This window comes from Serratia sp. 22278 (assembly GCF_052045405.1).
Taxonomy (GTDB): Bacteria; Pseudomonadota; Gammaproteobacteria; order Enterobacterales; family Enterobacteriaceae; genus Serratia; species Serratia marcescens.
Map to the genome: position 1 here is coordinate 56571 of NZ_JBQEOW010000015.1, position 55641 is coordinate 112211.

The 55641-nt window shown below is 60.3% G+C and carries 52 protein-coding genes, 1 other RNA gene and 1 pseudogene (1 of these 54 cut by a window edge); 21 read left to right on the forward strand and 33 right to left on the reverse strand.

What is annotated here, in order from left to right; translation table 11 throughout:
* The 6 genes from ACTJJ6_RS21025 to ACTJJ6_RS21050 form a co-directional block, all read right to left on the reverse strand.
* Positions 1-872 carry the 5' portion of a substrate-binding domain-containing protein gene (locus ACTJJ6_RS21025; protein ID WP_079452408.1) on the reverse strand. The gene continues 112 nt to the left of window position 1, outside the view, so 872 of the gene's 984 nt are visible here — the first part of the coding sequence; its start codon is at positions 870-872; the stop codon falls past the left edge of the window.
* 48 nt (positions 873-920) lie between these two features.
* Positions 921-1739 (reverse strand): DeoR/GlpR family DNA-binding transcription regulator, encoded by an 819-nt coding sequence (locus ACTJJ6_RS21030; protein ID WP_016929989.1) that lies wholly within the window; start codon positions 1737-1739, stop codon positions 921-923.
* Between the two features lie 311 nt (positions 1740-2050).
* Positions 2051-3376 (reverse strand): MFS transporter, encoded by a 1326-nt coding sequence (locus ACTJJ6_RS21035; protein ID WP_049300365.1) that lies wholly within the window; start codon positions 3374-3376, stop codon positions 2051-2053.
* On the reverse strand, positions 3373-4026 hold the full coding sequence (locus ACTJJ6_RS21040) for a DUF4286 family protein (RefSeq protein WP_016929991.1): 654 nt from the start codon (positions 4024-4026) through the stop codon (positions 3373-3375). The genes ACTJJ6_RS21035 and ACTJJ6_RS21040 overlap by 4 nt, the downstream gene beginning before the upstream one ends.
* Positions 4027-4075: 49 nt before the next feature.
* Entirely contained in the window at positions 4076-5422 is a 1347-nt protein-coding gene (locus tag ACTJJ6_RS21045) for an amidase (protein WP_049300364.1), read from the reverse strand.
* A complete protein-coding gene (locus ACTJJ6_RS21050; RefSeq protein WP_025304139.1) occupies positions 5422-6135 on the reverse strand; it encodes a DUF2848 domain-containing protein in 714 nt (237 codons plus the stop codon). Before ACTJJ6_RS21050 ends, ACTJJ6_RS21045 begins: the two co-directional genes overlap by 1 nt.
* A gap of 162 nt (positions 6136-6297) precedes the next feature.
* Here ACTJJ6_RS21050 and ACTJJ6_RS21055 point away from each other — a divergent pair, with 162 nt between their 5' ends.
* The gene (locus ACTJJ6_RS21055; protein WP_169540627.1) at positions 6298-6942 is read left to right on the forward strand and encodes a GntR family transcriptional regulator; all 645 of its coding nucleotides are present in this window, start codon (positions 6298-6300) and stop codon (positions 6940-6942) included.
* Positions 6943-7167: 225 nt separating this feature from the next.
* On the opposite strand, the gene ACTJJ6_RS21060 is transcribed toward ACTJJ6_RS21055, so the two are convergent.
* From ACTJJ6_RS21060 to ACTJJ6_RS21075, 4 genes are all read right to left on the reverse strand, one after another.
* Positions 7168-7485: a BrnA antitoxin family protein gene (locus ACTJJ6_RS21060; protein WP_016929995.1), complete on the reverse strand. Its 318-nt coding sequence runs from the start codon at positions 7483-7485 to the stop codon at positions 7168-7170.
* A complete protein-coding gene (locus tag ACTJJ6_RS21065) occupies positions 7448-7771 on the reverse strand; it encodes a BrnT family toxin (RefSeq protein ID WP_075205918.1) in 324 nt (107 codons plus the stop codon). The genes ACTJJ6_RS21060 and ACTJJ6_RS21065 overlap by 38 nt, the downstream gene beginning before the upstream one ends.
* 77 nt (positions 7772-7848) lie before the next feature.
* On the reverse strand, positions 7849-8595 hold the full coding sequence (locus ACTJJ6_RS21070) for an SDR family oxidoreductase (RefSeq protein WP_440804082.1): 747 nt from the start codon (positions 8593-8595) through the stop codon (positions 7849-7851).
* A gap of 96 nt (positions 8596-8691) precedes the next feature.
* Positions 8692-8925, reverse strand: coding sequence for a hypothetical protein (locus tag ACTJJ6_RS21075; RefSeq protein ID WP_016929998.1), 234 nt, complete (start codon positions 8923-8925; stop codon positions 8692-8694).
* A 189-nt stretch (positions 8926-9114) separates the two neighbouring features.
* On the opposite strand from ACTJJ6_RS21075, the gene ACTJJ6_RS21080 reads away from it, so the two are divergent.
* From ACTJJ6_RS21080 to ACTJJ6_RS21090, 3 genes are read left to right on the forward strand one after another with little or no spacing between them, the layout of a single operon-like run.
* Positions 9115-9774, forward strand: a complete 660-nt coding sequence (locus tag ACTJJ6_RS21080) for a response regulator (RefSeq protein ID WP_016929999.1) — start codon at positions 9115-9117, stop codon at positions 9772-9774.
* Positions 9775-9778: 4 nt separating this feature from the next.
* The gene (locus tag ACTJJ6_RS21085) at positions 9779-11197 is read left to right on the forward strand and encodes an ATP-binding protein (RefSeq protein ID WP_016930000.1); all 1419 of its coding nucleotides are present in this window, start codon (positions 9779-9781) and stop codon (positions 11195-11197) included.
* The gene (locus ACTJJ6_RS21090) at positions 11197-11724 is read left to right on the forward strand and encodes a GNAT family N-acetyltransferase (protein ID WP_049300399.1); all 528 of its coding nucleotides are present in this window, start codon (positions 11197-11199) and stop codon (positions 11722-11724) included. Before ACTJJ6_RS21085 ends, ACTJJ6_RS21090 begins: the two co-directional genes overlap by 1 nt.
* Before the next feature lie 10 nt (positions 11725-11734).
* On the opposite strand, the gene ACTJJ6_RS21095 is transcribed toward ACTJJ6_RS21090, so the two are convergent.
* From ACTJJ6_RS21095 to ACTJJ6_RS21130, 8 genes are all read right to left on the reverse strand, one after another.
* A complete protein-coding gene (locus ACTJJ6_RS21095) occupies positions 11735-12700 on the reverse strand; it encodes a quinone oxidoreductase family protein (protein WP_206194934.1) in 966 nt (321 codons plus the stop codon).
* Positions 12701-12808: 108 nt separating this feature from the next.
* Positions 12809-15688, reverse strand: coding sequence for an aminomethyl-transferring glycine dehydrogenase (gene gcvP / locus ACTJJ6_RS21100; RefSeq protein ID WP_004931634.1), 2880 nt, complete (start codon positions 15686-15688; stop codon positions 12809-12811).
* A gap of 92 nt (positions 15689-15780) precedes the next feature.
* Positions 15781-16167 (reverse strand): glycine cleavage system protein GcvH, encoded by a 387-nt coding sequence (gcvH, locus tag ACTJJ6_RS21105; RefSeq protein WP_206194935.1) that lies wholly within the window; start codon positions 16165-16167, stop codon positions 15781-15783.
* 44 nt (positions 16168-16211) lie between these two features.
* Positions 16212-17309 (reverse strand): glycine cleavage system aminomethyltransferase GcvT, encoded by a 1098-nt coding sequence (gcvT, locus tag ACTJJ6_RS21110; RefSeq protein ID WP_016930004.1) that lies wholly within the window; start codon positions 17307-17309, stop codon positions 16212-16214.
* A 506-nt stretch (positions 17310-17815) separates the two neighbouring features.
* Positions 17816-19018, reverse strand: a complete 1203-nt coding sequence (gene ubiI / locus ACTJJ6_RS21115) for an FAD-dependent 2-octaprenylphenol hydroxylase (RefSeq protein ID WP_016930005.1) — start codon at positions 19016-19018, stop codon at positions 17816-17818.
* An 81-nt stretch (positions 19019-19099) separates the two neighbouring features.
* Positions 19100-20278 carry a 2-octaprenyl-6-methoxyphenyl hydroxylase gene (ubiH, locus tag ACTJJ6_RS21120; RefSeq protein ID WP_028128314.1) on the reverse strand — a complete coding sequence of 393 codons (1179 nt, stop codon included), beginning with the start codon at positions 20276-20278 and terminating at the stop codon, positions 19100-19102.
* 1 nt (position 20279) lies between these two features.
* The gene (gene pepP / locus ACTJJ6_RS21125) at positions 20280-21596 is read right to left on the reverse strand and encodes a Xaa-Pro aminopeptidase (RefSeq protein WP_016930007.1); all 1317 of its coding nucleotides are present in this window, start codon (positions 21594-21596) and stop codon (positions 20280-20282) included.
* Positions 21597-21651: 55 nt separating this feature from the next.
* On the reverse strand, positions 21652-22230 hold the full coding sequence (locus tag ACTJJ6_RS21130; protein ID WP_028127696.1) for a YecA/YgfB family protein: 579 nt from the start codon (positions 22228-22230) through the stop codon (positions 21652-21654).
* A gap of 319 nt (positions 22231-22549) precedes the next feature.
* Here ACTJJ6_RS21130 and zapA point away from each other — a divergent pair, with 319 nt between their 5' ends.
* The 3 genes from zapA (at position 22550) to ACTJJ6_RS21145 (ending at position 23763) form a co-directional block, all read left to right on the forward strand.
* Positions 22550-22879, forward strand: a complete 330-nt coding sequence (gene zapA / locus ACTJJ6_RS21135; protein ID WP_004931621.1) for a cell division protein ZapA — start codon at positions 22550-22552, stop codon at positions 22877-22879.
* A gap of 40 nt (positions 22880-22919) precedes the next feature.
* A non-coding RNA gene (ssrS, locus tag ACTJJ6_RS21140) (6S RNA) lies at positions 22920-23102 on the forward strand.
* 52 nt (positions 23103-23154) lie between these two features.
* Entirely contained in the window at positions 23155-23763 is a 609-nt protein-coding gene (locus ACTJJ6_RS21145) for a 5-formyltetrahydrofolate cyclo-ligase (RefSeq protein ID WP_049300360.1), read from the forward strand.
* 48 nt (positions 23764-23811) lie between these two features.
* Here ACTJJ6_RS21145 and serA read toward each other — a convergent pair whose 3' ends face one another.
* Together serA and rpiA are read right to left on the reverse strand one after the other, a co-directional pair.
* Complete coding sequence (gene serA / locus ACTJJ6_RS21150; RefSeq protein WP_028127697.1) at positions 23812-25050, reverse strand: phosphoglycerate dehydrogenase; 1239 nt, start codon at positions 25048-25050, stop codon at positions 23812-23814.
* Between the two features lie 292 nt (positions 25051-25342).
* The gene (gene rpiA, locus ACTJJ6_RS21155) at positions 25343-25999 is read right to left on the reverse strand and encodes a ribose-5-phosphate isomerase RpiA (RefSeq protein ID WP_004931614.1); all 657 of its coding nucleotides are present in this window, start codon (positions 25997-25999) and stop codon (positions 25343-25345) included.
* Positions 26000-26203: 204 nt separating this feature from the next.
* On the opposite strand from rpiA, the gene ACTJJ6_RS21160 reads away from it, so the two are divergent.
* On the forward strand, positions 26204-27097 hold the full coding sequence (locus ACTJJ6_RS21160) for a LysR family transcriptional regulator ArgP (protein ID WP_004931613.1): 894 nt from the start codon (positions 26204-26206) through the stop codon (positions 27095-27097).
* 48 nt (positions 27098-27145) lie between these two features.
* Here the strand turns inward: ACTJJ6_RS21160 and ACTJJ6_RS21165 are convergent, their stop codons facing one another.
* Both ACTJJ6_RS21165 and argO read right to left on the reverse strand, forming a co-directional pair.
* Entirely contained in the window at positions 27146-27877 is a 732-nt protein-coding gene (locus tag ACTJJ6_RS21165; RefSeq protein WP_004931607.1) for an oxidative stress defense protein, read from the reverse strand.
* A 121-nt stretch (positions 27878-27998) separates the two neighbouring features.
* Positions 27999-28616 (reverse strand): arginine exporter ArgO, encoded by a 618-nt coding sequence (argO, locus tag ACTJJ6_RS21170; RefSeq protein ID WP_004931603.1) that lies wholly within the window; start codon positions 28614-28616, stop codon positions 27999-28001.
* A gap of 210 nt (positions 28617-28826) precedes the next feature.
* Here argO and ACTJJ6_RS21175 point away from each other — a divergent pair, with 210 nt between their 5' ends.
* Positions 28827-29525 carry an RluA family pseudouridine synthase gene (locus tag ACTJJ6_RS21175; RefSeq protein WP_049300357.1) on the forward strand — a complete coding sequence of 233 codons (699 nt, stop codon included), beginning with the start codon at positions 28827-28829 and terminating at the stop codon, positions 29523-29525.
* 7 nt (positions 29526-29532) lie between these two features.
* On the opposite strand, the gene ACTJJ6_RS21180 is transcribed toward ACTJJ6_RS21175, so the two are convergent.
* Positions 29533-30072 (reverse strand): DUF2058 domain-containing protein, encoded by a 540-nt coding sequence (locus ACTJJ6_RS21180; RefSeq protein ID WP_025160208.1) that lies wholly within the window; start codon positions 30070-30072, stop codon positions 29533-29535.
* A 316-nt stretch (positions 30073-30388) separates the two neighbouring features.
* Here ACTJJ6_RS21180 and ACTJJ6_RS21185 point away from each other — a divergent pair, with 316 nt between their 5' ends.
* The 3 genes from ACTJJ6_RS21185 (at position 30389) to ACTJJ6_RS21195 (ending at position 33944) form a co-directional block, all read left to right on the forward strand.
* Complete coding sequence (locus ACTJJ6_RS21185) at positions 30389-31366, forward strand: DUF1852 domain-containing protein (protein WP_016930027.1); 978 nt, start codon at positions 30389-30391, stop codon at positions 31364-31366.
* 25 nt (positions 31367-31391) lie between these two features.
* Positions 31392-32423 (forward strand): methionine synthase, encoded by a 1032-nt coding sequence (locus tag ACTJJ6_RS21190; protein WP_028127699.1) that lies wholly within the window; start codon positions 31392-31394, stop codon positions 32421-32423.
* Between the two features lie 171 nt (positions 32424-32594).
* A complete protein-coding gene (locus ACTJJ6_RS21195) occupies positions 32595-33944 on the forward strand; it encodes an MFS transporter (RefSeq protein ID WP_016930029.1) in 1350 nt (449 codons plus the stop codon).
* An 81-nt stretch (positions 33945-34025) separates the two neighbouring features.
* Here the strand turns inward: ACTJJ6_RS21195 and mscS are convergent, their stop codons facing one another.
* The gene (mscS, locus tag ACTJJ6_RS21200; protein WP_015378992.1) at positions 34026-34892 is read right to left on the reverse strand and encodes a small-conductance mechanosensitive channel MscS; all 867 of its coding nucleotides are present in this window, start codon (positions 34890-34892) and stop codon (positions 34026-34028) included.
* A 205-nt stretch (positions 34893-35097) separates the two neighbouring features.
* Here mscS and ACTJJ6_RS21205 point away from each other — a divergent pair, with 205 nt between their 5' ends.
* Positions 35098-35766 carry a DUF1345 domain-containing protein gene (locus ACTJJ6_RS21205; protein ID WP_016930030.1) on the forward strand — a complete coding sequence of 223 codons (669 nt, stop codon included), beginning with the start codon at positions 35098-35100 and terminating at the stop codon, positions 35764-35766.
* A 56-nt stretch (positions 35767-35822) separates the two neighbouring features.
* Here ACTJJ6_RS21205 and fbaA read toward each other — a convergent pair whose 3' ends face one another.
* From fbaA to ACTJJ6_RS21225, 4 genes are all read right to left on the reverse strand, one after another.
* Positions 35823-36902 carry a class II fructose-bisphosphate aldolase gene (gene fbaA, locus ACTJJ6_RS21210; RefSeq protein WP_004931586.1) on the reverse strand — a complete coding sequence of 360 codons (1080 nt, stop codon included), beginning with the start codon at positions 36900-36902 and terminating at the stop codon, positions 35823-35825.
* Positions 36903-37018: 116 nt separating this feature from the next.
* Positions 37019-38182: a phosphoglycerate kinase gene (pgk, locus tag ACTJJ6_RS21215; RefSeq protein WP_028127700.1), complete on the reverse strand. Its 1164-nt coding sequence runs from the start codon at positions 38180-38182 to the stop codon at positions 37019-37021.
* Positions 38183-38252: 70 nt separating this feature from the next.
* Positions 38253-39269 carry an erythrose-4-phosphate dehydrogenase gene (gene epd, locus ACTJJ6_RS21220; RefSeq protein WP_440804100.1) on the reverse strand — a complete coding sequence of 339 codons (1017 nt, stop codon included), beginning with the start codon at positions 39267-39269 and terminating at the stop codon, positions 38253-38255.
* A 312-nt stretch (positions 39270-39581) separates the two neighbouring features.
* On the reverse strand, positions 39582-40541 hold the full coding sequence (locus tag ACTJJ6_RS21225) for a LysR substrate-binding domain-containing protein (RefSeq protein ID WP_440804103.1): 960 nt from the start codon (positions 40539-40541) through the stop codon (positions 39582-39584).
* Positions 40542-40623: 82 nt separating this feature from the next.
* Here ACTJJ6_RS21225 and ACTJJ6_RS21230 point away from each other — a divergent pair, with 82 nt between their 5' ends.
* The 5 genes from ACTJJ6_RS21230 (at position 40624) to ACTJJ6_RS21250 (ending at position 47336) form a co-directional block, all read left to right on the forward strand.
* Positions 40624-41709, forward strand: a complete 1086-nt coding sequence (locus tag ACTJJ6_RS21230) for a tartrate dehydrogenase (protein ID WP_440804106.1) — start codon at positions 40624-40626, stop codon at positions 41707-41709.
* A 364-nt stretch (positions 41710-42073) separates the two neighbouring features.
* Positions 42074-43684 (forward strand): BCCT family transporter, encoded by a 1611-nt coding sequence (locus ACTJJ6_RS21235; RefSeq protein WP_440804109.1) that lies wholly within the window; start codon positions 42074-42076, stop codon positions 43682-43684.
* Positions 43685-43710: 26 nt separating this feature from the next.
* Positions 43711-44835 carry an aromatic ring-hydroxylating oxygenase subunit alpha gene (locus ACTJJ6_RS21240; protein ID WP_015378998.1) on the forward strand — a complete coding sequence of 375 codons (1125 nt, stop codon included), beginning with the start codon at positions 43711-43713 and terminating at the stop codon, positions 44833-44835.
* Positions 44836-44880: 45 nt separating this feature from the next.
* Positions 44881-46329, forward strand: a complete 1449-nt coding sequence (locus tag ACTJJ6_RS21245) for an NAD-dependent succinate-semialdehyde dehydrogenase (protein WP_049300354.1) — start codon at positions 44881-44883, stop codon at positions 46327-46329.
* Positions 46330-46370: 41 nt separating this feature from the next.
* Positions 46371-47336, forward strand: a complete 966-nt coding sequence (locus tag ACTJJ6_RS21250; RefSeq protein WP_440804114.1) for a PDR/VanB family oxidoreductase — start codon at positions 46371-46373, stop codon at positions 47334-47336.
* 30 nt (positions 47337-47366) lie between these two features.
* On the opposite strand, the gene ACTJJ6_RS21255 is transcribed toward ACTJJ6_RS21250, so the two are convergent.
* The 4 genes from ACTJJ6_RS21255 to ACTJJ6_RS21270 all read right to left on the reverse strand — a co-directional run bounded on the left by ACTJJ6_RS21255 (position 47367) and on the right by ACTJJ6_RS21270 (position 52453).
* Positions 47367-48437 (reverse strand): ABC transporter ATP-binding protein, encoded by a 1071-nt coding sequence (locus ACTJJ6_RS21255; protein WP_016930033.1) that lies wholly within the window; start codon positions 48435-48437, stop codon positions 47367-47369.
* Complete coding sequence (locus tag ACTJJ6_RS21260; RefSeq protein ID WP_033639426.1) at positions 48430-50199, reverse strand: ABC transporter permease; 1770 nt, start codon at positions 50197-50199, stop codon at positions 48430-48432. Before ACTJJ6_RS21260 ends, ACTJJ6_RS21255 begins: the two co-directional genes overlap by 8 nt.
* Positions 50200-50277: 78 nt before the next feature.
* Complete coding sequence (locus ACTJJ6_RS21265) at positions 50278-51366, reverse strand: ABC transporter substrate-binding protein (protein ID WP_033641358.1); 1089 nt, start codon at positions 51364-51366, stop codon at positions 50278-50280.
* Positions 51367-51535: 169 nt separating this feature from the next.
* Positions 51536-52453, reverse strand: coding sequence for a DMT family transporter (locus ACTJJ6_RS21270; protein WP_016930036.1), 918 nt, complete (start codon positions 52451-52453; stop codon positions 51536-51538).
* A gap of 287 nt (positions 52454-52740) precedes the next feature.
* Here ACTJJ6_RS21270 and ACTJJ6_RS21275 point away from each other — a divergent pair, with 287 nt between their 5' ends.
* The 3 genes from ACTJJ6_RS21275 (at position 52741) to brnQ (ending at position 55507) form a co-directional block, all read left to right on the forward strand.
* Positions 52741-53073, forward strand: coding sequence for a tRNA-binding protein (locus ACTJJ6_RS21275; RefSeq protein ID WP_004931561.1), 333 nt, complete (start codon positions 52741-52743; stop codon positions 53071-53073).
* A gap of 30 nt (positions 53074-53103) precedes the next feature.
* On the forward strand, positions 53104-53985 hold the full coding sequence (locus ACTJJ6_RS21280) for a 2OG-Fe dioxygenase family protein (protein WP_028127702.1): 882 nt from the start codon (positions 53104-53106) through the stop codon (positions 53983-53985).
* Between the two features lie 199 nt (positions 53986-54184).
* Positions 54185-55507: a branched-chain amino acid transport system II carrier protein gene (gene brnQ / locus ACTJJ6_RS21285; protein ID WP_016930038.1), complete on the forward strand. Its 1323-nt coding sequence runs from the start codon at positions 54185-54187 to the stop codon at positions 55505-55507.
* Positions 55508-55576: 69 nt separating this feature from the next.
* Here the strand turns inward: brnQ and ACTJJ6_RS21290 are convergent.
* Positions 55577-55641: pseudogene (locus ACTJJ6_RS21290) on the reverse strand (transketolase-like TK C-terminal-containing protein); the annotation flags it as partial.

Here is a 55641-nt window from a genome sequence, read left to right on the forward strand (position 1 = left end):
ATGGTCATGCCATCGGTGATTTTTTCGCCCTTGTGCATCATGTCAGCGATGCGCACGAACACTTCGCCCGCCACCATCGGATTCCAGATATAACCGCCCTTGATGGCGCCGCGATTGACCAGCGAAGCGCCCTGCCCCGGGCTGAACGGCCCGATGACGCAGATATCGTTGATTTTTCCGCGGTTGAGCACCGCGCGCCCGGCGCCGATCGGCCCCTGCGAACCGAACGCCAGCACGCCTTTCAGATCGGGATACTTGGCCATCAGATCGTTGGTGGTGCGTACGCTGTCATCCAGCGATTCCCCCACGCCGAACTTGTCGCCCACCAGCTGCATGTTCGGGTAGTGCTGCTTCTGGTAGTTGATGGCCGAGTCCGACCAGGTGATGTGCAGCGGCACCGTCAGGCTGCCGACGTATACCGCGTACTTGCCCTGCTCTTTCATGCAGGCGGCCAGCGCTTTCATGTGGTTGACCCCGTGCTGCGAGGCGTCCACCAGCTCAAAATCCCAGTCGGCGTACTTCTGGCCGGGGGATTCGTGCACGATCACCTTGATGCCCGCTTCCTGCGCGCGCTTGAGCACCGGCTCCAGCACCCGGGCGTCGTTCGGCACCACGCCGATGATGTCCACCTTCTGCGCGATCAGATCCTCGATGGCGCGCACCTGCAGCGCCGGATCCGCCGCCGTCGGCCCGACCATCCAGGCGTCGATACCGCGTTTGGCGCTCTCGCTTTTGATGCCGGCCTCCATGGCGTTGAACCAGGGAATGCCGCCGATCTTCACCACCACGCCCATTTTCAGCTTGTCCGCCGCCTGCGCGGAGACCGACAGCAGCAGCGAGGCAAACAGACCGACCAGTACGGATTTTTTCATTGTTCTCTCTCCACAAGTGTTGGCTGTAATAAAGGGTTTTCGTTGTTGTTATCGCGCCGCCCTTTTCGCGGCGGGTGAAACTTCAATCACGTCGACGTTGTTCCAGGCCAGTTCCTGACGAAATTCGTCGTCGCCAAGCCTGTCGGTGATTAAGGTATCTATCTCCCGGTAGTGGCAGATACGCGCGAACGAGCGGCGGCCGAACTTGTTGCTGTCCACCAGCAGGAACTTGCGCTCCGAGGCCAGCAGCATCTGTTGCTTCAACCGCGCATGGTGCTCGTTGCTCTCGCGGATGCCGCCGTCCTGGCAAATGCCGTGGCAGGAGAAGAACAGCTTGTTGATCACGAACTCTTTCAGCATCTGCTCCGCCAGCACGCCGATAAAATCCTCGTACTTGGCGGAATACTCGCCCCCCAGGCCGATGGTGCGCACGTTGGCCTTGCAGGCCAGCGTCTGGATGATGTGCAGCGAATTGGTCAGCACCACCAGCGAGATATCCGGCAGCTGGCGCGCCAAAAACCAGCTGGTAGAGCTGCTGTCCAACAGCAGGCAATCCCCCGGCGCGATAAACTCCAGCGCGCGTTTGGCGATGCGCGTCTTCTGCTCCGGCGCCTCGTTGCTGCGCTGGCGGAAAGATTCCCCCTGGTCTATCTCGGCGGGCACATAGGTTTTCTCCGCCGCCGGCGGCTCGACGAACACCGCGCCGCCGTGGCTGCGCAGCAGCAGGCCGCGCCGTTCAAGCAGGGCCAGATCACGCCGCGCCGTCTCGATAGAGATGTGGCACAGCTGCGCCACCTCCTGCACCATCACGCGGCCGCGCTGGCTCAAGACTTCGGTGATAAAGCGATGACGTTCTACAGGCAGCATGTTTCTTTTCTCCTCCACGACGATGATTACGATATCGATTTGCCGCGCCGCGTTTTGCGCGCAGACGCAAAGCGCATCGCCCCGCGATCGGGCAACGATCGCGCTGTGATAGTTGTCAAAAAAATCGGGAAGGAAATGAAATGAATAATTACGAAAGTGTGGAGTAACAGACAGTTATGATGCGCGACCGCCTGAGGCAGACTGGCGAGAAACGGTAAACGGTCACAATTCCACGTTCCGCAGCATGACCGTTAATGACCGTTTGTGTGGTTTTGACCGAACGCCGGGCCCAAAGTAGCCCGGCGTTCTATTTACAGCGGCTTATGCGCCGTTTCCCGCGCCGCCCATACCGCCCAAAGCGTGATAAGCAGAGCCAACGCGACATAGGCGGAAATCGCCAGCGTGCTGTCGTAAGATTTAAACAAAGAAGTGATGATCAGCGGGGCAAAGCCGCCACCGATAATCCCCGCCAAGGTATAGGCTAACGAAGATCCGGCATAACGCACCCGTGTCGGGAACTGTTCCGTGATGAATGCCGCCTGTGGCCCATACATCGCCGCATGGATCAACAGCCCAATCACCACAGCCATGCAGATCAACACCGGTTGACTGCTGTCGAGCAGGACAAAGAACGCAAACGCCCACACTATCGCCGCCAATGCACCGCCGATATACACCGGACGACGGCCGAAGCGATCCGACAACGCGCCGAACAGCGGTACTGCGACGGCGTTGCCTATCGCCCCCAGCATGGTGGCACCCAGCGCCAGAGGGCGCGGCAGATTCAGCACGGTGGTGACGTAGGTCAACGTGAACACGACCACCAACGCATAGAGCACGTCAGAGCCGATTCGCGATCCGCCGGCGATCAGCAGTGGACGCATGTGCTGCGTGAAGACTTCGCGGATCGGCGACTGCGTAACATCTTTCGACGCCTCCAGTTGTAAAAATGCCGGCGTCTCACCCACCCCCCGGCGCAGCCACAAACCGAAGATGACCAGCACCAGACTCAGCAGGAACGGGATCCGCCAGCCCCATTGCTGGAAATCGTCCGCCGACATCGCCAACGTCACCAACGTAATGAGGCCTGTGCCGATCAGCGAACCGCAGGACGGCCCTACCTGAGCAAAGGACGCGTTGCGCCCGCGCTGATGCGGCTTGCCGTGTTCCATCGACAACAGTACCGCACCCGCCCATTCTCCGCCCAGCGCAATGCCCTGAATAAAGCGCAGCGTCACCAGCAGCAGCGGGCTCCAAATCCCCCAGCTGGCGTAGCCGGGCAGCAATCCCATCAGCGCCGTGGTCACGCCCATGATCACCAGCGTGGTGACCAGTACAAAGCGCCGTCCCAACACATCGCCAAGGTGGCCGAATACGATGCCACCGATCGGCCGGGAAACATAACCCACCGCATAAGTGGAGAAAGCCAGAATCGTGCCCACCAGCGGATCGAACGATGGGAAGAATACATGGTTGAAAATCAACGCGGCCATGATGTTGTAGACGGTGAAATCGTACCATTCCAGCGCCGTGCCGATCGAGCTGGCCGCCGCCAGTTTGCCGGTATTGGGCGGTGCGGCGGTGCTTTCTGCGGCCGGTGCGGCAGCCTGTGCCGTTTCAGTGGTGTATGCATTCATGATGTCAGCTCCTGTGCGGTCAGTTGCCAGCCAAGGGCATAATGCCAGGCATCGGCGGCGGGCATGTTCAGCGCTTCAGCGGCCTGCTCGCTTAAACGCAGGCCGGCTTCGGCGTCGCTGCTTTCGATCAATAGCATCGGCAACATTCGGCGGTTTTCTCGCGATTCTTTCGGCAGCGGGGAACTGAGTTCGGCATCCGGCGTCAACAGGCTGCTGCGCACGAATCCGGGCTGTTCAGCCAGCTGCGCACCCAATTGCAAGACGCGGGCATGCAGCGCTTCCGATGCCGCCGACGGCAGCACAAAGATACAGAGATGACTGCCGCACCCTTGGCCAGTGACCGCCTCCACCGCACACACTCTGCGCATTGGATCACGCATTTTCTCCAGGCTCGCCACCGACCATGGCGTTTGGTGTTGAAACGCGGCGCGATAGGCTTCGGAGGTAAAACTGGCCAATGATTCGGTTTTATACAACCCCAAATATTGACGCCCCCCCTGCAATGCCCGATAGCGGGTGCCGGATAAAAAACCGGGCACCCGCACTCGCTCCTCCACATGTTCGCGGTCATACCAGCGATTGAAATCCGCATCATCCTGCGTGGCGACATCCGTCGCGACAAACAGCATTCCGTTCTGGGAATCGTTCATGGATATTCTCCTGGTCATCTCAAAAGGCAGGCCTGCGCCCACCGGAAAATCACGCGTCGGCGAGGCAGCGTTCGATCGCCAGCGCCCACCCCAACAACGCCTCATCACGCATCGGCAACCCAGCCAGCATCAGTCCGACCGGCGCCTCTCCTGGCTGTTGGCAAGGCAAGGACAACGCGCAACCGTCGAGGAAATTGATGATCGCGGGATTGCGCAGCATCAGTCCGTTGCAACGGAAGTAGGCATCATCCGCCGCCAGCTCGCCGATAGTTGGCGCAATCATCGGCACGGTCGGCATCAGCAAAGCGTCAAAACTCTGCAGCTCCGCCGTAACTCGCCGCTGCCAGCCGGCGCGTTGTCGCTGCAACAGCTGCAGCTCGGCGTCGCCCAAGGATGCGCCGCGGCGAATGCGCGACAGCACCCTTGGGTCATAACCATCGCCCCGTTCAGCGATCAACGCTTGATGCCAGCGCCAGGACTCCAGCGCGGTGAAACCGCCATCGGCATTGATCGCCGCCAGCTCGGCGAACGCCGTGGCGGGGATAAATTCAATACGTGCGCCTGCCTGACTCAGGCATTGCAGGCTGCGCTGGAACGCCCCGGCGACTTCCGGCTGCAGTTCATCCAGCACCACCGCTTGCGGCACGGCAAAATGCGCCTGCGCCAACGTTTTTTGCGGCACCCGCAGCGGACAGTCGGCAATCAGTGCATCCAGCGCAATACAGCTGGCGACGTCATGAGCGATCACGCCGATCGAATCCAGCGAAGGCGACAACGGCAGTAAGCCGGCGTCATTGATGCGCCGTGCAGTGGGTTTATAACCGGTCAACCCGCACAGCGCGGCGGGAATGCGTACCGACCCGCCGGTATCGCTGCCAATCGCGCCCAGGCACATGCCGTCGGCCACCGCCACCGCCGCACCGGAAGAGGAGCCGCCGGGAATGCGCGCCGCCTGGCGCTCCCAAGGATTGGCCGGCGTCCCGTAATGCGGATTGATGCCCAGACCGGAATAGGCGAACTCCGTCATCGTCGTTTTGCCAACCACCACCGCGCCGGCTTGCAACAGCCGTTCCACTACCGCAGCGTGTTTTTCAGCGGCTGGCGCGTCCGCTAATACGCGCGAACCGGCCGTGGTCACCTCACCGGCCACGTCAAACAGGTCCTTGACCGAGATCGGCACGCCATCCAGCGCCGACAGAGGCGAGCCGGCGGCGCGTCGCCGATCGGAGGCCTGCGCTTGCCGTTGCGCCCACTCGGTGTAGGTACGCGTAAATGCGCGCCCCCCCTCTCCCCGCTCATCGACGATCTGCGCCAAAGCGGCGGTGGTGAGTTGCACTGCGGTGAGCTCACCGCTAGCCAGCCCGGCGGTGGCCTGCATCAAAGTCAGCTTTTTCATTACGCCACCACCGGCAGTTCGATGCTGCGGTAGCGATGACTGATGGTTCGCCCGAGCACGTCGTCCACCAGTTCCATGCGAAACTCGCCAGCCGGCCGAATGCCGCCGATCGCCGCCACCGTGCCGCAAGTCATCGCCAACCCGTCGGGCGTTTGCGGCTGCGCCAGCCCGCACTCCGGCGGCTGCATACCGGTGAAGTAACGTTCCAGCAAATCACCGGGCGTACGCAACGCGGCAAGGCAGCCCTGTTGATACAATCGCCATTCGCCCTCTTCTCTGATCCACGAACGCAAGATCAAACTGTCCCAATGTTCCAACACCTCCTGCAGCGGCCAGGCGGCTCGCGCCACCGGTTTAACGCAAATCTGTTTCGACAGCGCCACGCTGTGCGCTTCGAGTTGACGATCGGTGTGATCGGACGCCAATGACACGAACAGTTCGCCGCGGTGGGCAAAAATCAGCGGCTCCACTTCGCCGGACGTCGCGTTGCCAATGACTTCAATGGTCTCTTGCTGGCTCAACTGATTGGCGGCAACGCGGTAAAACAGGGGGATTGCACTGGGCTGGGGCACGCCCAGCTCGGCCAATTCACGAATATGGTGCAAGATCGCCTCGCGATCGCGTCCGGTCCAACCGGCGATCACCAGATGATCAATCTCAACATTCAACGTCGCCGCGCCGCAGGATTCAGGTAAAGTGAAGGTCAGTCTCATGGCAGTTTCGCCCCTTTTGTTAAAACACTGTGAAATTTCACTATATCTTTAGTTACCAAATAAGCGATTTCCATGCCATGTTTTTGTGTACTATGTCTAAAAACTTTCTTCTTGCAGGAGCAAAACGTGAAGACTGTTGACGCAGAAAGCCCGCAGCGCCCGATGACGGAAGAAGCCGGCGTGTCACTGAACGAGCTGGCCTACCGGCGTTTCAAACAGGCGCTGGTCACACTCAGCTACAAGCCGGGCGAATATCTCAATACCGCGCAGGTGATGAACGACCTGGATATGGGCAGAACGCCGATCAATCAGGCAATCCACCGCTTGGCCAACGAGGGGTTATTGCAGGTCATCCCGCGCAAAGGCGTGATGGTTTCACCGTTGTCGATGGACGATGCGTTGGAATTGATCGAAGTAAGGCTGGCTAACGAGATGCTGTGTATGCGGCTGGCGAGCCAGAAGATTACCGAGAGGCAGATAGCGACGCTGACCGAACTCAATCGGCAAATCGAAGCCGCGAGCCAGGAGCGAGATAGGGTGCGCATGATGACACTCGACCATGAATTTCACCAGGAACTGGCGCAGATCGCCGGCAATAACATGCTGGCGGATATCCTGAGTGTACTGCATGCCAGGGCGCAGCGCTTTTGGGCCAGCACCCTGTCGCGGGAAGGGCATATGCGCGAAGTGATCGACGAACACCGGGCAATTATCGCCGCGCTGGCCGCACAAGACAGCGCCGCCGCCGCCGAGGCCGCGCAGGCGCATATCCTGTCATTCCGCACTGCGCTGCTGCACGACGGGTAACCCCGCGGCGCAGGATATTACCGGGAATAGTTATGATGACCCTGTTCTGCCGATGAGCAGGAGATAAACGGTAAACGGTCACATTTCACGCTCCGCGGAATGACCGTTTTTATAGTTTTGATCGAGCTCCATCGAGAGGTGGCCGACGTTGGCAGGTGTTGCCTTAAAAAACTGCAAAAAAAATCCGGTGAGAATCTCACCGGATCGTTAGCCGCCTGACACACATTATTCCTCGTGCTCATGCTCTTTCAACATCGCCTCACGCAACACGGCGTTCAGGCGTTTCTGATAGCCTTTGCCTGGCCGCTGAAGCCAGGCCAACACATCCGCATCGATTCGGATGGTTTTTGATACTTTCATCGGCTTATAAAAACGCCCCTGAACCGCAGTCTGCCACGTTTCTTCCCCCAGCGCCGGCGCATCGGCATAATCGATGCCCTCGTCCGGCAACGCACTCAGTGAAGCAATTTGCGCTTTCTGCTCCTCCGTCAACGGCGGGAGTACGCTATGGGCCAGATTTTTGGCGGAATTTTTGCGCTTCATATCTTCCCCTCTCTTTGCCATCGGCCTTGCGTGCTGAAATGATACGCACGATCTCTACTGTATCGCCTTCGACATCCGTTTCGATCGTCGTATGTGCCACCAGCAACAGCAAACAGGATCCGACCATACCGATCGTTTGCCAACGTTCTTCTCCATCCTCGATCCTTTCCAGCACAGCCAAATGGTTGGGATCCAGAAAAACCCGTTGCGCTATCTCAAAACTGACACGGTGTTTGCACTGGTTACTGTGATTTTTATCCTGATTCCATTCAAAATAAACATACATTTTTGTAACTACATTTTGGTTGTTATTTAATCAAGATACCTCACCTCCGAAGGGATGTCAAAATTCTCCGGATGCGTTCAACGCCCGCCTGCGGCCTCGATAAAGGTGCCGGTCACGTAAGACGCGGCGTCAGACAGCAGCCAGGCGATCGCCTCCGCCACTTCCTGCGGCTGGCCGCCGCGCTGCATCGGCAAACTGCTCTTCACGCGATCCACCCGGCCGGGTTCGCCACCGCTGGCGTGTATCTCGGTATAGATAAGCCCAGGCCGCACGCCGTTGACGCGGATGCCCTGCGCCGCCACCTCCAGCGATAGCCCGATGATCAATGAATCGACGGCGCCTTTCGAGGCGGCATAATCCACGTACTCCCCCGGCGCGCCTAAACGAGAAGCGGCGGAAGACACATTGACGATAGCGCCGCCCTGCCCGCCATGACGCTGCGCCATGCGTTTCACCGCCTCGCGGCAACACAGGAAGTAACCGGTGACGTTAGTGCCGAGCACCTGATTGATGCGCTCGGCGGTCAACTGTTCAATGTTCGCCTGCCGGAACAGAATGCCGGCGTTGTTGACCAGCGCGCTGAGCGTGCCCAGCCCGGCATCCAGCGCCCTGAACATCGCCATCACCTGCGCTTCATCGGCCACGTCGGCCTGCAGCGCTAGCGCCTTGCCGCCCTGCGCCTCGATCTCCGCCACCACCTGGCGCGCCGCATTTTCGTCACGCAGGTAATTCACGCCCACCGCATAGCCCTGCCGGGCCAGCAGCAGAGCGGTCGCGCGGCCAATCCCCCGGCTTGCGCCGGTTACCAATGCCACTTTCGTCATACTGTTTTTTCTCTGGTTAACGATATCAACACAGCGGCCTGCCCGCAGGCGCCCCGTATGCCCGTCAGAGTATAGAGCGGCGTCCTAAAAACCGCTTCAAAGCTGAGCCAGGCGGCGCAGCTGCTTTTTAATGCGCGACTTGGCGCAGCCGTAAGCATCCGTCGCCGCCGCCTGATGCACCCGCTGCAAAGCGGAAGCATGATGGCCGCCGTGGCTATGGCTCTGCGCATCACCGCGAAAAGACAACAGCAACAGAACGAGCAGCATCGCCACGCTTGAATACATCAGCCGCCGCGAGGCGCCCGCGTTCGGGAAACCTTCAGTCTGCATGTTTCGCTCCCCCAGCCATGATTTCGAATGGCAGCAAAATAACTGAAATTCTTCCGTGCTCCCTTAACGCGAGATTAAAGCCAGATTAAGGTTTGCTTAAGAACGCGCAGGCCGAGCAGGTTTCCCCGTTGTCTTCCCGTCAGCGTTATAGTTAGATAAGCGCGACTCAAGGATCTCAGCGGAAATAACGTGAACATACTGTTGGTGGAAGACGACCTGCAATTAGGCAAAGCGCTGTGCCGCGCATTGGAGCTGGCCGGCTTTAATTTGTGCTGGGTGCGCCTGATCGCCGACGCGGAAAATAAACTTTCATCCGGCGGATTCGATCTGATGCTGCTGGATCTCACGCTGCCGGACGGCGACGGTTTGCAGAAGCTGATCGCCTGGCGCGCCGCCGGGCAAAATATCCCGATCATCATCCTGACCGCCCGCGACCGCATTGAAAGCCTGGTGAACAGCCTGGACTCCGGCGCGGACGACTTTCTGGCCAAACCCTTTGCGCTGCCCGAACTCATCTCGCGCGTCAAGGCGGTCAACCGGCGCATGGCGGGCTTCGCGTCACAAACCTGGAGCCTCGGCGCGCTGTATCTCGATCCGGTCAACCATCAGGTCATGCTGGATAACGAATTGCTGATGCTGTCGAAAAAAGAGTATCACCTGCTGCACGAACTGATGCGTTGCGCCGGCACCGTGGTGCGCAAAGCGGTGTTGGAGCAGCGGCTGTTCGGCCACGGCGACAGCGTGGAAAGCAACTCGCTGGAAGTGCACATGCATAATTTACGGCGCAAGATCGGTAAAGAAAGAGTGATTACCGTACGCGGCATTGGCTATTTGCTGAAGAAAGAGTAGCGGAATGATCGGTTTCAAATCCTTCTTTATGCGCACCATTATTTTCCAGGTGCTGGCCATTTTATTGTTGTGGGGGCTCCTCGTCGCCTGGGTAAAATATTGGTATTACCCCGACATGGAGAAATATTTCGATAACCAGCAACGCATCGTCGCTGCAGGCATCGCCAATATTCTCGACGAAACAGGCACTGACAATATCGATTACCGCGGCATCATCAAGACTATTGAAGGCATGTACATTGATTCCATCAATAACGGCATGCAGGATGAAATCGACTATCACCCGCTGTTTGTGGTTTACGATCGAGACAACCGGGTGCTTTACAGTTCGCAAACGCAGGGAGAGCCGCTGCGCCTGCCGCCTTCGGTGCTGTCCGGTTCCGTCAATTACGCCGGCGCCAACTGGCATCTCGCCGGCAGCTGGAGCGAAAAGCGCCAGTACCGGGTGATCGTCGGCGAATCGTTCAACGATCGCACCACGCTGTTCGGCAATCCGGCGGAGAGCACCGCCGTACCACTGCTGGGCATTCTGGCGGCCATCATCGTCACCTTGCTGTTTACCGCCTATTTCAGCCTGCGGCCGCTGCGCCAGATCGCCCGCACCATCTCCGATCGCCAGCCTGGCAACCTGTCGCCGATCAACGTCAGCGAGCAGTATCAGGAAATCCGGCCGGTGGTGATGGAGGTCAACAAACTGATGGCGCGCATCGACGCCGCCAATCAGCGCGAGAAACGGTTTATGGCCGACGCCGCGCACGAACTGCGCACGCCGATCGCCGCCGTGCTGGCGCAGCTGCATTTGCTGACCCAGGTCACCGAGCAGCAGGAGCGCCGGGAGATCATCGGCGACATGCAGCAAGGGCTGGATCGCGCAGCGTCGCTGTCACGCCAGCTGATCAACCTGGCCAAGCTGGAGGCGGAAGATTTTCCGCTGAAGATTGAGGCGGTGGACATCTACGCCGAAATTGGCAAATGCATCGCGCAGCACGTTCCCTATGCATTGGAAAAGGATGTGGAACTGTCGCTCGACGGCAGCGAGGATGTGGTGGTGAGCACCGATCGCCGTGCGCTGATCGCCATCTTCACCAATCTGCTGGACAATGCGCTCAAATACGCGCCGCCCGGCAGCCGCATCGAAGCCAATATCCGCTCGCTGGCGCCGCTCGGCTGCTATATTACGTTGCGCGACAACGGCCCAGGAGTAAGCGAAGAACACCGTTCCCGCCTGTTTGAGCGCTTTTACCGCGTGCCCGGCACGCAGCAAACCGGCAGCGGGCTCGGATTGGCCATCGCCCGCAACCTGGCCGACAAAATCGGCGCGCAGCTGCGCGTCACCGAAGGCCTCGACGATCGCGGCATCGGCTTCATCATCGATTTGCCGGAAAGTTACCGGCCACAGACTGAGAGTGAACAACGACCATGATTGCCCCTGTTCTGCTACAACGGCAGCAACTCGACCGGCTATGGGATATCGACCGCAGCGAAATTATCGACACTCTGTATCGCCTGCAGGACGGCAAGTTGCACCCCTACCCGGACTACTACGATGTGCGCGGCTGGGATCCGCACGATCGGGAAACCTATACGCCGATCCACGAAGCGTGCTTCGATCGCGGCGGGGCGTTCTTCGCGCTGTTCGAAGGCGAGGAGATCGCGGCGGCGGCGGCGCTGGACACCGAACCGCGCGGCCCACAGCGGGATCTGCGCCAGCTGCTGTTCTTTTACGTCAGCGCGCACAAACGCGGCCAGGGGTTAGGCAGGCAGCTGTTCCAGCTCTGCCTGCGTCAGGCGGCGCAAGAAGGCGCCGCCGGGCTGTATGTCTCCTCCATCCCCAATAAAAGCACCGTAGACTTCTATCTGGCGCAAGGGTGCCGACTCATCGAACAGCCGGATACGGAATTGTTCGCCCGTGAGCCGGAGGATATTCATCTGGTCTGCCCTTGCCGCTAACGGCCGGGGCTTAACGGGCGATGCGTATCACCGAACGCACGTCACTTTTCTTGTTCAGATCCCACACCTCGGCGATCTCCGCCAACGCGTGTTCCTGCGTCTCGATAGTGAGCGCTCCGGTCGCCGCCAGCGCCAGAATCTCGATCGCGTAGCGCTGCATTTCCGGGATCGGTGGGAAGTTGCCGGTGCCGCTGCCGAGGATCTGCAGCTGATTACTGCGCAACACCGCCGCCGGCAGCCGGATGTCCGGCGCGGCCATCGAACCGACGTTGACCAAGCGAATGCCGCGTCCGCCGGCGTAAGACGAGAGATCGTGATTATTGAGGGTCGCGAGCAGCGCTTCGGTCGCCGGCCCCCAGATGTAATCGACGATCACCTGATAACCGCCCGGCCCCGCCGCCGCCGCGAAGGCCTGCGTCAGCGCCTCGCCCTGCAGGCTCAGATCCACCGTGGCATCCACGCCCAACGCTTCCAGCACGCTCAGCCGACGGCCGGCGGCAACGATACGCCCTGCTCCTGCCTGACGCGCCGCGGCAACCGCCAGCTTGCCTGAGGTGCCGGTGGCGCCGATGATCAGCACCGTTTCACCGGACTGCAGATCCGCCCGCCAACGCAGCGGCAGCCAGGCGGCGAAGGCCGGATTGATCAGCGCTGCCGCCGTGGCGTCGTCCACCGCCTCCGGCACCGGCACCGTCCATGAAGCGACGCTGCGCTCAGCCATCGCACCGTAAGGGCGGCGGAAGGAGGCAAAGTACACCCGTTTTCCGTCCGCCGTACGGCCCACGCCGTCGGTGCCGGGCACAATCGGCAATTGCTTCGGGCTGGAATAGTGGGTGCCGGCGACGGTGGCGCGATCCAACTGTTTGATGCCGGCCGCCAGAACGTCGATCGGCACTTCATTCACCTGCGCCTGGGGCTCCTCAAAGGTGCCGAAAACCGGGGCTTGCCCCAGCGCTGTTACGATTGCCGCTTGCATGGTGACTCCTCAAATCGTGGGAACGTACAGGAAAGAATAGGCCGCTATAAAATAAAAAGGGACACCGCATGATGCGGTGTCCCCCGAACACAAACTTTGCCGAACGTGTTATTCGTAATCGCTCATCGGCACGCAAGAGCAGAACAGGTTACGGTCGCCGTACACGTCGTCCAGACGCTTAACGCTCGGCCAGTACTTGTTCTCGCGTACGCCGGCCACCGGGAACACCGCCAGCTCGCGGCTGTACGGGTGCTGCCAGTCGTTGACCAGCTCCGCCTGCACGTGCGGCGCATTCACCAGCGGGTTGTCTTCCAGCGGCCATTCGCCTTTGGCGACGCGGTCGATCTCGCTGCGGATCGCCAGCATCGCATCGATAAAGCGATCCAGCTCCACTTTGCTTTCCGACTCGGTCGGCTCGACCATCAGCGTGCCCGCCACCGGGAACGACATGGTCGGCGCGTGGAAGCCGAAGTCAATCAGGCGCTTGGCGATGTCCATTTCGCTGATGCCGGTCTCTTCCTTCAGCGGACGAATGTCGAGGATGCATTCGTGCGCCACGCGGTGATCACGGCCGGTATACAGAATCGGATAGGCGTCTTTCAGACGGGTGGCGATGTAGTTGGCGTTCAGGATCGCCATCTGGCTGGCCTGCTTCAGGCCTTCCGCGCCCATCATGCGGATGTACATCCAGCTGATCGGCAGGATGGAGGCGCTGCCGAACGGCGCCGCGGAGACCGCGCCCTGCTGGGTGGTTACGCCGTCGATCTGCACGACGCTGTGGCCCGGTACGAACGGCGCCAGGTGCGCTTTCACGCCGATAGGACCCATGCCCGGGCCGCCGCCGCCGTGCGGGATGCAGAAGGTTTTATGCAGGTTGAGGTGCGACACATCCGCGCCGATGTAGCCCGGCGTGGTGATGCCCACCTGGGCGTTCATGTTGGCGCCGTCCAGATACACCTGACCGCCGAACTGATGCACGATCTGGCACACTTCACGGATGGTTTCTTCATACACGCCGTGGGTCGACGGGTAGGTCACCATGATGCAAGAGAGTTCTTCGCCTGCCTGCTCCGCCTTGACGCGCAGATCGTGCAGATCGATGTTGCCGTTCTTGTCGCAGGCGACCACGACCACGCTCATGCCCGCCATCTGGGCGGAGGCCGGGTTGGTGCCGTGCGCCGAGCTCGGGATCAGGCAGACGTGACGGCCCGCTTCGTTGCGGCTTTCGTGGTAGCGGCGGATCGCCAGCAGGCCGGCGTATTCGCCCTGCGCGCCGGAGTTCGGCTGCATGCACACCGCGTCATAGCCGGTCAGCTGCACCAGCCACTGAGACAGTTGGCCGATCATCTGTTGGTAACCGGCAGCCTGCTCCGGCGGGCAGAACGGGTGCAGTTCGGAGAATTCAGGCCAGGTGATCGGGATCATTTCCGCCGCGGCGTTCAATTTCATGGTGCAGGAACCCAGCGGGATCATCGCCTGGTTCAGCGCCAGATCCTTACGCTCCAAGCGATGCATGTAACGCATCATCTCGGTTTCGCTGTGATAACGGTTGAATACCGGGTGGGTCAGGATCGGATCCTGGCGCAGCATGGCGGCCGGGATCGATTGACTGTTTTTGCTCACCGCCGCGTCCAACGCGTCGATGTCCAGACCGTGATTGTCGCCGGCCAGCAGTGCGAACAGCGTTTGCACGTCTTCACGCGAGGTGGCTTCATCCAGCGTGATGCCCACGGCGCCGTGGATGTCGGTACGCAGGTTGATGCCGAAGCTCAGCGCACGTTCCAGCACGGCGGCCTTGTCTTTCACTTCAACGGTCAGGGTGTCGAACCAGGTGTTGTGGCGCAGCGTCAGGCCGGCCTTCTGCAGCCCGGCGGCCAGAATGTCGGTCAGGCGATGGATGCGCCCGGCGATGCGCTGCAGCCCTTGCGGGCCGTGATACACCGCATACAGGCTGGCGATGTTGGCCAGCAGCACCTGCGAAGTACAGATATTCGAGTTGGCCTTCTCGCGGCGGATATGCTGCTCGCGGGTCTGCATTGCCATGCGCAGCGCGGTGTTGCCGGCGGCATCGCGGGAAACGCCGATGATGCGGCCCGGCATCGAACGCTTGAACTCGTCGCGGCAGGCGAAGAAGGCGGCGTGCGGGCCGCCGTAGCCCATCGGCACGCCGAAGCGCTGCGCGGAGCCGAACACCACGTCGGCGCCCTGCTTGCCCGGCGCGGTCAGCAGCACCAGGGCCATGATGTCGGCGGCCACGCTGGTGATGATTTTGCGCGATTTCAGTTCGGCCAGCAGCGCGCTGTAGTCGTGCAGTTCACCGGTGGTGCCCACCTGCTGCAGCAACACGCCGAACACGCCGTCCAGCTCCAGCACTTTTTCCGCTTTATCGACGATGACGTCGAAGCCGAAGGTTTCGGCGCGGGTGCGCACCACGTCCAGCGTTTGCGGATGCACGTCGTCAGCCACGAAGAAGCGGTTGGCGTCTTTCAGCTTGCTGGCGCGTTTGGCCAACGCCATCGCCTCGGCGGCGGCGGTGGCTTCATCCAGCAGCGATGCGGAGGCCAGATCCAGGCCGGTCAGATCGAGGGTCACGGTCTGGAAGTTCAGCAGCGCTTCCAGACGGCCCTGCGACACTTCCGGCTGATAAGGGGTGTAAGCGGTGTACCAGCCCGGGTTTTCCAGCATGTTGCGCAGGATCACCGGCGGCGTCAGCACGGCGCTGTAGCCCATGCCGATATAGGATTTGTAGCGCTGATTCTGCGAGGCGATCGCCTTCAGCTCAGCCAGCGCCTGGTGTTCGGTCGCCGCGTCGCCAACCGGCGGCGGCCCCGGCAGCTGAATGTCCGCCGGCACGATCTGTTGGATCAGCGCGCTGAGCGAGCGAGCGCCCACCGCTGCCAGCAACTCCTGGCGTTGTTCCGCAGAAGAGCCGATGTGGCGTTCGATGAACGCTTCGCTGTGTTCGAGTTGGCTGAGTGTCTGAGTCATTGCTACAAATTCCTGAATGCTTGCGTGATACGGGATATAGCTTGAACGGTAACTAAAACGCCCCGGCCGAAAGGCCTGGGGCGTGGGCACGATTACTCGTCGATCGAGGCCTGATAAGCCGCGGCGTCCAGCAGGTTCGCCAGCTCGCCTTCGTCGGAGGCTTTAATCTGGAACAGGAAGCCGTCACCGTAAGGTTCGCTGTTCACCAGCTCCGGGGAGCTTTCCAGCTCGCCGTTCACCGCCACGATTTCACCGCTGATTGGTGCGTAAATGTCCGACGCCGCCTTGACGGATTCCGCCACGGCGCAATCTTCACCGGCGGTGACTGTGCGGCCCACTTCCGGCAGATCGACAAATACCATATCGCCCAGCAGTTCCTGCGCGTGTTCGGTGATGCCTACGGTGTAAACGCCGTTACCTTCTGAACGAACCCACTCGTGGGAGGATGCGTATTTCAATTCTGTTGGCACATTGCTCATCGCCGGTTACTCCTTCGAAGAAATAAAAAATCAATCAATAGAAATTAATTTGCCAGCGGCTTGCCGGCGCGAACGAAACCGGGCTTGGTCACTTTAACCGGCATCTCGCGGTTGCGGATCTGCACGATAGCCTGCTCGCCGATGCCCGCCGGCACACGCGCCAGCGCGATGCTGAAGCCCAGCGTCGGGGAGAACGAACCGCTGGTGATCACGCCTTCGTGGGTTTGCCCCGCCGCGTCGGTGAAACGCACCGGCAGCTCATTACGTAATACGCCTTTTTCCGTCATGATCAAGCCGACCAGTTGCTCGGTGCCCTGCTCGCGCTGTTGTTCCAGCGCTTCGCGGCCGATGAAACGGCGATCTTCCGGCTGCCAGGCGATGGTCCAGCCCATGTTGGCGGCCAGCGGCGAAACGCCTTCATCCATCTCTTGCCCGTAGAGGTTCATGCCCGCTTCCAGACGCAGCGTGTCGCGCGCGCCCAGACCGGCCGGCTTGACGCCCGCGGCCAGCAATTTTTGCCAGAAATCCGCCGCCTGCTCTTTCGGCAGCGCGATCTCATAGCCGGCCTCGCCGGTGTAACCGGTGGTGGCGATGAACAGCTCGCCGGCCTGCACGCCGAAGAATGGCTTCATGCCTTCGACCGCGCTTTTTTGCTCCGGGGTGAACAGGGTGCCGGCGCGCTCTTTGGCCTGCGGGCCCTGCACCGCGATCAGCGCCAGATCGTCGCGCACCGTCAGCGCGACGCCATACGGCGCGGCGTGCTCTTCGATCCAGGCCAGGTCTTTGTCGCGGGTGGCGGAGTTCACCACCAGGCGGAAATAGTCTTCAGTGAGGAAATAAACGATCAGGTCGTCGATCACGCCGCCGGAGGCATTCAGCATGCCGGTGTACAGCGCTTTGCCGGGTTGGGTCAGTTTGGCGACGTCGTTCGCCAGCAGGTAGCGCAGGAACTCGCGGGTGCGGGCGCCGTGCAGATCCACAATGGTCATGTGAGACACGTCGAACATGCCGGCATCCTGACGCACCGCGTGGTGCTCATCGAGCTGCGAGCCGTAGTGCAGCGGCATCATCCAGCCGTGAAAGTCTACCATGCGCGCACCGCACGCCACGTGCTGGTCGTACAGTGGGGTTTGCTTTGCCATCTTTTCCCTCTTTCCACTCGTCGCTAGAAGTTAGGGTGCTGCCACGCAATGCGGCGGAGACTGGCTCGCGGCCCGATCGCCATGGCGCACTGACTGCTCAACACAAATGCTGCGCCGGGACGGGCGGAAACTGCGTGCAACCGCCGTGACGCAAACGATACCTTTCCCTCGAACTTATCACCGAACGACCACATTAACCATAAGTTAAAATAGGCTCATCGCCGTTCCCGGGCGGTAAAACGCCGGGCTAGTGTGCAGAGTTTTTCACTGGAAAAATGCGCCTTAAGGCACAAAATTAACAATTAAAGCGGCAAAACACCGAACTTATATAACAAACCTATGGCCGCACATGGGATCCGGACTTTTGATAACCGAACATGGAATTAGAAAAAGTAATGATAAAAAGCGGCTGAAATTAGATTATTTCAAATGAGGGGTTATATAAGGAAACGCGATGGCATAAGGCGAGAAGCGCGAGCCCGCTGCGGGCCCGCAGAAGGCAGGTGTCAGGCAAGCCACTCGGGCAGATCGTTCAGGCCCATCGCCTGACGCACCAGCTTCGGTTTGACGCCCGGCAGGCTGTCCGCCAGCCGCAGGCCCACGTCGCGCAGCAGCTTTTTGGCCGGGTGATTGCCGTCGAACAGTTCGCGGAAACCCTGCATGCTGGCCAGCATTACCGCCGCGCCATGTTTGCGGCGGCGCTCATAGCGGCGCAGATAGAGGTGCTGGCCAATATCCTTGCCCTGCCGTTGCAGGCGACGCAGTTCGGAAATCAGCTCGGCGGCGTCCATAAAGCCCAGGTTCACGCCCTGTCCGGCCAGCGGATGCACGGTATGCGCCGCATCGCCCACCAGCGCCAGGCGGTGCGCCGCGAAGCTGCGCGCATAGCGGCCGGTCAGCGGGAACGCCAGCCGTTCGCTTTCCAGGCTGCAGGCGCCCAGACGCATATCGAAGGCCATCGCCAGTTCGCGGTTGAATTGTTCCGGCTCCAGCTGCTTGAGACGCTCGGCCTCTTCCGGCGCGACCGACCAGACGATGGAGCTCAAATGCGGATCGCTGAACGGCAGGAACGCCAGAATGCCGTCGCCGTGGAAAATTTGCCGCGCCGTGGCCTGGTGCGGCTCTTCGGTGCGGATGGTGGCCACCAGCGCGTGGTGGCGATAGTCCCAAAAGGTAAGCGGGATATCGGCATGCTGGCGCAGCCACGACTGGGCGCCGTCGGCGCCAATCACCAACCGGGCGGTCAGCATACGGCCGTCCTCCAGCGTGATGAAGGCGTCATTCTCGCCCCACGCCACCTGCTTGAGCGCGGCCGGGGTAATCAGCGTGATGTCCGACAGGCTTTCGGCGCGTTTCCACAGCGCCTGCTGGATCACCGAATTTTCGATGATGTGGCCGAGATGGCTGAAGCCGCACTCATCGCCGCGGAAGGCGATTTTGCCGAAGCTGTCGCGATCCCACACTTCCATCGCGTTGTAAGCGCTGGCGCGCTGTTGGAGGATGTCGTCCCACACGCCGATGTGCTGCAGCAACCGCTCGCTGGCGGCATTGATGGCGGAGACGCGCAGCGCAGGCTGCTCCGACGGCGGCGTCATCTCCGGCTGGCGCTGCTCCAGCACCGCCACGCGCAGCCCGCTGCCCTGCAAGCCGCAGGCCAACGCCAGCCCCACCATACCGCCACCGGCGATAATCACGTCAAATGATTGCATGCTGCTCGATTTCCTTAAATAACGCGCGACGCCTTGCCGCGCCGCGTTTTTGGGCGCGCCACAGGGCGCCCGATTCTGTGTCTAACGTTCCACCCAGCCCAGCGTACGCTTGGCGAAGGCGTCGCGCACCGCCGGCAAACGCGCCATCGCCATCAGCCCCAGATTGCGGCCGACCACCAGCGGGCTATAACGATTGGCGAACAGGTGGATCAACCCATCGGTCACGCCGATCGTCGCCTGCTGATCGTTTTGCCGCCGCTGCTGATAACGGCTCAGCAATGCGTAACCGCCGGCGTCTTCGCCGCTGTCTGCCGCTTCCGCCAGCGTTTCTGCCAGCGACATCACGTCGCGCAGACCAAGGTTGAACCCCTGCCCGGCGATCGGATGCAGCGTCTGCGCCGCGTTGCCCACCAGCGCCAGCCGGTGGCTGACATGGCGATCGGCGGTCAGCAGGCCAAGTGGATAACTGTGCCGCTTACCGGCCTTGAGGATGCGCCCCAGCCGCCAGCCGAAAGCCTGTTGCAGCTCGGCGATAAAACGCGCGTCGTCCCAGGCATCCACCCGGGCGCGATCTTCGCGCGCATGGCACCACACCAGCGAACTGCGCCCCTGCGACATCGGCAACAGCGCCAGCGGCCCATAACGGGTAAAGCGCTCGAAAGCTCGCCCCTGCGGATCTTCCGCCGTGGTGACGTTGGCGATGGTGGCGAACTGCGGATAGTCCTCCTGCCGCCACTGCACGTTGCAGGCCTGCGCCAGCGCCGAACGCGAACCGTCGGCCGCCACCAGCAGCTGCCCGCGCAGACGCTGGCCGTTGTCCAGCAGCACTTCCGCCCGCTCCGCGGTGCGGATCACGTCCACCACCCGCGCGGGGCAGTGCAGCGTGACGCCCGGCGCCTTCGCCAGCAGCGCAAACAGCCGCTGCCCGGCGTCGTGCAGTTCGATCACCTGCCCGAGCGCATCGACCTGATAATCCTGCGCCTGCAGATTAACGAAACCGGCGTGACCGCGATCGCTGACGTGCACCTGAGTGATCGGCGTGGCGCAGTCGCGCAGCGCCGGCCAAACGCCGATGCGCGCCAGCTGTTGGCAGGTGCCCTGCGCCAAAGCAATGGCGCGGGCGTCAAAACCAGGATGGCTGCGGTCGTCCGGCCGGGTCGCCTCGACCAGATCCACCGCCATTCTTCCCTGAGTAAGCGACGAGATAGCCAGCGCCAGCGTCGCGCCCGCCATACCGCCGCCAACGATAATTACGCTCATGCTATGACCTTGCCGCCGCCATCAACGCTTCGATGGCATCGGCATCTTTCACTACGGTGGCGGTCAGGTTTTCATTGCCGTCGGCGGTGATCACGATGTCATCCTCGATGCGGATGCCAATGCCGCGGTATTCCTCCGGCACGTCCGCATCCGGCGCGATGTACAGCCCCGGTTCCACGGTCAGCACCATGCCCGGCTCCAGCAGCCGATCGCGGCTCGGCGTGCCGTAGTGGCCGACGTCATGCACATCGAGCCCCAACCAGTGGCTCAACCCGTGCATAAAGAACTGACGGTGGGCCTGCTCGGCGATCAATTGATCGACTTCACCTTTCAATACGCCCAGCTCCACCAGCCCGACCACCATGATGCGCACCACTTCGTCATTGACTTCGCGGATGCTGGTGCCGGGTTTGAACAGTTCCAAAGCGCGCTGCAGCGACGCCAGCACAATGTCGTACACCGCGCGCTGCGGCCGGCTGAACTTGCCGTTGACCGGGAAGGTGCGGGTGATGTCGCCGGCGTACCCCTGGTACTCGCAACCGGCGTCGATCAGCACCAGATCGCCGTCGCGCATCTGGCTCTCGTTCTCGGTGTAGTGCAGGATGCAGCCGTTTTCGCCGCTGCCGACGATGGTGTTGTAAGACGGATAACGGGCGCCGAGGCGGGTGAATTCATGATGAATTTCCGCTTCCAGCTGGTATTCGAACATGCCCGGGCGGCATTTTTCCATCGCGCGGGTATGCGCCAACGCGCTGATCTCACCGGCGCGGCGCATCACCGCCAGCTCTTCCGGCGATTTGAACAGGCGCATGTCGTGCAGCCACGGCCGCCAGTCGGTAACGGTGGCCGGCGCCTGCAGATTCTGGCGGAACCCCTTGCGCAGCTTGTCCAACGCGCCGAACAGGATCTGATCGGCATAGGCGTATTCGCCCTGCGCGTGGTAGACCGCATCCAGGCCGTTGAGCAGCAGGTGCAGTTGGTCATTGATTTCATCGAACGGCAGCGCGCGATCCACGCCCAGCTTCGCCGGCGCGGCGTCTTGCCCCAGGCGGCGGCCAAACCAGATTTCCGCCGTCAAATCGCGCACCCGGTTGAACAACACGCTGTGGTTGTGCGTTTCATCGCTTTTAATCAGCACCAGCACCGCTTCGGGCTCATTGAAGCCGGTCAGGTACCAAAAGTCGCTGTTCTGCCGGTAGGGATAGTCTGAATCTGCACTGCGCGTCGTTTCCGGCGCAGAGAAAATAACCGCCGCGCTGGCCGGCGCCATTTTCGCCAACAGCGCCTGGCGGCGGTTGTTGAATTCCTGCTGAGTCATTGCCTTCTCCTGAAATCATGCCATCCGCACCGCCGGCGGAGGGGTGATAAAACGTTTAGTGCAACGTCGGTTTGATGTTTTCCGGTGCCGTCGGCTTGTGACGGGCGAATTCGCCGTGGCACATGATGGCGGCGACCCGCACATACTCCGCCACTTCTTCCAGCGACTGTTCCAATTCTTCCTGATCTTCGTCTTCGTCGTAGCCCAGTTGCGCGATGTTGCGCAGGTCGTCGATCGCTTCACCGACTTCGTCTTTCACCTGGGCCAGCTTCGGCTGCATCATGCCCAGCCCGAGCAGGAAGTGGTTGACCCAACCGGCCAGCGCGTCGGCGCGATCGAACACGCTGACGATCTCCCCTTCGGGCAGCATCAGTTGGAACAGGAATTCGTCATCTTCCAGCGTGTCGCGCGTCGCTTCATACAGCTGTTGCAGCGGTTGGCTGAGCGCCTGCGGGAAGGCGACGCCTTCGTTGGTCAGATCGTGCACCAGCGCCTGCCAGCCGGCGTCACGGCTGCCGCCGCACAGCAGGCCGCTGATCAGGCCGTGCATTTCTGCCGCGGTCAACGCCACCGACTGCTGGTTGAGGGCCACGGTTAAAGATTGGTAACTTGGAAATGTATTCTGTATAGACATGCGCATTCGTCATCGTTGGCAGGATAAGTTCGTGTTATGCTACCACCAAGGTCCGTCGCTATACCAGATAAGCGCGACACCTCAGTGGCTAGTTATAATCGCGATGTGGCAGGTTTCACACTGCGCCGGCGGGTGGCGAAAGTGCGGTAAATACGCATTTTGAAACCCTTTTTTGACTGGCAATGTGCGCCACAGTAGATTACAACCAGGTACTGAAAAAGGGGTTGTATCTTGGTACCGAGGTATATATAGTGGCGCCCGCTTTGACGGCCCGGCCAGGGCGGACAAGGCTGGCGCGAAATTTAGGCAGGAAGGTGGCATGTCTGCACAACCGGTAGATATTCAAATTTTTGGCCGCTCGTTAAGAGTCAATTGCCCGCCAGAACAACAAGATGCGTTGAATATGGCGGCGGACGATCTTAACCAGCGGTTGCAAGATCTTAAAGTTCGCACTAGAGTCTCCAATACTGAGCAACTGGTTTTCATCGCGGCATTGAACGTCTGTCACGAACTTGCTCAAGAACGGTTGAAAACCCGTGACTATGCGTCCAATATGGAACAACGCATACGGATGCTGCAGCAGACCATTGAACAAGCGCTGCTTGAACAAGGTCGCATCTCTGAACGTCAGGATGCACAATTCGAATAACTTAAGTTGTTGAAATCAAAGTTTCGGCAACGAGTACAAAATTTCTCTGAGATGTTCGCCAGCGGGCCAGTCCCCTGAGCCGATATTTAGTACAAACAGAATGTGTTGCTCCGCGATCGGTGAGCACGCTCGGTGCGCCGAGAAGCCTTAAGATTGCGACGGCACGTTCACCTTGAACCATGGGTTCAAGGGTTACAGCCTGCGACGGCATCTCGGAGATTCCCCTTCTCAGCGGTTTATGTGTGCTGAACGCCACACTGAGCAAGCCTGATACGATGTCTTTTCAACCCCAATTCGCGCAGCAGCGCCAAGCCATTCGTCAACTCATTCGCCAACGTCGGCGCGAGCTTACGCCGGGCCAGCAACGCTTTGCCGCAGACAAGATAGCCGAACGCCTCGTCGCGCATGAACGCATTCAGGCGGCGCACAGCATCGCGGTGTTTTTGTCGTTTGACGGCGAACTCGATACCGGGCCGCTGATCGAGCGGCTGTGGACGCTCGGCAAACGGGTTTACCTGCCGGTGCTGCATCCGTTCAGCCCAGGCCACCTGCTGTTCCTGCGCTATGCGCCGGAAACGCCGCTGGTGCGCAACCGCTTCAATATTCTCGAACCGCGCCTCGATGTGCGCCAGGTGTTGCCGCTGGGTGAACTGGAGGTGGTGCTGACGCCGCTGGTGGCGTTCGATCATACCGGGCAGCGTCTGGGCATGGGCGGCGGCTTTTACGATCGCACCCTGCAAAACTGGCGCAGCGGCGGCCCCTATCCCATCGGCCTGGCCCATGATTGCCAGCAGGTGGAACACCTGCCGACCGAACATTGGGATATCCCGCTGCCGGAAATCCTCACCCCGCTCTGCAGCTGGGCGTGGCATGAGCCCAAATAGCAAAAGGCCGGATCGCTCCGGCCTTTTTCGTTGCGGCATGCCGCCGAATCAGAACAGCAGGCGGGCGCGGATGGTGCCGTCGATGGCCTTCATACGCTGCAGCGCGGCGTCGGCGCGCGCGGTTTCCGCTTCGATGTCGATCACCACATAGCCGATTTCCGGCCCGGTTTGCAGATACTGTGCGGCGATGTTAACCCCCTCTTCGGCGAAGATCTGGTTAATCTGCGTCAGAACGCCCGGACGGTTTTCGTGGATGTGCAGCAGGCGGCTGGCGTTCGGGCCATGCGCCGGCAGCGACACTTCCGGGAAGTTGACGGCGGACAGAGTCGATCCGTTGTCGGAGTATTTCGCCAGCTTGCCGGCCACTTCGTCGCCGATGTTCTCCTGCGCTTCCTGCGTGGAACCGCCGATGTGCGGCGTCAGCAGCACGTTGTCGAACTCACACAGCGGCGAGTTGAACGGATCGCTGTTGGTCGCAGGCTCTTCCGGGAAGACGTCGATCGCCGCGCCCGCCAGGTGATTGCTGGCCAGCGCGTCGCACAGCGCGGGAATATCCACCACGGTGCCGCGCGAGGCGTTGATCAGAATGGCGCCCGGTTTCATCAGCGCCAGCTCTTCCGCCCCCATCATATTTTTGGTCGATGGCGTTTCCGGCACGTGCAGCGTCACCACATCGCTCATATTGAGCAAATCGGACAGATGGCGCACCTGCTGCGCATTGCCCAGCGGCAGTTTGTTCTCGATGTCGTAGAAGAACACCTTCATGCCCAGCCCTTCGGCCAGAATGCCCAATTGGGTGCCGATATGGCCGTAGCCGATGATGCCCAGCTTTTTGCCGCGCGCCTCATAGGAGCCCACGGCCAGTTTGTGCCACACGCCGCGGTGCGCCTTGGCGTTGGCGGCCGGAATGCCGCGCAGCATCAACAGCAGCTCGCCCAGCACCATTTCGGCCACGGATCGGGTATTGGAGAAGGGGGCGTTGAAGACCGGAATACCGCGTTTGGTCGCCGCTTTCAGCTCAACCTGGTTGGTGCCGATGCAGAAGCAGCCCACCGCCACCAGTTTTTCTGCGGCGGCGAACACCTCTTCGGTCAGATGCGTGCGCGATCGGATGCCGACGAAGTGTGCATCGCGGATGGATGCCTTCAGCGATTCGGTGTCTAACGCACCCTTGTGGTATTCGATGTTGGTATAACCGGCGGCACGTAAATTATCGACCGTGCTCTGATGAACCCCTTCCACCAACAGGAATTTAATCCTGTCTTTCTCCAATGATACTTTTGCCATTTACCCGACCCTATGTTCAGACTTCAGAAGCGGCTGTGACGACACAGCTCCCATCCAACATAACAAAAATAACGCGGGCGGCAATACAAACGATTGCCTGCCCGGCAGGACAAGGCGCAGCGTTGATGGCGGTTTACGGCAGAAAATGCCATAGGGAAAGTTTTCGGCAGAAGCTTTGGGGAGTCAGTTTTCACAATGTGACATAAGTCACCAAATTTGCCGTTTTTCAGAAAAGATATTTTAACCGAAGAATTATGCGGCCCGGCACTGCCGGGCCACAGCCGGCAGAAGTTTATTTGACCACTTTCACGCCTTCCGGGGTGCCGACCAGCGCCACGTCCGCACCGCGGTTGGCGAACAGCCCCACGGTCACCACGCCGGCGATGCCGTTGATCTTGTTCTCCAGCGCCACGGCGTCGGTGATGCTCAGGTTATGCACATCGAGGATCACGTTGCCGTTGTCGGTCACCACGTTCTGGCGATACTCCGGCAGGCCGCCCAGTTTCACCAGCTCACGCGCCACATAGGAACGGGCCATCGGGATCACTTCCACCGGCAGCGGGAACTTGCCCAGCACGTCCACCTGCTTGCTGGCGTCGACGATGCAGATGAATTTCTTGGCGATGGCGGCAATGATCTTCTCGCGCGTCAGCGCCGCGCCGCCGCCCTTGATCATCTGCATATGGCCGTTGATTTCGTCCGCGCCGTCCACGTAGATATCGAGCGAGTCCACTTCGTTGCTGTCGAACACGTGGATGCCGAGGCTTTTCAGCTTGGCGGTGGAGGCATCGGAGCTGGACACCGCGCCTTCGATCTGGTGCTTGATGGAGCCCAGCGCGTCAATAAAGTGGGCGGCGGTAGAGCCGGTGCCGACCCCGACGATGGTGCCCGGCGTCACGTATTCCAGCGCCGCCCAGCCCACCGCTTTTTTCAGTTCATCCTGCGTCATAATATGTCCCTTGCCTCTGTACGAAAACGTGTGCGTATTATAGGGTAAAACGCTGTTTTTCACGCCGGCAGGATCACACTTATTTACCGCAGCCCGCATTTTTACCCGCTTGGCGGCGAGCTGGGGGCGTGATTTTTCCACCTGCGCCGCACGCAAAATGTGGCATAGTGCCGGTATCATTCTAATTTAAGGGATATCTTTCCGATGAAACGCCCAGACTATCGTACGCTGCAAGCGCTGGACGCGGTGATCCGTGAGCGCGGCTTCGAGCGCGCCGCGCAAAAACTCTGTATCACGCAATCGGCGGTATCCCAACGCATCAAACAGCTGGAAAACCTGTTCGGCCAACCGCTGCTGGTTCGTACCGTGCCGCCGCGCCCGACCGAACAAGGGCAAAAGCTGCTGGCGCTGCTGCATCAGGTGGAGCTGCTGGAAGAAGAGTGGCTCGGCAACGACACCGGCGTCGATACGCCGCTGCTGCTGTCGCTGGCGGTCAACGCCGACAGTCTGGCGACCTGGCTGCTGCCGGCGCTGAAGCCGGTGCTGGCGGACTCCCCCATTCGTCTGAATCTGCAGGTGGAAGATGAAACCCGCACCCAGGAGCGGCTGCGCCGCGGTGAGGTGGTGGGCGCGGTGAGTATTCAGCCGCAGCCGCTGCCGAGCTGCCTGGTGGATCGGCTGGGGGCGCTGGACTACCTGTTCGTGGCCTCCAGCGGCTTCGCCGAGCGCTATTTCCCGAACGGCGTCACCCGTTCCGCGCTGCTGAAAGCGCCGGCGGTGGCCTTCGACCATCTCGACGACATGCACCAGGCATTTCTGCAGCAGAACTTCGATCTGTCGCCGGGCAGCGTGCCCTGCCACATCGTGAACTCATCGGAAGCCTTCGTGCAGCTGGCCCGTCAGGGCACCACCTGCTGTATGATCCCACATCTGCAGATCGAAAAGGAGCTGGCATCCGGCGAACTGATCGATTTGACGCCGGGGCTGTACCAGCGCCGCATGCTGTACTGGCACCGCTTCGCGCCGGAGAGCCGCATGATGCGTAAAGTGACCGACGCGTTGCTGGAGCACGGTCACCAGGTGCTGCGCCAGGATTAAAACGAAAAAAGGTTCGCCGCAGCGAACCTTTTCTTCAATACAACGCCCTTACTGCGCGGCGTTGCGCTGCAGCTCAAACACCACATCCACCTGATCGTCGAAGTGAATGCTTTGTTGTTCATAGGTTTGCGCCGCGTCGTTTTCCGCCGCCGCGCCGGCCGCCTTATACATCCGCGCCACCGGCATCGGCTGATAGTTGGCGACCCGGTAGCGAATGCTGTACACCGGCCCCAGCTTGGCGTGGAAGCCTTTGGCCAGGGATTCGGCCTGCTGAGTCGCGTTCTCGATCGCTTTTTGCCGCGCCTGCTCGCGATATACGTCCGGTTTGGCGACGCCCAGCTCCACCGCGCGGATCTCGTTCAGGCCGGATTTCAGCGCGCCGTCCAGCAACTCGTTCAGCTTGTCCAACTGGCGCAGGGTGACCTGCACCTGGCGCACCGCCCGGTAGCCCTTCAGCACCGACTCGCCGGTTTTCAGGTAGTCGTATTCCGGCTGAGTGCGCAGGTTGGCGGCGCTGATGTCTTTTTTCTCGATGTTGTTTTTCTGCAGGAAATCAAAGTACTGCGCCACGCGCTCGTCTACCTGCTTCTTCGCCTGAGCGGCGTCTTTGGAGGAAACGCTCACCTCGATCGCCAGGGTGGCGATATCCGGCGTGGCGTCCACGCTGGCGGTGCCGGAGGTGACGACGTGCGGCCCTTCAGGCACTTCAGCCGCCTGCAGCGCCATCGGTAGCGTCCCTAATCCGACCATTGCGGCCATAGCCAATGCTTTTAGCTTCACAGTGTCTCCTTAATGACAGGCTGTCTCTGATCGCCGGCTTTTCCCTGCGAGAACCGCCGGATTCCTGGCATCAAACGTAGCATATCGCACGGCGTTTTGAATTCGGATTAGTGACAAATTCTTATAAATTTGCCCCCTGCCAGGCCAGCTGCAGCGCGATGCCCCACATCACCAGCCCGACCAGCGCATTGATGATGCGCTGCGCCCGCTGCGTATTCAGCCACGGCGCCAGCCAGGAGGCCAGCAGCGCCAGGCCGAAGAACCACACCGCCGACGCGCTGACCGCGCCAAGCGCGAACCAGGAGCGCACATCCGCCGTCAGCTGTCCGCCCAGGCTGCCGAGCACCACGAAGGTGTCCAGATAGACGTGCGGATTCAGCCAGGTGACCGCCAGCATGGTGACCACGATGCGCCAGCGGCTCTGCGCCAGCTCCTGCGCCGCGGCCTGCGCCGGTTGCGGGCTGAAGGCGGAACGGAACGCGCCCCAGCCGTACCACAGCAGAAACGCCACACCGCCCCAGGTGACCAGCGCCAACAGCAGCGGCGAGCGGGTCAGCAACGCGCTGCCGCCGAAAATACCGGCGCAGATCAGCACGATATCGCTCAGTGCGCACAATGAGGCGATCATCAGATGATACTGACGGCGAATGCCCTGATTCATCACGAATACGTTCTGCGGGCCCAGCGGCAGGATCATGGCGGCGCTCAGGGCAAAACCCTGCAGGAAGACGGCTAACATGGGAGATTCCTCGAATGATAAAAGGCGCCGGACGTGGGCGCGTATCGGTCAACACGCGCATCATACGAGGAAGCGATCATTAGTTGAAATTGATGTTTCTAATCCAGTATCAGAAGCACTAATACTCCAAGCGGCGGGATTGCGCCGTCAAATTCGCTCATCGACGCGAAATTCGCTATCATCCGCACCCACCCTCCAGCCGGCAGCCCGATGTCTACGATCACCGATACCTTTATCGCCCCGCCATGCCATGACCAGATAGAGATCCTCTATCAGGACGATCATCTGGCGCTGATCAATAAGCCGGCCGGGCTGCTCAGCCTCTCGGGCAAGAATCCGCAGAATCTCGATTCGGTACACCACCGGCTGGTACAGAGGTTCCCCGGCTGCGCCCTGGCGCACCGCCTGGATTTCGGCACGTCCGGTTTGATGGTGGTGGCCCGCAACAAGACCGTCAACGCCGCGCTCTGTCGGCAGTTCAGCGAACGCACCGTCGGCAAAGTGTACAGCGCGCTGCTCTGCGGCCATCTGGCGGATAACGAAGGGGTAATAGATGCGGCGATCGCCAAAGATCCGGCGTTGTTCCCGCTGATGTCGATTTGCGCCCTCCACGGCAAGCCCGCCCGCTCCCGCTATCGGGTCGTCGAACGTTTTTATCGTGAAATGGAAGGCGGGATCTCGCTGCCGTTGACGCGGGTGCAGCTCACCCCGGAGACCGGACGCACCCACCAGCTGCGTATTCACAGCCGGCAATTGGGCCATCCTATTTTAGGTTGCGATCTGTATGGCGGGCGCCTGCTGCCGGGTACCGAACAGACGCCGCGGCTGATGCTGCACGCCAGCGAGCTGGACTTTGTGCACCCCATCAGCGGAGAGCGGATAACCGCTCGTCACGCAGCGCCGTTCTGAACGCGGCTTACCACATCAAATCGTCGGGCACTTTAAAGTCGGCGTACGGATCGTCTTCATCCTGTTCTTCCTGACTCAGCGCGCTGTGCAGCACTATGCTGGCCGCATCGCGCTGCGCGATTTTATCGGCGACGCTCGCGGGGATAATCGCGTATTCACACTCTTCCCGATTCTCGACCACCAAGCGGGCAATGGCGAGGCGGCCATTGATCAGCTGCGTCTGCGTCGCCTTATCCACCAGGATTTTTTTAATCAGGTTGCCGTCGGTGAAGTTGAAACCGATATCGCCTTTCGCCAGGACGATGCGGTTCATCTCGATCAGCTGCTTCACCTGCGCCTTGTACTCTTTGGACAACGCGGCCTGCTTTTGCTGCTCGCTCAGCTGCTTATCGCGCTCAAGCTGCGCCTTTTTATTCTCTTCCACCGCTTCTCTAGCCTCGCGGGCCTGAACGCGTGATTTTTTAGCCGTTCTCTGGACTTTGGCCATTTTCTTGCTGGTTACCAAGCCCGCTTTGAGCATCTGCTCTTGTAAGGTGAGTTTTGTCATGTTCGTGTCTGAAGCCGTGGGATCATGGAGGGATTATACCCGTAATTTTTCAGGCTGCACCAGGTTGCCGGCCCAACCCACCGGCGGTTTGCGCCGCAGGGCAACGGCGATAAACCGCCCCGAACGCCAGAACATGAATACCGCTCATGTGGTAATGAAATTAAGTCTCTTTCACTCCCACCGGGACTCTGGCAAAAATAGACCTCATTAACGACAGACAATATGAAATCGGCTGAATGAAAAAAGAGAAAAACAAACCATTGAAATAAATGGATAAATACAGCCTTCATATCATATAACAGGATGCTATAAGACGATGAATAGAGACTTTACCTTTACGATTAAGAGCAGTTCTTTCGATGAAGATTATAACCCTTCTGAAAGTACGCGTATCACCACCAACTTCGCCAATTTGGCCAGAGGGGAAAATCGCCGGGAGAACCTGCGCAATACGCTGGTGATGATTAACAATCGCTTCAATACGTTGGCGCATTGGGATAACCCCAAGGCCGATCGCTATTCGGTCGAGCTTGAAATCATCTCGGTTGAGATGCGCATTGAAGATCAGGGCGCCAGCTTCCCGGTGATCGAAATCCTGAAAACCAACATCCTTGATAAAAAAACGCAAAAGCGTATCGAGGGCATCGTTGGGAACAATTTCTCCTCTTACGTGCGCGATTACGACTTTAGCGTCTTGCTGCCGGCGCACAATAAAAACACGGCGGAATTTACCATTCCGGATGATTTCGGCGATTTGCACGGCAATATCTTTAAGCACTTCGTCAATTCAAACGAATACCATGAAAATTTCAGCAAACCGCCGGTGATTTGCCTCAGCGTGTCCAGCAAAGACACCTACCATCGGACGGGCAATCAACACCCGGTGTTGGGCGACGAGTATCGGCAAGACGGCGCTTCGCTGACCGACCGGTATTTTAAAAAAATGGGCCTGCAGGTGCGCTACTTCATGCCGAAAAATAGCGTCGCGCCCCTGGCGTTTTATTTCCCCGGGGATTTGCTGAGCGATTACACCGATCTGGAACTGATCGGCACCATCAGCACGATGGAGACCTTCCAGAAAATTTATCGGCCTGAAATTTACAATGCCAACTCGGCGGCGGGGCAATGCTATCAGCCCAGCCTGAATAACCAGGATCATTCATTAACCAAGATTGTTTACGATCGCGAAGAGCGTAGCCAGTTGGCGATTGAGCAGGGGAAATTTACGGAAGAGCAATTTATCAAACCCTACAAACCTCTTCTTGAGCAATGGTCTGCTCACTACGCGCTTTGATTCACTCAAATACAGGTCATCTATCATGAAAATATTGCTCCCTACGTCGACCGCCGGCAGCTTGCCCAAACCTGTCTGGCTGGCCCAACCGGAAACCCTGTGGTCGCCCTGGAAATTGCAGAATGAAGAATTAATCGAAGGGAAACAGGACGCCTTGCGTTTGTCGCTGGCAGAGCAACAACAGGCCGGCATCGATATCGTCAGCGATGGCGAGCAAACGCGTCAGCACTTCGTCACGACGTTTATCGAGCACCTCAGCGGCGTCGATTTCGAGAAACGCGAAGTGGTTAAAATCCGCAATCGCTACGAAGCGAGCGTGCCAACCGTTGTGGGGGCGGTCTCGCGCCAAAAACCCGTTTTCGTTGAAGACGCCAAATTTTTACGCCAGCTGACCAAGCAGCCGATTAAATGGGCCCTGCCGGGGCCGATGACCATGATCGACACGCTTTATGACAACCACTATAAAAGCCGCGAGAAATTGGCCTGGGAGTTCGCCAAGATCCTCAATCAGGAAGCCAAAGAGCTTGAGGCCGCCGGCGTCGACATTATTCAGTTTGATGAGCCCGCATTTAATGTGTTCTTTGACGAGGTGAATGACTGGGGCATCGCCGCCCTGGAAAGAGCCGTTGAAGGGCTTAAGTGTGAAACGGCCGTACATATCTGCTATGGATACGGCATTAAGGCCAATACCGATTGGAAAAAGACGCTGGGCTCTGAGTGGCGGCAATATGAAGAGGCGTTTCCCAAGCTGCAAACGTCGACTATCGATATTATCTCGTTGGAGTGCCATAACTCGCACGTGCCGATGGATCTGCTTGAACTGATTCGCGGTAAAAAAGTGATGGTCGGCGCCATCGACGTAGCGAATCATGCCGTTGAGACGCCGGAGGAAGTAGCCGCTACGCTGCGCAAAGCGCTGCAGTTTGTCGATGCCGACAAGCTCTATCCGTCGACCAACTGCGGCATGGCTCCCCTGCCCCGTCAGGTCGCCAGCGGCAAGCTGAATGCCTTAAGCGCAGGCGCCGAAATCGTGCGCCGAGAACTGTTGGCCAAATAACCGCGCCAGCGCCCGCCGCAGTAGCCTCCTGCGGCGGGCGATTATCATCGACTCCCCCTCCCCGCAACGCCCCCGCTCTGGTGTATACTCGGATTTCTACGCGATGCCAGCCAAAGCGGCCTGAACGGCCCCTCAGCCAGCCCACACCAGCTTAATAACAGTGGAACCCTCATGAGCCCAGATACCGCTCGCATCAGCGAAATTATCGATCGCGCCAAGATCTCGCCTTATCAAATTCTCATCCTCGCCCTGTGTTTCCTGATCGCCCTGCTGGACGGCTTCGATACCGCCATCATCGGCTATATCGCCCCGGCGCTGCGCGAAGAGTGGGGCCTGCAGCCAGCGCAGCTCTCCCCCGCCTTCGGTGCGGGATTGTTCGGCCTGCTGATCGGCAGCCTGCTGTTCGGGCCGCTCGCCGACGCCATCGGCCGCAAACGCGTGCTGCTCGTCGCGGTGCTGGTGTTTGGCGGCTGCACCCTGGCTTCGGCCTATGCGCATTCGATCGAATCCCTGACCCTGTTGCGCTTCATCACCGGCATTGGCCTCGGGGGCGCGATACCGACCTGCATCACCCTCAGCTCTGAGTACTCACCGGCGCGCCGGCGCATGCTGATGGTCACCCTGAGCTGGAGCGGCTTTACCGCCGGGCTGGCCCTGGGCGGCCTGCTGGCCGGGCAGATCATTCCTGCATTTGGCTGGCGCGGCCTGCTGGTGGTCGGCGGCATTGCGCCATTGGCGCTGCTGCCGCTGTTAGCCTGGCAGATGCCCGAATCAGTACGCTTTATGGCCGCCAGCGCCAAACATGCCGATCGGCTGCGCCGGGTGGTCGAGCGCATCACCGGCCAGCGTTGGGCCGGTGTGACGATTGTCGATGACGAGCGTCCGGCGCAGGTCAAATCGCCGATCTCGCATCTGTTTATCGAAGGGCGCGCCGTGCGCACCCTGCTGCTGTGGGCGGCGTTCTTCTGTTCGCTGTTCGTGTTCTACCTGCTCACCAGTTGGTTGCCGACGATACTCAAAGACGCCGGTTACGATATCGCCCACGCCTCGCGCATCGGAGCCATGGTGCCGCTCGGCGGCACTCTGGGCGCCATCCTCATGGCGCTGCTGATGGATCGGGTCGGGCCCTACCGCGTATTGGCCGTCTCCTACCTGGGCGCCGCGCTGGTGATTGGCGCGACCGGGTATCTGATGGGCGACGTCTACACGTTGGCCGCCATTGTGTTCCTTATCGGCTTCGGCGTGGCCGGCGCGCAGAACGGCCTGAACCTGGTTTCCGCTACCCTTTACCCGACCGCAGCCCGCGTCACCGGTGTCAGTTGGGCCATGGCCAATGGCCGCTTCGGCTCGATCGTCGGCTCGATGCTCGGCGCCTGGATGATGACCGCCGCCGGATCGCCAGAAGTGTTCTTCCTCTGGCTGGCGTTGCCGGCGCTGCTGGGCGCAGCCGCCATCTTCCTGCTTTATCGCCTCAGCCTGCGCCGCCGCGCGCCGTTGACCGAACCGGCGGCCGGCATCTGAACTCGCGGAAATAAAAGGCCGAGACGCCATCGGTAGCGTCTCGGCCCGCAATAAAAAAGGGGGCCAAGGCCCCCTTCTGTGTTATTCCGCCTTGGCGGAAGCGTCTTCGGTGCGATACAGGTGCACGTCCATCTGCGGGAACGGAATGCCGATGTTGTGGGCATCCAGCGCGCGCTTGAAGTTTTCCATCAGATCGAAGTACACGTTCCAGTATTCCGCGTTAGTGGTCCAGGAACGGGTCACGAAGTTCAGGGAAGATGGCGCCATCTCGTTCAGACGCACGGTCACACCTTTAGCGTGCATGATGCGTTTGTCGGCGGCGATCACGTCGCCCAACACCTTCTTCACCACGTCGATATCGGCGTTGTAGGCCACGCCTACCACGATATCCACGCGGCGGTTCGGTTCGCGGGAGTAGTTGATGATGTTGCCGGCGATGATTTTACCGTTCGGCACCACGATGGTTTTGTTGTCTGCGGTGCGCAGGGTGGTGGAGAAAATCTGCACCTGATCGACGGTGCCGGCCACGCCGCCCAGATCGACATACTCACCCACGCGCAGCGGGCGGAAGATCACCAGCAGCACGCCGGCGGCGAAGTTGGACAGCGAGCCTTGCAGCGCCAGACCGACGGCCAAACCGGCGGCACCCAGCACGGCGATCACCGAGGTGGTCTGCACGCCGACGCGCCCCAGCACCGCGATGAAGGTGAACGCCAGCACGCCGTAACGTACGATCGCCGACAGGAAGTCAGCTACCGTGGCGTCGATGCCGCGCAGTTTCATCACGCGGTTCAGCGCATTGCCGACCACGCGGGCCACGATCGAACCGATGATCAGGATAACGATGGCGGCGACGATATTCACCGCGTACTGGATCAACAGATCCTGGTTCTTCACCAACCAGTCGCCGGCACCGTTGATGCCGTCTACTACATTCAAATCTTTCATTCGTGTCGTCCTAACTCAGTCCCTAACGGGAGAAACTCGCAAAAATACACTGGCTTCGGCAGCCAGTAGGAAACCACCGCCTAAGGGTAACCAACATTAAAGGCTCATGCCAACCGTCAGCGTTAAAAATAGCCGAAACCGCCCGCCGCTTCTTCTATGCTGAAAACAGCGCGTTGGCCATTTCACGACAAGAGATCCGTTCTTCATGCACATTCGCTCTTCGCTCAAACACTATTGGCAAGTGCGGCCCAGGCTGCTGTTTTCCGTCGGCGCGGGGCTGTTGTGCTTTCTGCTGCTGCCCGCCCAGCTCTCGTTGCTGCAGCGCCTGATGATCGGCTGGAATACGCTGGCCTGGCTCTATCTGCTGTTTCTCTGGCGGCTGATGCTGGTCAGCACGCCGCAGCACATTCGCCAGATCGCCCGGCGACAGGATGAAAGCGCCAGCACGGTGTTGGCGCTGGTCAGTTTCGGTTGTCTGGTGAGCATTCTGGCGATCCTGTTCGAATTGAGCAGCGCCAAACAGGCCAGCGACTCGCTGAAAACGCTACATCTGGCGTTAACCGGCGCAACGCTGGCAGTCTCCTGGCTGCTGCTGCCGACCGCCTTCACCATGCACTATGCCCATCAGTTTTATCGTCAGGGCGCACAGCGGGATCCTTTGCCGCTGCTGTTCCCCGGCAATCTCACCGAGCCGACCTATCTGGACTTCGCCTACTTCTCCTTCACCATCGCGGTCGCGTCGCAAACCGCCGACGTGGCGGTCGGCGCCGCGGAGGTACGTAAAATCGCGCTCGTGCAGTCAGTTATTTCGTTCGTGTTCAACATGCTGATCCTGGGCCTGTCGATCAACGTCGGCGCCGGCCTGCTGGGCTGAAAACAAAAAAGGCTCCCCGCAGGGAGCCTTTTGCATCGTGCAACAGGTGCCGAAGATTACAGAACGTCTACCGCGTTCAGATCTTTGAAAGCCTGCTCCAGACGCGTCACCATGCTGGTCTGCGCTGCGCGCAGCCATACGCGTGGATCGTAGTATTTCTTGTTTGGCTGATCGGCGCCTTTCGGGTTGCCCAGCTGGCCCTGCAGGTAAGCTTCGTTCGCTTTGTAGTACTGCAGGATGCCGTCCCAGGTCGCCCATTGGGTATCGGTATCGATGTTCATCTTGATCACGCCGTAGCTGACGGACTCTTTGATTTCCGCATCGCTGGAACCGGAGCCGCCGTGGAACACGAAGTTCAGGCTGTTATGCGGCAGGTTGAATTTCTCGGAAACGTATTTCTGAGAATCGCGCAGGATGGTCGGAGTCAGCTTAACGTTGCCTGGCTTGTACACGCCGTGCACGTTACCGAAGGAAGCTGCGATGGTGAAGCGCGGGCTGATGGCGTTCAGTTTTTCGTACGCGTAAGCCACGTCTTCCGGCTGGGTGTACAGAGCGGAAGCGTCCATATGGCTGTTGTCCACGCCGTCTTCTTCACCGCCGGTGCAGCCCAGTTCGATTTCCAGCGTCATGCCGATTTTGGCCATGCGCTTCAGGTAGGCGCTGCAGATCTCGATGTTTTCTTCCAGAGACTCTTCAGACAGATCGATCATGTGGGAAGAGAACAGCGGTTTGCCGGTAGCGGCGAAGTGCTTCTCGCCGGCGTCCAGCAGGCCGTCCAGCCATGGCAGCAGTTTCTTCGCGCAGTGGTCGGTGTGCAGGATCACCGGCACGCCGTAGTGTTCAGCCATCTGGTGAACGTGGTGTGCGCCAGAGATGGCGCCCAGAATCGCTGCGCCCTGCGGCACATCGGTCTTCACGCCTTTGCCGGCGATGAACGCGGCGCCGCCGTTGGAGAACTGAACGATGACCGGCGCGCGCACTTTAGCCGCGGCTTCCAGCACTGCGTTGATGGAGTCGGTACCCACGCAGTTTACCGCTGGCAGCGCAAAGTTGTTCTCTTTAGCAACTGCGAAGACTTTCTGAACGTCATCACCCGTGATGACACCCGGTTTTACGAAATCAAAAATTTTAGACATGTTACTTTGTCCTGTTTCGTCGGCCGTAGATGGATGTAAATCGATGTTTTCACGCCGCGCAGCGTTAGCCGCGCGGTATAAAACAAACGGGCGGCTTTCGCCTCCCGTTGTCTGAATTACTGCTTAGCGCGCTCTTCCAGCATCACGACTGCAGGCAGCGGTTTCCCTTCAACGAATTCCAGGAATGCGCCACCGCCGGTGGAGATGTAGGAAATTTTGTCAGCGATACCGAACAGATCGATGGCTGCCAGAGTGTCGCCGCCGCCAGCGATAGAGAAAGCGTCGCTATCGGCGATCGCGCGGGCGACAATTTCGGTGCCCTTACGGAAGTTAGGGAACTCGAATACGCCAACCGGGCCATTCCACAGAATGGTCTTGGCGTTCTTCAGGATAACGGCCAGACGCTCGGCAGAGACGTCGCCCATATCCAGAATTTGCTCGTTGTCCTGGATCTCGTTGGCCTGCTTCACGGTCGCGGTTGCGGTTTCGGAGAACTCGGTCGCTACGCGCACGTCGGTCGGCACCGGAATGTCGCAGGTTTCCAGCAGTTTCTGCGCGTTCGGGATCAGGTCAGGTTCGTACAGGGACTGGCCCACGTTGTTGCCCTGCGCCGCCACGAAGGTGTTGGCGATGCCGCCGCCGACGATCAGCTGATCGGCGATTTTGGACAGGGAATCCAGCACGGTCAGTTTGGTGGACACTTTAGAACCGCCCACGATGGCGACCATCGGACGGGCCGGGTTGCCCAGCGCTTTGCCCAGCGCTTCCAGTTCGGCGGACAACAGCGGACCGGCACAGGCGACAGGCGCGAACTTGCCCACGCCGTGGGTGGAAGCCTGCGCGCGGTGCGCGGTGCCGAATGCATCCATTACGTACACGTCGCACAGCGCCGCGTATTTCTTGGACAGGGTTTCGTCGTCTTTCTTCTCGCCCTTGTTGAAGCGGACGTTTTCCAGCACCACCAGTTCGCCTTCGGCGACGTCGACGCCATCCAGATAATCCTTCGCCAGACGCACTGGGGATTTCAGGTGTTCTTTCAGGTAGTTGACCACAGGCAGTAGGGAGAATTCTTCGTTGTACTCGCCTTCGGTAGGACGACCCAGGTGGGAGGTTACCATCACGCGGGCGCCTTGCTTCAGCGCAGCTTCGATAGTCGGCAGGGAAGCGCGGATACGCGCGTCGGAAGTCACTTTACCGTCTTTTACCGGCACGTTCAGATCGGAGCGGATCAGTACGCGTTTACCCGCCAGATCCAGATCGGTCATCTTAATTACAGACATGGTGAACCCTCTTTATTGAATCTCTATAAAATTGCCTGAGCAGCGCGCCAATCACGCCGGCGCCGCCGTACTAGAAACCGCTGGCGGCCATTGCCCGTGTTGTATCCAACATCCGATTGGCAAAGCCCCATTCATTGTCGCACCAGACCAAGGTCTTTATCAGGTGCTGCCCGCTGACCCGAGTCTGCGTACCGTCGACGATAGCGCTGTGCGGGTCATGGTTAAAATCGATCGAGACCAATGGTAATTCCGTGTAGTCAACTATACCACGAAATGATTCCCGTGCGGCCTTTTGCAACAGCTGGTTGACCTCCGCCACCTTCACCGCGGCGCTCACGCTGACACTGAGATCGATAGCCGTCACGTTGATGGTCGGCACGCGCACCGAGATCGCCTCGAAGCGATCGCAAAACTGCGGGAAGATACGGGTGATGCCCGCAGCCAGCTTGGTATCGACCGGAATGATCGACTGGCTCGCCGCGCGGGTGCGCCGCAAATCCGCGTGATACGCGTCGATCACCGGCTGATCGTTCATCGCCGAGTGAATGGTGGTCACGGTGCCGGATTCGATGCTGTAAGCGTCATCCAGCAGCTTGATCACCGGAATAATGCAGTTGGTGGTGCACGAGGCGTTGGACACGATGCGGTGCTCCGCCAGCAGCATCTGATGGTTGACGCCGAACACGATGGTGGCGTCCAGATCGTTGCCGCCCGGATGGGCGAACAACACTTTCTTCGCCCCCGCCGCCAGATGGGCTTCGCCATCCGCCCGGCTGCCGTACACGCCGCTGCAGTCCAACACCACGTCGACGCCCAGCTCGCCCCAGGGCAACTGCTCCACCGCCGGCTGGTGCAACAGGCGAATCGCGTCGTCTCCGACGTTCAGCGTGTCGCACTCTTGCCGCACATCCCAGGCGAAGCGGCCGTGGCTGGAATCGTACTTCAGCAGATGGGCCATGCCTTCGGCGTTCGCCAGCTCGTTGATCGCCACCACGGAGATTTCCGCCCGTCGTCCCGATTCGTACAGTGCGCGCAATACGCTGCGGCCGATGCGGCCAAAGCCGTTTATCGCTATGCGGATGGTCATGCTGCTCCTGAAAAAGGGCCGTCCACGCCGGGTTGACTCACCGGCGCCGCCCGGCGCTGACTGGTTGTCTCACTAACCCGCATAGAGTAGTGGATCGTACCGCCCGCTGTGAATCGCCGAGTTTGCATTATTCCCGCGCTTCAGCGGCTTTTCGCCGCCGTCACATCGGCATTTCTGTCGAAGAGTGCTTCAACTGAAACGCTTCAGCTGAGCATAAACCAAAGTTTTGGCAAAAGAAACAGGTGCAACAGTTCCTCAGGTAACGGAGGGGAGTTTTACGAGCATAAGATGATCTGGCGCACATTTTTGGCCTTAAGGCCGCGGTGGATTTTCGCTCGCCGGCCCCGTTTCGCCGTAGTGCTCGCGGAAATAGTCGCGCAAAAATTCGACCGTCACCCGCACTTTCGCCGACGTTGCCAGCCGGGAAACGTACACCGCCCAGATGTTGGCCGGCTGATAATACTCCGGCAGGATGTGCACCAACCTGCCGCTGTCGATGTTCTCTTTCACGTCCCAGGCGGAACGCAGCGCGACGCCCTGCCCGTCCAGGCACCACTGGTGCACGATTTCGCCGTGGTTCGACGCCAGCGCCCCTGTCACCTTCACCGTCTCTTCGCCGCCCGGCCCCTGCAGCCGCCACAGCCCGAACGGGTGATCGCGTTCCTTGATCACCAAACAAGTGCGGCCCGCCAGCTCCGCCGGATTTTTCGGCAAGCCGTGGCGCTGCAGGTATGCCGGCGAAGCGCACAGGATGCGCTGATTGTCCGCCAGCTTGCGCGCAATCAAATTGGGGGCGATATCGTCGCCGATGCGGATATCCAGATCGAATCCTTCGCTGACCAGATCCACCAGCCGATCGGACACGTCGAGCCGCAGCTCCAGCTGCGGGTACTGCCGCGCCAGCGCCGACAGCGCCGGCGCCACGAAACGCCGGCCGAAGCCGAAGCTGCTGACCACGCGCAGCATGCCCTGCGGCGCCTGACGCACCTCGGACAACTCGTCCATCATCTGATCGACATCGTTGAGAATGCGCTGCGCCCATTCGTAGATGCGTTCACCGTCTTCGGTGATCGCCACCCGCCGCGTGGTGCGGTGCAGCAATGACACGTCCAGCGCCTTTTCCAGCAACGCAATGCGCTTGCTGATAAAGGCCGGCGAAACGCCCAGCTCTTCGGCAGCGGCGGCGAACCCGGCGCGGCGCGCCACCAGCACGAACACCCGCAGGTCACTCAGGATCGGCATATTGTTCATGATTCGTGTTTTATGTTTCACCGTTTTCGCGATTGATTAACAGTTAGTCAATTATAGGATAGCAGTGTTGTCAATCTCCCCTACCTACAAATGAGACCTCTGTATGAGCAAAACTTACAAGATTGCCGCCATCCCCGGGGACGGTATCGGGCGGGAAGTGTTGCCGGAAGGCATACGAGTATTGCAGGCGGCGGCAGCGCGCTGGGATCTGTCGCTGGAATTCGACACCTTCGAGTGGGCCAGCTGCGACTACTACCAGCACCACGGCCAGATGATGCCGGACGATTGGTTTGAGCAGCTCAAGGGCTTCGACGCCATCTATTTCGGCGCCGTCGGCTGGCCGGATACGGTGCCCGACCACATTTCGCTGTGGGGTTCACTGCTTAAATTTCGCCGCGACTTCGAGCAATACGTCAACCTGCGCCCGGTGCGACTGTTTCCCGGCGTGCCCTGCCCGCTGGCGAACAAGCAGCCGGGCGATATCGATTTCTACGTGGTGCGCGAAAATACCGAAGGGGAATACTCCTCGCTCGGCGGACGGATGTTCGAAGGCACCGAACGCGAGATGGTGATCCAGGAGTCGGTGTTCACCCGTCAGGGCGTGGACCGCATCCTCAAGTACGCCTTTGAGCTGGCGCAGCAGCGCCCGCGCAAGCGTCTGACCGCCGCCACCAAGTCCAACGGCATGGCCATCAGCATGCCGTACTGGGATGAGCGCGTGGCGGAGATGGCGCGCCAATACCCTGATATCGCCTGGGATAAACAGCACATCGATATTCTGTGCGCGCGCTTCGTGCTGAACCCCGAACGCTTCGACGTGGTGGTGGCTTCCAACCTGTTCGGCGATATCCTGTCGGATCTCGGCCCGGCCTGTACCGGCACCATCGGCATCGCGCCGTCGGCCAACCTGAACCCGGAACGCAACTTCCCGTCGCTGTTCGAGCCGGTACACGGCTCGGCGCCGGACATTTTCGGCAAGAACATCGCCAACCCGATCGCCATGATCTGGAGCGGCGCGATGATGCTGGATTTCCTCGGCGACGGCGATGCCCGCTACCGCCAGGCGCACGACGGCATCCTGCAGGCGATTGAGCGCATTATCGCCGACGGGCCGCGCACGCCGGATATGCGCGGCGGCGCCTCCACCCAGCAAGTCGGCCAGGCGATCGCCGCCCTGCTGCAACGCTAAACGCCGTTGATTTTCCTGCGCAGGGCGCCCTTTCGCGCCCTGCTTTGCCACGTCCGTTTTTCCACTTCGATCGCCGCCGCAAATCCGCTGAAAATCACCGCAGAAAGCACGCCAATACCCCGGTCAAGATCACAACAAATTGTTTACATACTGTGTTTTATCCTTTTACAGATGCCCCAATTGTGGCCCTCCTGTAATTTGTGCACACTCAAAAATGTTAATGAAGAGTAAACATTTCCGGTGGCGTTCTGTCGGGGCGTTTGCTCCTCGCGGTGTAACAAAACAAAGGGTTCAAACCAACAAGGCCCGGGCGCACCCTACGCTTCGCGCACCGGCCCACCACCGATAACAGGAGTTCACTCCCATGCAGAGCACCCCTAAAAAGGATGTCACGCTCATCGCCATCAGCCTGTGCAGTATTGCGCTGATCGCCATTTGCCTGATGCTCTTTCCGGCTCAATCCGCGCTTATCGCCAACACCATTTTCAACGGCGTCACCCGGCTGTTCGGTTCAACCATTCAAATCCTGGTGCTGATCGCCCTGCTGGTGGTGCTGTATCTGGCGTTGAGCAAATACGGCAACATCCGCCTCGGCGAAGGCAAACCGCAATACTCCACGCTGGCCTGGCTGTTCATGTTCATCTGCGCCGGCCTGGGCTCGTCCACCCTGTACTGGGGGGTGATGGAATGGGCGTATTATTACCAGACGCCGGGGCTGAACATCGCGCCGCGCACCCCAAAGGCGCTGGAATACAGCATCAGCTACTCCTTCTTCCACTGGGGTCTGAGCGCCTGGGCGACCTACGCCCTCGCCTCGCTGATCATGGCCTACCACTTCCACGTGCGTAAGAACAAAGGGCTCAGCCTGTCGGGGATCATTTCCGCCATCACCGGCGTGCGCGCTAACGGCCCGATCGGGCGGATGGTGGATCTGATTTTCCTGGTCGCCACCGTCGGCGCCCTCACCATTTCGCTGGTGCTGACGGCCTCCACCTTTACCCGCGGGCTGACGGCATTGACCGGCATCCCGGATAACTTCGCGGTGCAGGCGACGGTGATCCTGCTGGCGGCGGTGATCTTCTGTCTCAGCTCTTACATCGGCATCGACGGCGGCATGCAGCGCCTGAGCAAAATGGTCGGCTGGGGCGCTTTCGCCTTCGCCGGGCTGGTGCTGCTGGTCGGCCCCACCGAGTTCACCATCAACAACACCATCAACGCCATCGGCCTGACGGCGCAAAACTTCCTGCAGATGAGCCTGTTCACCGATCCGATGGGCGACGGCAGCTTCAGCCGCAGCTGGACGGTGTTCTACTGGCTGTGGTGGATCTCCTATACCCCGGGCGTGGCGATGTTCGTCACCCGCGTCTCGCGCGGCCGCAAGATTAAAGAGGTGATCTGGGCGCTGCTGCTCGGCAGCACCCTCGGCTGCTGGTTCTTCTTCGGCTCGCTGGAAAGTTACGCCATGCACCAGTTCATCAGCGGGCAGCTCAACGTGCCGGAGATCCTCAGCACCCAGGGCGGCGAAACCGCCGTGCAGATGCTGCTGACGGCGCTGCCGCTCGGCAAGCTGTTCCTGGCCGCCTATCTGTTCATCATGATCATTTTCCTGGCCTCGCACATGGACGCCGTGGCCTACACCATGGCCGCCACCAGCACCCGCAACCTGCAGGAAGGGCAAGATCCCAGCCCGATGCTGCGCCTGTTCTGGTGCGTGGTAATCACCCTGATCCCGCTGTCGATCCTGTTTACCGGCGCCTCGCTGGACACCATGAAAACCACGGTGATCCTGACCGCGCTGCCGTTCCTGCTGGTGCTGCTGGTGAAAACCTGCGGCTTTGCCCGCTGGCTGAAACAGGACTACGCGGCCATCCCGGCGCACCTGATCGAAAGCAGCCCACCGGCGCTGCCAGACGCGCCGCCGGCCGCCGAACTCTCCGCTCCATCGTCGTATCAACCGCGCCCTATGGCGAAATGACAATAAGAAAAGAGGAAGGTTAACTTATGAGCACTCTGATCCCTGAATTTACCTTACCGAAAGATTTCTGCGCCGACGCCCGCGAGGCTTACACCATTCCGGCCCGGTTCTATACCCACCAGGCGGCGTTCGAACACGAGAAAGAGCAGGTGTTCGCCACCAGTTGGATCTGCGTGGCGCACCGCAGCGAGCTCGCCCAACCGAACGACTACATCACCCGCGAGATCATCGGTGAAAACATTCTGGTGGTACGCGGCCGCGACAAAGTACTGCGCGCCTTTTACAACGTCTGCCCGCACCGCGGCCACCAGCTGCTGGCGGGCGACGGCCGGGCGAAAAACGTCATCACCTGCCCTTATCATGCCTGGGCGTTCAAGCTGGACGGCGAACTGGCGCACGCGCGCAACTGCGAAAACGTGCAGAACTTCGATAAGGAAAACTCGCATCTGGTGCCGGTGCGGGTCGAAGAGTACGCCGGGTTTATTTACGTCAATCTGGACTCGCAGGCCGGCACGGTGGAAGACCAGCTGCCGGGCCTCGGCGCCAAAGTGCGCGAGGCCTGCCCACAGGTCGACGATCTCAAGCTGGCGGCGCGCTTCGTCACCCGCACTCCGGCCAACTGGAAGAACATCGTCGACAACTACCTCGAGTGCTACCACTGCGGCCCGGCGCACCCCGGCTTCGCCGACTCGGTGCAGGTCGACCGCTACTGGCACACCCTGCACGGCAACTGGACGCTGCAGTTCGGCTACGCCCGCCCTTCCGAGCAGTCGTTCAAGTTTGAAGAGGGTAAAGAAGCCAGCTTCCACGGCATCTGGCTGTGGCCGTGCACCATGTTCAACATGCCGCCGCTGGAAGGCATGATGACGGTGATCTATGAGTTCCCGGTCGATGCGGAAACCACCCTGCAGCACTACGACATTTACTTCACCAACGCCGATTTGAGCGACGAACAGCTCAAACTGATCGACTGGTACCGCGACGTGTTCCGCCCGGAAGATTTGCGGCTGGTGGAGAGCGTGCAAAAAGGCCTCAAATCGCGCGGCTATCGCGGGCAGGGGCGCATCATGGCCGACGGCGCCGGCAGCGGCGTCAGCGAGCACGGCATCGCCCACTTCCACAACCTGCTGGCGCAGGTTTATCAACCCTGATGCGACGGGGCCCAAGGGCCCCTTCCCCTGACTTGTGAGGTTCTCGTGAATATTTCCGATCGGGCGCTATTCCGCCAACAGGCCTACATCAACGGCCAATGGCGCGACGCCGACAACCAGGAAACCCTGCCGGTGAGCGATCCCGCCACCGGCCAACTCATCGGCAGCGTGCCCAACATGGCGACGGCCGAAACCCAATCGGCGATCGACGCCGCCCAGCAGGCGCTGGAAGGCTGGCGCGCGCTGCCGGCGCAACAGCGCGCGCAGCTGCTGCGCCGCTGGTTCGAACTGATGCTGGAACACCAGCAGGATTTGGCCAGCCTGATGACGCTGGAGCAAGGCAAACCGCTGGCGGAATCGCTGGGCGAGATCCGCTACGCCGCTTCCTTTATCGAATGGTTCGCCGAACAGGCCAAGCGCACCAACGGCGACATCATTCCTTCGCCGAGCAGCGATAAACGCCTGATGGTGCTGAAGCAGGGCATCGGCGTGTGCGCGGCGATCACGCCGTGGAACTTCCCGGCGGCGATGATCACCCGAAAGGCCGCGCCGGCGCTGGCGGCCGGCTGTACGCTGGTGGTCAAACCCGCCAACGAAACCCCTTATTCGGCGCTGGCGATGGCCGAACTGGCCGAGCGCGCCGGCATTCCCGCCGGGGTGTTCAACGTAGTGACCGGCAACTCGCAGGCGATCGGCGCCGAGCTGACCCGCCACCCGCAGGTGCGCAAACTGAGCTTTACCGGCTCCACGCCGGTGGGCAGGCTGCTGATGCGCCAAAGTTCGGACACCATCAAGAAAGTGTCGCTGGAGCTGGGCGGCAACGCGCCGTTCATCGTGTTTGACGATGCGGACATCGATGCCGCAGTGGAAGGCGCGCTGATCGCCAAATACCGCAACGCCGGGCAGACCTGCGTCTGCGTCAACCGTTTCTACGTGCAGCGCGGCGTTTACCCGCAGTTCGCCGAGAAGTTTGTCTCCCGCGTGGCGGCGCTGCAGGTCGGCAACGGCTTCGAACCGGGCGTGCAAATAGGCCCGCTGATCAACCGCAAGGCGCGCGACAAGGTGCTGGAGCTGCTCGATGACGCGCTGAGCAAAGGCGCTCAGGTGCTGACCGGCGCCACGCCGCACGCGCTGGGCGGCAACTTCTTCACCCCGACGGTGCTGGGCAACGTGCAGCCCGGCTCGCTACTGCTGGAGGAAGAGATCTTCGGCCCGGTCGCGCCGCTGGTGGTGTTCGATGACGAAGCCGAGGCGATCCGCCAGGCCAACGATACCATCTACGGATTGGCCGCCTACTTCTACACCCGCGATGCGGCGCGCATCTGGCGCGTTTCGGAGCGGCTGGAGTACGGCATGGTCGGTATCAATACCGGGCTTATCTCCAACGAGGTCGCGCCGTTCGGCGGAGTGAAACAGTCGGGCCTGGGGCGTGAAGGCTCCGAATACGGCATCGAAGACTATCTGGAGCTCAAATACCTGTGCCAGGCGGTATAACTTTTTTATGCGCGGGGACGCCCGCGCTTTGGAGCCAATGAATGACCAGCTATCAGATGCTTGATGTTCGCGTCGTCGACATCGAAACCGTCACCGCACAGGTCAAGCGCTTTACTCTGGCGGATCCGCAAGGCCGGCCGCTGCCCGCCTTCAGCGGCGGCAGCCACATCATCGTGCAAATGCAGGACGGCGAGAAGCGCTACAGCAACGCTTACTCGCTGCTCAGCTCACCGTTCGAGCCAGAGCATTACCAGATCGCCGTTCGGCGCGAGTCTCCTTCCAAAGGCGGTTCTGACTTCATGCATGACCGGCTGGCGGTCGGCGATACGCTGACCATCAGCACCCCGAATAACCTGTTCGCGCTGGCGCCGGAGGCACGGCATCACGTGTTGATCGCCGGCGGCATCGGCATCACGCCGTTTATGGCCCATCTGCATGAGCTGCAACGCAGCGGCCAACGCTACCATCTGCACTACTGCTTCCACAGCGAGGAACACAACGCCTTCCAGCAGCAGCTGACGCAAGCGCCGTTCACCGACAACGTCAGTTGCCATGTCTCCAGCCTTGGCGGCCGGTTGGATCTGGCACGCACGCTGGCCGACGTGGAACCCGGCGCCCATATCTACGTCTGCGGCCCGAGGGCGCTGAACGAAGCGGTCTACCGGACCGCCGCCGAACTGGGTATCGACGCCGCGCGTTTACACAGCGAAGCCTTCGCCGCCGAAGACACGGCGGGCGGCGCCTTTACGCTGGTGCTGACCCGGTCGGGTATTGAACTTGAAGTGGCGGAAGACATGACCATCCTGCAGGCGCTGGAAAACAGCAAGGCGGCCAGGGTCGAGTGTCTGTGCCGCGAAGGCATTTGCGGCACCTGCGAAACCCGCATCGTCGAGGGGGAAGCCGACCACCGCGATCAGTATCTCAGCGACGAAGAACGCGCGGCGCAGCAAACCCTGTTGATCTGCTGCTCGCGCGCCAAAGGCAGCCGACTGGTGCTGGATTTGTAAACGGAACGCCCGCATCAGCGGGCGTCCTGATTAGGCTTTCGGGAATATCCACAGATGATCGGCCGGCAGGGAGAGCCGGCACAACGCCCGATCGCGCGCCTCCTGGCCATAGGCGCGCACCACGAAATCTTCGGCCACGGTGCGGAACAGGTATTCCCAGCGATCGCCGAGATACATGCTGGTCAGCAACGGCAGCTCAAGCTGGTTGCCCTGCGGATCTTCGCCCAACCGTACGCGCTCCACGCGGATCACCGCCGTGCCCTCCTGCCCGACCTGCACGCCGGCGCCCGCTTTGCCCCACAGCGCCCAATCCTTGCCTTCGATGCGCGCCCGGTCGCCTTCCCGCGCGACAACCTTGCCCGGCAAGCGGTTGTTGCTGCCCATGAACTCGGCGGTGAACAGCGTGGTGGGTGAACCGTACATCTCCTGCGGCGTGCCCTGTTGTTCGATTTTGCCGTTATTGAGCAGCAGGATGCGATCGGAAATGGCCATCGCCTCGTTCTGATCGTGGGTCACCATCAGCGCCGACAGACCGAGCTTGATGATCAGCTCGCGCAGGAATACCCGCGCCTCTTCGCGCAGCTTGGCGTCAAGGTTGGACAGCGGCTCATCCAGCAGGATCACCGGCGGGTTGTAGACCAGCGCACGCCCGATCGCCACGCGCTGCTGCTGGCCGCCGGAAAGCTGGTGCGGGTGCCGCTTGGCCAGATGCCCCAACCCGAGCTGATCCAGCACCGCCTGCACCCGCTGGGCGATTTCCGCCGAGGCGGTCTTACGCAGCTTCAGCGGGTAAGCGACGTTCTCAAACACCGTTTTATGCGGCCACAGGGCATAGGACTGAAACACCAGCCCCAGGTTGCGCTCTTCGGCGGGAATTTCGCTGCGCGCGCTGCCGTTGTACACGGGGTTATTGCCGATGACGATCCGCCCCTGGCTCGGTTTCTCCAGCCCGGCCACCGCCCGCAGCAGCGTGGTTTTGCCGCTGCCCGACGGGCCCAGCAGCGAGACCACCTCGCCCCGTTTCAGATCCATCGACACCCCTTTCAGCACCGGGTTGTCGCCATAGGTCAAATGCAGATTCTCTACCGAAAGTTCAATCATGTAATTTCACTCCAAAGCGCAAGGCGATCCCCAGCCCCAGCACCACCAGCAGGATATTGATGAACGACAGCGCGGCGACGATATCGATAGCGCCCGCGGCCCACAGAGAAACCAGCATCGAGCCGATGGTTTCCGTGCCCGGAGACAGCAGATACACCCCGGTGGAATATTCGCGTTCAAAAATCAGGAACATCAGCAGCCAAGAGCCGATCAGGCCATAGCGCGACAGCGGAATGGTGACGTGGCGGGTGATCTGGCCGCGGCTGGCGCCGGCGCTGCGCGCCGCCTCTTCCAGCTCCGGCCCCACCTGCAGCAACGTGGAAGAGATCAGCCTCAGGCCGTAGGCCATCCATACCACGGTGTAAGCCAGCCAGACGCTGAAGATAGTGCTGCGCAGCGAACGCAGCCAGACAATCCAGTTAGCACGCAGCCACTCGGCCATCGGCAACGCCGACAGCCAGCCCTCCTTGAGCGATTTGTCCAGCCACATCGGCAAGAACAGGAACACCCACAGGAATGCCAGACCGGCCAACAGCCCCGGCACCGCGCGCGGCACCAGTACGCTGTAGTCGAGGAAGCGCGTGGCGCCATCCGGCTTGCGGTGCATGGCGATGCCGATAAACAGGTAGCACGCCACCGCCAGCGCCCCGCCGATCACCCCGATCGCCATCGAGTTGACGATGGCGCGCAGCAGGTTGGGCTGCGCCCAGATGGTGCGGAAGGTGTTGATCGACAGCTCGTCCCAGACAGACACGCCCACGCCCCAGTTAGAGATAAAGGCGCGCAGCACCACGCCGATCAGCGGCACGCCGATGGTCACGGTCAGCCAGAACACCACCACCGCGCCGGCCACCCAGCGCCATTTGCCGAGCGGCAGCGCGCGGGCCTGCGAGGCTTTGCCCTTGACGGTGACAAAGCGATTGGCGGTGCGCATCAGCCGGCGCTGCAGCATCACCAACGGAATAGTGATGCAAATCAGCACCACCGCCACCGCCGCCATCAGATGGTAAGACGGCGTGCCCAGCTTGTTGGTCAACTGGTACAGGTAGGTCGCCAGCACCAGGTTGCCTTCCGGATCGCCCAACACCAGCATCAGGCCGAACACTTCCAGCCCGAGGAAGAACAACAGCACCCCGGCGTACAAGATAGACGGCCGCACCATCGGCAGACTGACGGCGGTCATCACCTGCAGCGGCGTGGCGCCGGCGGTGCGCGCCGCTTCTTCAACGTCGGAGCCCACGCTGCGCAGCGCCGAGGAGATGTACAGATACGCGTGAGGCACGTGCGTCAATCCGGCTATCACCACGATGCTGGCCATTGAGTAGATGTTCCACGGCACGAAGCCCAGCAGCGCCTCCGCCCACAGCGAGAAGAAACCTACCGGTCCCGCCGCCACCACGTAACCGAAACCCAGCACCATCGGCGACACGAAGATCGGCACCAGAATCAGCGGTTCGATGATCCGCCGCCCCGGCAGATCGGTGCGCACCATCAGGAAGGCCAAAACACCGCCGAGCGGGATGGCGATAATCACCAGGCCGAATGCCAAAATAAAGCCGCTTTTCAGCGCCTTGTAGAAATCCGGATCGGTAAAGATGAACTCGAAGGCCTCAAGGCTGAAAACCTTGGAAGGAGAGAAAAACGGTGCCGAGAGGAAGCTTTGAATGATGATAAACGACAGGGGGACATAGATAACCAGCGCGGTTATCAACACCACCAGGCCGCGCGGCAGACTCTGCCACTTTCTGCGCCATGCTTGCATAAATGCTCCCTATGGTTGTAAACGACGACCAAAGGGCGCGCGCCCGTGCGACAGGCGCGCGTCCGAATGCAGTCCCTGTTATTTCGCCGCGGCGGCGCGCCATTGTTTGATATAGTCGAGACGCTTGGCCGGCTGCAGATATTCCAGCAGGCTGTCATCGACCGGGATCGGTTTGAGCGCGTTACCCAACAGCTTGGTCATGCCATCGATGTCGTTCTTGCCTTCGATGTCGTTGCGGATCGAGGGGATATCCGCCTGATTGGCGAGAATATTTTGCCCTTTCTCCGACAGCACATAGTCAAACCACAGCTTGGCGGCGTTAGGGTTGCCGGCCTCTTTGCCGATGAAGCTCACGCGCGACAGCACCAGGGTATAGTCTTTCGGATAGACGATGCCGAGCGACGGGTCGCTCTTGGCGCGGGCCTCGGCGTATGAACCGAGGATATTGAAGCCGATCAGGTTTTCACCGGAGGAAACGCGTTCCATCATGGTGCCGGTGGAGGATTGCACCGCCAGGCCACCCTTGGCCACGTCGGCCAGCGTTTTGAAGTAGTTAGGATCGGCCTTGAAGTCCTGCACCGACAGCATGAAGCCGACGCCGGATTTTTCGATGTCGTAGGTGGTGACTTTCTTCTTGAATTTGTCCGTCTGGCCGGCGATCAGCTTGGCCAGCGCCGCATGCGAATCCGGCACATCGCCTTGCGGGATCAGGCGTTTGTTATAGATAAACACCACCGGCTCATAGGTGGTGCCATACACCTTATCTTGCCATACCGCCCATTTCGGCAGTTGAGCCTGCTCGGGAGAGGCGTATTCCTGCGCGTAATCGCCCGCCAGTTTCAAAATGGTGTCCATCGACGAACTCCACACCACGTCGCCGCTGGTGCCGCCGGCCGCCTGCTCGCTGATAAAGCGGTTATACAGTTCGGTGCTGTTCATGTCGTTGTATTCGACCTTGATGCCCGGATACAACGCCTCGAACCCCTGGATCAGCGGCGCCGCCGCCTTGGTGTCGGTGGTCGAGTAAATCACCACCTTGCCTTCTTTCTTCGCGCCGTCGACCAGTTTCTGGTAGTCGGCGGGGTAGCCCGCCGGGAAGGCCGCATAGGCGGAAACGGAGCCTAGCAAAGTGATTGCCGCTACGGTCGCGCTGATTTTTTTCATCATCATTATCCATCCCCTGATCACATTTAATAAACTAAAAATTAACATATAGTTAATAACTGTGACGAGGCAACGGCGTTACTTTGTTATCTTTCGGTTTTGTGAGGTTGGACGTTTTTCAGCCAATAAAAAAGCCCGGCAGCGCGGGCTTTACGGCGCTTCCTGTCGCAAACTATTCGGCCAGGCGAGAACGCCGCAGCAGGCGAATTCGCTGTACGATGGCGACCCCCAGCAGGGTCAGGGCAAACCCCGCCAACTGCACCAGCGACAGCGCCTCGCCAAACAGCGCGTAAGCCTGCAGCGCCGCCGCCGGCGGCACCAGCAGCATCAGCGCGGTAATGCGAGTCAAATCGCCGTGGCGCACCATCCAGATAAACAGCGCGGTGCCGCCCAGCGACAACACGCCGGCCGACCACAGCAGCGAGAACCACAGCGTCGGCGAATTGTCCCAGGCGCCGGAGCCCATCACGGCCGCCAACGCGCCGGTCACGATCGCGGCGCCGAGGTGCTGAATGGCGCCCGCCGCCCGCAGATCGGCCGCCGCCAGCGAAGACTTCTGCACCATGATGCCGATCGTCAGCGCGACGATGCTGCCAAACCCCATCAGGATCGGCAACAGCGCCATATTGCCGACGTCGATACCGGTCAGTCGAGGGGAGAGCACCAGCGCAACGCCGATAAAACCGACCGCCAGTCCGGCCCAGGAGCGTAACCCTATCGATTTGCGCAGCACCAACGCGAAAATCAGCGCGGTGAACAACGGCTGCAATCCGCCGATCAGCGACATCACCCCGGCCGCCAGGCCGTTCGCCACCGCCCACCAGCTTGCAGCGAGATAAACGCCATTCATCAACATGCCGGTCAGCAGGTGCATCACGAACTGCCGCCCCTTGGGCCAGGCGCAATGCAATGCCAGCAAAGCGAATACCGCGGCGGCGATCAAAAAGCGAAAGGTCAGGAAAAGGTTGGGATCGGCATGATCCGCCACCGCACGCGCGGCAATAAAACCCGTCGACCAAATTAATATCAGGAAAAACGGCGCGATAAATGCCTTTCGCCGATCGCGTTTTTCACGCGGGGTTATTTCCATATCACTACCTGAAAGAATGCGGTTGATGAATGAGGGCATACTAACCAATTTAACACGGGCTTAACAGTGCCGAGCGAACGCCCAAGTTCAGGTGGTGCACATAATTACCGGTGAATAATGAAGTTTCAATTTCATATAATTCATCGAGCTTATAATTAATTGCGCTACGTTACGATAATGTAAATTAATTGCTACATCAGGTATAAATATTCCCCTATCGGCGACATTGTCGGGATAATTCCCCTTTGCTAGCCTTTCTGAAGCCATTTAATTAACGGGACTGACTCATGGCCGAAATCACTGATTTTATGAAACTGGATATGCGTATTGGCGAAATTATTTCCGTGGAATATAACGACAAGGCGTTAAAACCCGCCTATAAGCTGCGCATTGATTTCGGCGAGGAAATTGGCATTAAAAACAGTTCGGCGCAATTATGCGAAAACTATCAGGAAGATGACCTGCTTGGCAGAAAAGTCATCTCCGTCGTTAATTTCCCCGCCAGGCGGGTTGCCGGATTTAAATCCGAAGTGCTGGTTCTTGCCGCGGTCACCAGGGATCAAGGCACCGTCTTGCTGAAACCCGATTTCGACGTGGAGATCGGCAGCAAGATTTTATAACCGCCCCATCATTCGTGAGGCCTCCGAGAAATGCGACAGTTATCTCTGCTTGATGAAGTTAAGAAAGCATACCAGGAACACCGTTCAGCCTTTATCCCCGGCGCTACCATGCAGGCAATCCTGCTGGCGCTGGGCGCGCGGCCGGAAGATTTCGCCAGGCTGCAGCAGGTCAGCGCCAATCTGGCGGACGATCCCACGCTGCCTTTCCGCAAGTCCAGAAACGGCCGTTTCTGTTTCGACTTCGATCGCGCCCGGATTGAGCGGCTGGAGTTCCAGCCTTTCGTGCTCTCGGTCGAGGAAGACTTCATCCGCTACGATTCGGGAAAGGTGCGCCATTTCCGCGGCATCAACGACGATCTGCAGTTGAATACGGCATTTCAGGCGCTGATGAAATTCAAAGCCTACGTGATCGATGGCGTGAGCGTGACGCCGCGCCCCCGGCTTAATCAGGAGATCAACAAGTTCGTCTGCACGGTGTTCAACCTGCGCACCGTCACCACGCCGCAGATGCTGGGCGAACCGGCGCTGGAAGGCGTACACAGCGACGGCGTCGACCACACCATGACGACCTTCCTCGGCTGCGACAACATGACCGACGACAGCGCCAAGACCTTTATTCACGATATGCGCGAAACCAGCGGGATCAAATTCGATCGGGCCCGGCCGGAATGGATTTTGGGCGCAATACAGCATCGGCATTTCCTCGATACCCTGCTGATTGTCGACCATGAACGCAAACACAGCCTCTCACCGGTGGAAGCGCAGGACAAACGTAAGAATTCAACCCGCGATATGCTGATCTTTTTCACCCGTAAACCGGTCGAAGACGGCCACGTCTCCTTCGCGTATGACTCTTTTAAACCGCATATCGAAATCCCGCTGTCGATAGACATGGTGGCGCGCGCGAGCTAACGCGCTGCCGGGCCGGCCGCCAGGATTCATCTGTGCGGCCGGTTCACGCAAGGATAAACAGCGCTGGATTAATCAGGTTTTTGTCGCCGAATTATTATATCCTGCCGGACGAAAATTTTTGCGGGCGCTCGCTGCCCCACGCGCCAGCCCTCTGCAGGCAGGCCGTTTATTTCATGAATACAGGCAGTGCCATACCGTTATGACCAAGAGTTTATCCCCGAAAGACATTATCGCCCTGGGCTTTATGACCTTTGCCCTGTTTGTCGGCGCCGGCAACATCATCTTCCCGCCGCTGGTGGGACTGCAGTCCGGCGAACATCTGTGGCCGGCCGCTATCGGGTTTATGGTGACCGCCGTCGCCCTGCCGGTGATCGCCGTGATCGCGTTGGCGCGCGTCGGCGGCAGCATCAGCCTGCTGACCGGCCCCATCGGCCGCACCGCCGGCTTGCTGCTGGCGACCGTCTGCTATCTGGCGCTCGGCCCGTTATTCGCCACGCCGCGAACCGCCAATGTCTCTTTCGCCCTCGGCATTGCGCCTTTCACCGGCGACGGCGCCCTGCCGCAGTTCATCTACAGCCTGCTGTTCTTTACCCTGGCGATGATTGTGTCGCTTTATCCCGGACGGTTGCTCGATAACGTTGGCCATATTCTGGCGCCGCTGAAAATTCTGGCGCTGGCCGCGCTCGGCATCGCCGCCCTGGTCTGGCCCGCAGGCGCGCCGCTCTCCGCCGTCGGCAGCTATCAAGCCTCGGCGTTTTCCACCGGCTTCGTACAGGGTTATCAAACCATGGACACGCTGTCGGCGCTGATGTTCGGTTCGATTATCGTTACCGCCGCCCGCTCGCGCGGCGTCAGCGACAGCGGGTTGCTGCTGCGTTATACGCTGTGGGCCAGCCTGATCGCCGGCGTCGGCCTGACGCTGGTCTATATCTGCATGTTCAAACTCGGCGCCGGCAGCGGTAGCCTGATCGAGAACGGCGCTCAGGATGGCGCGGCAATCCTGCACGCCTATGTACAGCACACCTTCGGCGATCTGGGCAGCGTCTTTATGGCGGTGCTGATGTTCATCGCCTGCCTGGTGACGGCGGTCGGCATGACCTGCGCCTGCGCGGACTTCTTCTCCCGCTACCTGCCGCTCTCTTACCGCACGCTGGTGGTCATCCTCGCCCTCTTCGCCATGCTGGTCTCCAACATGGGGCTGGCCAATCTGATCCGCGTCTCGCTGCCGGTGCTGACGGCGATCTACCCGCCCTGCATCGCGCTGGTGTTGCTCAGCTTCAGCCAGAACCGCTGGCGCAGCGCCAGGCGCGTCTTCGCGCCGGTGATCGCCACCAGCCTGGTGTTTGGCCTGGCCGACGGCCTGAAGGCTTCCAGCTTCAGCGGCCTGCTGCCCGCCTGGTTCGATAAGCTGCCGCTGGCCGAACAGGGGCTGGTCTGGCTGCAGCCTACGCTGCTGGTGCTGTTGCTGGCGGCGGCTTACGACCGGTTGCGCGGCGTCGAAAGCGCCAATGCCGCGTCGTAAGCGCGATTTCCGCCCATAAAAAAAGCCGGTCATGATGACCGGCTTTTTTATCGGCTGGCGCCAGGCCGCTTACTTCAGCAGCGCCTGCGCCTTCGCCACCACGTTGTCCACGGTGAAGCCGAACTCGGCGAACA

Coding starts and splice junctions, on each gene's coding strand:
- ACTJJ6_RS21030 (WP_016929989.1), bottom strand. CDS start 1,739: ATGCTGCCTGTAGAACGTCATCGCTTTATCACCGAAGTCTTGAGCCAG.
- ACTJJ6_RS21035 (WP_049300365.1), bottom strand. CDS start 3,376: ATGAATGCATACACCACTGAAACGGCACAGGCTGCCGCACCGGCCGCA.
- ACTJJ6_RS21040 (WP_016929991.1), bottom strand. CDS start 4,026: ATGAACGATTCCCAGAACGGAATGCTGTTTGTCGCGACGGATGTCGCC.
- ACTJJ6_RS21045 (WP_049300364.1), bottom strand. CDS start 5,422: ATGAAAAAGCTGACTTTGATGCAGGCCACCGCCGGGCTGGCTAGCGGT.
- ACTJJ6_RS21050 (WP_025304139.1), bottom strand. CDS start 6,135: ATGAGACTGACCTTCACTTTACCTGAATCCTGCGGCGCGGCGACGTTG.
- ACTJJ6_RS21055 (WP_169540627.1), top strand. CDS start 6,298: ATGACGGAAGAAGCCGGCGTGTCACTGAACGAGCTGGCCTACCGGCGT.
- ACTJJ6_RS21060 (WP_016929995.1), bottom strand. CDS start 7,485: ATGAAGCGCAAAAATTCCGCCAAAAATCTGGCCCATAGCGTACTCCCG.
- ACTJJ6_RS21065 (WP_075205918.1), bottom strand. CDS start 7,771: ATGTATGTTTATTTTGAATGGAATCAGGATAAAAATCACAGTAACCAG.
- ACTJJ6_RS21070 (WP_440804082.1), bottom strand. CDS start 8,595: ATGACGAAAGTGGCATTGGTAACCGGCGCAAGCCGGGGGATTGGCCGC.
- ACTJJ6_RS21075 (WP_016929998.1), bottom strand. CDS start 8,925: ATGCAGACTGAAGGTTTCCCGAACGCGGGCGCCTCGCGGCGGCTGATG.
- ACTJJ6_RS21085 (WP_016930000.1), top strand. CDS start 9,779: ATGATCGGTTTCAAATCCTTCTTTATGCGCACCATTATTTTCCAGGTG.
- ACTJJ6_RS21095 (WP_206194934.1), bottom strand. CDS start 12,700: ATGCAAGCGGCAATCGTAACAGCGCTGGGGCAAGCCCCGGTTTTCGGC.
- gcvP (WP_004931634.1), bottom strand. CDS start 15,688: ATGACTCAGACACTCAGCCAACTCGAACACAGCGAAGCGTTCATCGAA.
- gcvH (WP_206194935.1), bottom strand. CDS start 16,167: ATGAGCAATGTGCCAACAGAATTGAAATACGCATCCTCCCACGAGTGG.
- gcvT (WP_016930004.1), bottom strand. CDS start 17,309: ATGGCAAAGCAAACCCCACTGTACGACCAGCACGTGGCGTGCGGTGCG.
- ubiI (WP_016930005.1), bottom strand. CDS start 19,018: ATGCAATCATTTGACGTGATTATCGCCGGTGGCGGTATGGTGGGGCTG.
- ubiH (WP_028128314.1), bottom strand. CDS start 20,278: ATGAGCGTAATTATCGTTGGCGGCGGTATGGCGGGCGCGACGCTGGCG.
- pepP (WP_016930007.1), bottom strand. CDS start 21,596: ATGACTCAGCAGGAATTCAACAACCGCCGCCAGGCGCTGTTGGCGAAA.
- ACTJJ6_RS21130 (WP_028127696.1), bottom strand. CDS start 22,230: ATGTCTATACAGAATACATTTCCAAGTTACCAATCTTTAACCGTGGCC.
- zapA (WP_004931621.1), top strand. CDS start 22,550: ATGTCTGCACAACCGGTAGATATTCAAATTTTTGGCCGCTCGTTAAGA.
- ACTJJ6_RS21145 (WP_049300360.1), top strand. CDS start 23,155: ATGTCTTTTCAACCCCAATTCGCGCAGCAGCGCCAAGCCATTCGTCAA.
- serA (WP_028127697.1), bottom strand. CDS start 25,050: ATGGCAAAAGTATCATTGGAGAAAGACAGGATTAAATTCCTGTTGGTG.
- rpiA (WP_004931614.1), bottom strand. CDS start 25,999: ATGACGCAGGATGAACTGAAAAAAGCGGTGGGCTGGGCGGCGCTGGAA.
- ACTJJ6_RS21160 (WP_004931613.1), top strand. CDS start 26,204: ATGAAACGCCCAGACTATCGTACGCTGCAAGCGCTGGACGCGGTGATC.
- argO (WP_004931603.1), bottom strand. CDS start 28,616: ATGTTAGCCGTCTTCCTGCAGGGTTTTGCCCTGAGCGCCGCCATGATC.
- ACTJJ6_RS21175 (WP_049300357.1), top strand. CDS start 28,827: ATGTCTACGATCACCGATACCTTTATCGCCCCGCCATGCCATGACCAG.
- ACTJJ6_RS21180 (WP_025160208.1), bottom strand. CDS start 30,072: ATGACAAAACTCACCTTACAAGAGCAGATGCTCAAAGCGGGCTTGGTA.
- ACTJJ6_RS21185 (WP_016930027.1), top strand. CDS start 30,389: ATGAATAGAGACTTTACCTTTACGATTAAGAGCAGTTCTTTCGATGAA.
- ACTJJ6_RS21190 (WP_028127699.1), top strand. CDS start 31,392: ATGAAAATATTGCTCCCTACGTCGACCGCCGGCAGCTTGCCCAAACCT.
- ACTJJ6_RS21195 (WP_016930029.1), top strand. CDS start 32,595: ATGAGCCCAGATACCGCTCGCATCAGCGAAATTATCGATCGCGCCAAG.
- mscS (WP_015378992.1), bottom strand. CDS start 34,892: ATGAAAGATTTGAATGTAGTAGACGGCATCAACGGTGCCGGCGACTGG.
- ACTJJ6_RS21205 (WP_016930030.1), top strand. CDS start 35,098: ATGCACATTCGCTCTTCGCTCAAACACTATTGGCAAGTGCGGCCCAGG.
- fbaA (WP_004931586.1), bottom strand. CDS start 36,902: ATGTCTAAAATTTTTGATTTCGTAAAACCGGGTGTCATCACGGGTGAT.
- pgk (WP_028127700.1), bottom strand. CDS start 38,182: ATGTCTGTAATTAAGATGACCGATCTGGATCTGGCGGGTAAACGCGTA.
- epd (WP_440804100.1), bottom strand. CDS start 39,269: ATGACCATCCGCATAGCGATAAACGGCTTTGGCCGCATCGGCCGCAGC.
- ACTJJ6_RS21230 (WP_440804106.1), top strand. CDS start 40,624: ATGAGCAAAACTTACAAGATTGCCGCCATCCCCGGGGACGGTATCGGG.
- ACTJJ6_RS21235 (WP_440804109.1), top strand. CDS start 42,074: ATGCAGAGCACCCCTAAAAAGGATGTCACGCTCATCGCCATCAGCCTG.
- ACTJJ6_RS21240 (WP_015378998.1), top strand. CDS start 43,711: ATGAGCACTCTGATCCCTGAATTTACCTTACCGAAAGATTTCTGCGCC.
- ACTJJ6_RS21250 (WP_440804114.1), top strand. CDS start 46,371: ATGACCAGCTATCAGATGCTTGATGTTCGCGTCGTCGACATCGAAACC.
- ACTJJ6_RS21255 (WP_016930033.1), bottom strand. CDS start 48,437: ATGATTGAACTTTCGGTAGAGAATCTGCATTTGACCTATGGCGACAAC.
- ACTJJ6_RS21260 (WP_033639426.1), bottom strand. CDS start 50,199: ATGCAAGCATGGCGCAGAAAGTGGCAGAGTCTGCCGCGCGGCCTGGTG.
- ACTJJ6_RS21265 (WP_033641358.1), bottom strand. CDS start 51,366: ATGATGAAAAAAATCAGCGCGACCGTAGCGGCAATCACTTTGCTAGGC.
- ACTJJ6_RS21270 (WP_016930036.1), bottom strand. CDS start 52,453: ATGGAAATAACCCCGCGTGAAAAACGCGATCGGCGAAAGGCATTTATC.
- ACTJJ6_RS21275 (WP_004931561.1), top strand. CDS start 52,741: ATGGCCGAAATCACTGATTTTATGAAACTGGATATGCGTATTGGCGAA.
- ACTJJ6_RS21280 (WP_028127702.1), top strand. CDS start 53,104: ATGCGACAGTTATCTCTGCTTGATGAAGTTAAGAAAGCATACCAGGAA.
- brnQ (WP_016930038.1), top strand. CDS start 54,185: ATGACCAAGAGTTTATCCCCGAAAGACATTATCGCCCTGGGCTTTATG.